Annotated in this window: 55 protein-coding genes and 1 tRNA gene (1 of these 56 only partly in view); 10 read left to right on the top strand and 46 right to left on the bottom strand. The window is 70.1% G+C overall.

Annotated features, from left to right (window positions below):
* A protein-coding gene (locus ASD66_RS23030) for a TfoX/Sxy family protein (protein WP_056892401.1) crosses the window boundary here: on the bottom strand, positions 1-324 show its 5' portion. 12 nt of this gene lie to the left of the window's left edge; only the first 324 of its 336 coding nucleotides appear in the window; the start codon lies at positions 322-324; the stop codon falls past the left edge of the window.
* A gap of 94 nt (positions 325-418) precedes the next feature.
* On the opposite strand from ASD66_RS23030, the gene ASD66_RS25660 reads away from it, so the two are divergent.
* Positions 419-1,114, top strand: a complete 696-nt coding sequence (locus ASD66_RS25660; RefSeq protein WP_056892488.1) for an acyltransferase — start codon at positions 419-421, stop codon at positions 1,112-1,114.
* A gap of 3 nt (positions 1,115-1,117) precedes the next feature.
* Here ASD66_RS25660 and ASD66_RS23020 read toward each other — a convergent pair whose 3' ends face one another.
* Positions 1,118-1,717 carry a response regulator transcription factor gene (locus ASD66_RS23020; protein ID WP_056892400.1) on the bottom strand — a complete coding sequence of 200 codons (600 nt, stop codon included), beginning with the start codon at positions 1,715-1,717 and terminating at the stop codon, positions 1,118-1,120.
* Between the two features lie 133 nt (positions 1,718-1,850).
* On the opposite strand from ASD66_RS23020, the gene ASD66_RS23015 reads away from it, so the two are divergent.
* The 3 genes from ASD66_RS23015 (at position 1,851) to ASD66_RS23005 (ending at position 4,617) form a co-directional block, all read left to right on the top strand.
* Positions 1,851-3,461 carry a histidine kinase gene (locus ASD66_RS23015; protein WP_056892399.1) on the top strand — a complete coding sequence of 537 codons (1,611 nt, stop codon included), beginning with the start codon at positions 1,851-1,853 and terminating at the stop codon, positions 3,459-3,461.
* Positions 3,458-4,129, top strand: a complete 672-nt coding sequence (locus ASD66_RS23010) for a response regulator (protein ID WP_056892398.1) — start codon at positions 3,458-3,460, stop codon at positions 4,127-4,129. Before ASD66_RS23015 ends, ASD66_RS23010 begins: the two co-directional genes overlap by 4 nt.
* 110 nt (positions 4,130-4,239) lie before the next feature.
* Positions 4,240-4,617: a response regulator gene (locus ASD66_RS23005; protein WP_056686254.1), complete on the top strand. Its 378-nt coding sequence runs from the start codon at positions 4,240-4,242 to the stop codon at positions 4,615-4,617.
* A gap of 21 nt (positions 4,618-4,638) precedes the next feature.
* Here ASD66_RS23005 and cofC read toward each other — a convergent pair whose 3' ends face one another.
* Genes cofC through ASD66_RS22950 form a run of 11 tightly spaced genes read right to left on the bottom strand, consistent with a single transcriptional unit; the run spans position 4,639 to position 16,868 of the window.
* Positions 4,639-5,331 (bottom strand): 2-phospho-L-lactate guanylyltransferase, encoded by a 693-nt coding sequence (cofC, locus tag ASD66_RS23000; RefSeq protein WP_056892397.1) that lies wholly within the window; start codon positions 5,329-5,331, stop codon positions 4,639-4,641.
* A 2-nt stretch (positions 5,332-5,333) separates the two neighbouring features.
* Complete coding sequence (gene npdG / locus ASD66_RS22995) at positions 5,334-5,996, bottom strand: NADPH-dependent F420 reductase (protein ID WP_056892396.1); 663 nt, start codon at positions 5,994-5,996, stop codon at positions 5,334-5,336.
* 29 nt (positions 5,997-6,025) lie between these two features.
* Complete coding sequence (locus ASD66_RS22990; RefSeq protein WP_082599696.1) at positions 6,026-8,587, bottom strand: bifunctional FO biosynthesis protein CofGH; 2,562 nt, start codon at positions 8,585-8,587, stop codon at positions 6,026-6,028.
* A complete protein-coding gene (locus ASD66_RS22985) occupies positions 8,584-9,396 on the bottom strand; it encodes a MaoC/PaaZ C-terminal domain-containing protein (protein WP_056892395.1) in 813 nt (270 codons plus the stop codon). Before ASD66_RS22985 ends, ASD66_RS22990 begins: the two co-directional genes overlap by 4 nt.
* Positions 9,393-10,580, bottom strand: a complete 1,188-nt coding sequence (locus ASD66_RS22980) for an acyl-CoA dehydrogenase family protein (RefSeq protein WP_056686243.1) — start codon at positions 10,578-10,580, stop codon at positions 9,393-9,395. Before ASD66_RS22980 ends, ASD66_RS22985 begins: the two co-directional genes overlap by 4 nt.
* Positions 10,573-11,310 (bottom strand): enoyl-CoA hydratase/isomerase family protein, encoded by a 738-nt coding sequence (locus tag ASD66_RS22975; RefSeq protein WP_056686241.1) that lies wholly within the window; start codon positions 11,308-11,310, stop codon positions 10,573-10,575. The genes ASD66_RS22980 and ASD66_RS22975 overlap by 8 nt, the downstream gene beginning before the upstream one ends.
* Before the next feature lies 1 nt (position 11,311).
* Positions 11,312-12,700, bottom strand: a complete 1,389-nt coding sequence (locus tag ASD66_RS22970; protein WP_056892394.1) for an amidase — start codon at positions 12,698-12,700, stop codon at positions 11,312-11,314.
* A complete protein-coding gene (locus tag ASD66_RS22965; protein WP_056686235.1) occupies positions 12,693-13,451 on the bottom strand; it encodes an SDR family NAD(P)-dependent oxidoreductase in 759 nt (252 codons plus the stop codon). The genes ASD66_RS22970 and ASD66_RS22965 overlap by 8 nt, the downstream gene beginning before the upstream one ends.
* 23 nt (positions 13,452-13,474) lie before the next feature.
* Positions 13,475-14,473: an LLM class flavin-dependent oxidoreductase gene (locus ASD66_RS22960; RefSeq protein ID WP_056686232.1), complete on the bottom strand. Its 999-nt coding sequence runs from the start codon at positions 14,471-14,473 to the stop codon at positions 13,475-13,477.
* Between the two features lie 5 nt (positions 14,474-14,478).
* On the bottom strand, positions 14,479-15,279 hold the full coding sequence (locus tag ASD66_RS22955) for an alpha/beta fold hydrolase (RefSeq protein ID WP_056686229.1): 801 nt from the start codon (positions 15,277-15,279) through the stop codon (positions 14,479-14,481).
* Positions 15,276-16,868 carry an AMP-binding protein gene (locus ASD66_RS22950; protein WP_056892393.1) on the bottom strand — a complete coding sequence of 531 codons (1,593 nt, stop codon included), beginning with the start codon at positions 16,866-16,868 and terminating at the stop codon, positions 15,276-15,278. Before ASD66_RS22950 ends, ASD66_RS22955 begins: the two co-directional genes overlap by 4 nt.
* Positions 16,869-16,994: 126 nt before the next feature.
* Here ASD66_RS22950 and ASD66_RS22945 point away from each other — a divergent pair, with 126 nt between their 5' ends.
* Entirely contained in the window at positions 16,995-17,636 is a 642-nt protein-coding gene (locus tag ASD66_RS22945) for a TetR/AcrR family transcriptional regulator (RefSeq protein ID WP_200950170.1), read from the top strand.
* Here ASD66_RS22945 and ASD66_RS22940 read toward each other — a convergent pair.
* The 7 genes from ASD66_RS22940 to ASD66_RS22910 all read right to left on the bottom strand — a co-directional run bounded on the left by ASD66_RS22940 (position 17,633) and on the right by ASD66_RS22910 (position 23,879).
* Complete coding sequence (locus tag ASD66_RS22940) at positions 17,633-18,964, bottom strand: amidase (RefSeq protein WP_056892392.1); 1,332 nt, start codon at positions 18,962-18,964, stop codon at positions 17,633-17,635. The genes ASD66_RS22945 and ASD66_RS22940 overlap by 4 nt on opposite strands.
* Positions 18,961-19,689, bottom strand: a complete 729-nt coding sequence (locus ASD66_RS22935; protein WP_200950169.1) for an ABC transporter ATP-binding protein — start codon at positions 19,687-19,689, stop codon at positions 18,961-18,963. The genes ASD66_RS22940 and ASD66_RS22935 overlap by 4 nt, the downstream gene beginning before the upstream one ends.
* Positions 19,667-20,416 carry an ABC transporter ATP-binding protein gene (locus tag ASD66_RS22930; RefSeq protein ID WP_082599694.1) on the bottom strand — a complete coding sequence of 250 codons (750 nt, stop codon included), beginning with the start codon at positions 20,414-20,416 and terminating at the stop codon, positions 19,667-19,669. The genes ASD66_RS22935 and ASD66_RS22930 overlap by 23 nt, the downstream gene beginning before the upstream one ends.
* Entirely contained in the window at positions 20,403-21,380 is a 978-nt protein-coding gene (locus ASD66_RS22925) for a branched-chain amino acid ABC transporter permease (protein WP_056892390.1), read from the bottom strand. The genes ASD66_RS22930 and ASD66_RS22925 overlap by 14 nt, the downstream gene beginning before the upstream one ends.
* Before the next feature lies 1 nt (position 21,381).
* Positions 21,382-22,227 carry a branched-chain amino acid ABC transporter permease gene (locus ASD66_RS22920; RefSeq protein WP_056686206.1) on the bottom strand — a complete coding sequence of 282 codons (846 nt, stop codon included), beginning with the start codon at positions 22,225-22,227 and terminating at the stop codon, positions 21,382-21,384.
* Between the two features lies 1 nt (position 22,228).
* Positions 22,229-23,371, bottom strand: coding sequence for an ABC transporter substrate-binding protein (locus ASD66_RS22915; protein WP_056892389.1), 1,143 nt, complete (start codon positions 23,369-23,371; stop codon positions 22,229-22,231).
* Between the two features lie 434 nt (positions 23,372-23,805).
* A tRNA-Pro gene (locus ASD66_RS22910) sits at positions 23,806-23,879 on the bottom strand.
* Positions 23,880-24,100: 221 nt separating this feature from the next.
* Between ASD66_RS22910 and ASD66_RS22905 the strand changes: the two genes are divergently transcribed.
* Complete coding sequence (locus tag ASD66_RS22905) at positions 24,101-24,970, top strand: hypothetical protein (protein ID WP_056686200.1); 870 nt, start codon at positions 24,101-24,103, stop codon at positions 24,968-24,970.
* A 100-nt stretch (positions 24,971-25,070) separates the two neighbouring features.
* On the opposite strand, the gene der is transcribed toward ASD66_RS22905, so the two are convergent.
* From der to ASD66_RS22840, 13 genes are all read right to left on the bottom strand, one after another.
* The gene (der, locus tag ASD66_RS22900) at positions 25,071-26,432 is read right to left on the bottom strand and encodes a ribosome biogenesis GTPase Der (protein ID WP_056686197.1); all 1,362 of its coding nucleotides are present in this window, start codon (positions 26,430-26,432) and stop codon (positions 25,071-25,073) included.
* Complete coding sequence (locus ASD66_RS22895; RefSeq protein WP_056892388.1) at positions 26,432-27,181, bottom strand: lysophospholipid acyltransferase family protein; 750 nt, start codon at positions 27,179-27,181, stop codon at positions 26,432-26,434. The genes der and ASD66_RS22895 overlap by 1 nt, the downstream gene beginning before the upstream one ends.
* A complete protein-coding gene (cmk, locus tag ASD66_RS22890) occupies positions 27,181-27,849 on the bottom strand; it encodes a (d)CMP kinase (protein ID WP_056686191.1) in 669 nt (222 codons plus the stop codon). The genes ASD66_RS22895 and cmk overlap by 1 nt, the downstream gene beginning before the upstream one ends.
* Before the next feature lie 103 nt (positions 27,850-27,952).
* A complete protein-coding gene (locus ASD66_RS22885) occupies positions 27,953-29,017 on the bottom strand; it encodes a prephenate dehydrogenase (RefSeq protein WP_056892387.1) in 1,065 nt (354 codons plus the stop codon).
* Entirely contained in the window at positions 29,010-29,408 is a 399-nt protein-coding gene (gene aroH / locus ASD66_RS22880) for a chorismate mutase (protein WP_056686185.1), read from the bottom strand. Before aroH ends, ASD66_RS22885 begins: the two co-directional genes overlap by 8 nt.
* A gap of 74 nt (positions 29,409-29,482) precedes the next feature.
* Positions 29,483-29,878 (bottom strand): VOC family protein, encoded by a 396-nt coding sequence (locus ASD66_RS22875; protein WP_056686770.1) that lies wholly within the window; start codon positions 29,876-29,878, stop codon positions 29,483-29,485.
* A 28-nt stretch (positions 29,879-29,906) separates the two neighbouring features.
* Positions 29,907-30,728, bottom strand: coding sequence for a helix-turn-helix domain-containing protein (locus tag ASD66_RS22870; protein WP_056892486.1), 822 nt, complete (start codon positions 30,726-30,728; stop codon positions 29,907-29,909).
* An 84-nt stretch (positions 30,729-30,812) separates the two neighbouring features.
* On the bottom strand, positions 30,813-31,571 hold the full coding sequence (locus ASD66_RS22865) for a pseudouridine synthase (protein ID WP_056686182.1): 759 nt from the start codon (positions 31,569-31,571) through the stop codon (positions 30,813-30,815).
* On the bottom strand, positions 31,568-32,476 hold the full coding sequence (gene scpB / locus ASD66_RS22860; RefSeq protein WP_082599693.1) for an SMC-Scp complex subunit ScpB: 909 nt from the start codon (positions 32,474-32,476) through the stop codon (positions 31,568-31,570). The genes ASD66_RS22865 and scpB overlap by 4 nt, the downstream gene beginning before the upstream one ends.
* Positions 32,473-33,456, bottom strand: coding sequence for a segregation and condensation protein A (locus ASD66_RS22855; RefSeq protein WP_082564034.1), 984 nt, complete (start codon positions 33,454-33,456; stop codon positions 32,473-32,475). The genes scpB and ASD66_RS22855 overlap by 4 nt, the downstream gene beginning before the upstream one ends.
* Positions 33,453-33,827, bottom strand: coding sequence for a hypothetical protein (locus tag ASD66_RS22850; RefSeq protein WP_056892386.1), 375 nt, complete (start codon positions 33,825-33,827; stop codon positions 33,453-33,455). Before ASD66_RS22850 ends, ASD66_RS22855 begins: the two co-directional genes overlap by 4 nt.
* Complete coding sequence (locus tag ASD66_RS22845; RefSeq protein ID WP_082564033.1) at positions 33,796-34,794, bottom strand: ParA family protein; 999 nt, start codon at positions 34,792-34,794, stop codon at positions 33,796-33,798. The genes ASD66_RS22850 and ASD66_RS22845 overlap by 32 nt, the downstream gene beginning before the upstream one ends.
* A 278-nt stretch (positions 34,795-35,072) precedes the next feature.
* The gene (locus ASD66_RS22840) at positions 35,073-37,667 is read right to left on the bottom strand and encodes a DEAD/DEAH box helicase (RefSeq protein ID WP_056686175.1); all 2,595 of its coding nucleotides are present in this window, start codon (positions 37,665-37,667) and stop codon (positions 35,073-35,075) included.
* A 96-nt stretch (positions 37,668-37,763) separates the two neighbouring features.
* Between ASD66_RS22840 and ASD66_RS22835 the strand changes: the two genes are divergently transcribed.
* Both ASD66_RS22835 and ASD66_RS22830 read left to right on the top strand, forming a co-directional pair.
* Complete coding sequence (locus tag ASD66_RS22835) at positions 37,764-38,792, top strand: ATP-binding cassette domain-containing protein (protein ID WP_056892385.1); 1,029 nt, start codon at positions 37,764-37,766, stop codon at positions 38,790-38,792.
* Entirely contained in the window at positions 38,789-39,592 is an 804-nt protein-coding gene (locus tag ASD66_RS22830; protein ID WP_056686169.1) for an ABC transporter permease, read from the top strand. The genes ASD66_RS22835 and ASD66_RS22830 overlap by 4 nt, the downstream gene beginning before the upstream one ends.
* Here ASD66_RS22830 and ASD66_RS22825 read toward each other — a convergent pair.
* From ASD66_RS22825 to ASD66_RS22775, 11 genes are all read right to left on the bottom strand, one after another.
* Positions 39,576-42,707: an ATP-binding protein gene (locus tag ASD66_RS22825; protein WP_056892384.1), complete on the bottom strand. Its 3,132-nt coding sequence runs from the start codon at positions 42,705-42,707 to the stop codon at positions 39,576-39,578. The two genes, ASD66_RS22830 and ASD66_RS22825, sit on opposite strands and share 17 nt — an antisense overlap.
* Positions 42,707-43,645, bottom strand: a complete 939-nt coding sequence (gene xerD / locus ASD66_RS22820; protein WP_082599692.1) for a site-specific tyrosine recombinase XerD — start codon at positions 43,643-43,645, stop codon at positions 42,707-42,709. The genes ASD66_RS22825 and xerD overlap by 1 nt, the downstream gene beginning before the upstream one ends.
* Positions 43,642-44,250, bottom strand: a complete 609-nt coding sequence (locus tag ASD66_RS22815; protein WP_056686160.1) for an NUDIX domain-containing protein — start codon at positions 44,248-44,250, stop codon at positions 43,642-43,644. Before ASD66_RS22815 ends, xerD begins: the two co-directional genes overlap by 4 nt.
* A 48-nt stretch (positions 44,251-44,298) precedes the next feature.
* Positions 44,299-45,984 carry a CTP synthase gene (locus tag ASD66_RS22810; RefSeq protein ID WP_056892382.1) on the bottom strand — a complete coding sequence of 562 codons (1,686 nt, stop codon included), beginning with the start codon at positions 45,982-45,984 and terminating at the stop codon, positions 44,299-44,301.
* A gap of 87 nt (positions 45,985-46,071) precedes the next feature.
* Complete coding sequence (locus ASD66_RS22805) at positions 46,072-46,977, bottom strand: copper transporter (RefSeq protein WP_056892381.1); 906 nt, start codon at positions 46,975-46,977, stop codon at positions 46,072-46,074.
* Positions 46,974-48,176, bottom strand: coding sequence for a putative cytokinetic ring protein SteA (gene steA / locus ASD66_RS22800; RefSeq protein WP_056892380.1), 1,203 nt, complete (start codon positions 48,174-48,176; stop codon positions 46,974-46,976). The genes ASD66_RS22805 and steA overlap by 4 nt, the downstream gene beginning before the upstream one ends.
* 117 nt (positions 48,177-48,293) lie before the next feature.
* Positions 48,294-50,045 carry a DNA repair protein RecN gene (gene recN, locus ASD66_RS22795; protein WP_056892379.1) on the bottom strand — a complete coding sequence of 584 codons (1,752 nt, stop codon included), beginning with the start codon at positions 50,043-50,045 and terminating at the stop codon, positions 48,294-48,296.
* A complete protein-coding gene (locus ASD66_RS22790) occupies positions 50,042-50,986 on the bottom strand; it encodes an NAD kinase (RefSeq protein ID WP_056892378.1) in 945 nt (314 codons plus the stop codon). Before ASD66_RS22790 ends, recN begins: the two co-directional genes overlap by 4 nt.
* Complete coding sequence (locus ASD66_RS22785; protein ID WP_056892377.1) at positions 50,983-51,822, bottom strand: TlyA family RNA methyltransferase; 840 nt, start codon at positions 51,820-51,822, stop codon at positions 50,983-50,985. Before ASD66_RS22785 ends, ASD66_RS22790 begins: the two co-directional genes overlap by 4 nt.
* Positions 51,823-51,827: 5 nt before the next feature.
* A complete protein-coding gene (locus tag ASD66_RS22780) occupies positions 51,828-52,208 on the bottom strand; it encodes a hypothetical protein (protein ID WP_156388870.1) in 381 nt (126 codons plus the stop codon).
* A gap of 4 nt (positions 52,209-52,212) precedes the next feature.
* Positions 52,213-53,232 carry an HAD-IIA family hydrolase gene (locus ASD66_RS22775; protein ID WP_235530234.1) on the bottom strand — a complete coding sequence of 340 codons (1,020 nt, stop codon included), beginning with the start codon at positions 53,230-53,232 and terminating at the stop codon, positions 52,213-52,215.
* Between the two features lie 64 nt (positions 53,233-53,296).
* Between ASD66_RS22775 and ASD66_RS22770 the strand changes: the two genes are divergently transcribed.
* Positions 53,297-54,382, top strand: coding sequence for a DUF1015 family protein (locus ASD66_RS22770; protein WP_056892375.1), 1,086 nt, complete (start codon positions 53,297-53,299; stop codon positions 54,380-54,382).
* Here ASD66_RS22770 and ASD66_RS22765 read toward each other — a convergent pair.
* Positions 54,357-54,674: a single-stranded DNA-binding protein gene (locus ASD66_RS22765; RefSeq protein WP_235530231.1), complete on the bottom strand. Its 318-nt coding sequence runs from the start codon at positions 54,672-54,674 to the stop codon at positions 54,357-54,359. The two genes, ASD66_RS22770 and ASD66_RS22765, sit on opposite strands and share 26 nt — an antisense overlap.
* A gap of 195 nt (positions 54,675-54,869) precedes the next feature.
* On the opposite strand from ASD66_RS22765, the gene ASD66_RS22760 reads away from it, so the two are divergent.
* The gene (locus ASD66_RS22760; protein WP_056892374.1) at positions 54,870-55,265 is read left to right on the top strand and encodes a VOC family protein; all 396 of its coding nucleotides are present in this window, start codon (positions 54,870-54,872) and stop codon (positions 55,263-55,265) included.
* Between the two features lie 3 nt (positions 55,266-55,268).
* Here ASD66_RS22760 and ASD66_RS22755 read toward each other — a convergent pair whose 3' ends face one another.
* Positions 55,269-55,718, bottom strand: coding sequence for a hypothetical protein (locus tag ASD66_RS22755; protein ID WP_056892373.1), 450 nt, complete (start codon positions 55,716-55,718; stop codon positions 55,269-55,271).
* Positions 55,719-55,830 lie beyond the last annotated feature (112 nt).

Here is a 55,830-nt window from a genome sequence, read left to right as displayed (position 1 = left end):
AGGGAGAGTGCGGGCGTAGCCGACGCCGTGCTCGAGCCAGCGATCGAGGGCGTCTGCGGAGTCGAGGACCGAGGGGTCGACGGTGATCCACCCGTTCATGGGGCGGCCCTTCATCTCCATGCGTTCCGCCCCCTGCTCCGTCACGAGTGCATCGGTCTCGGAGGGGTCGACCCGCAGCATCAGCGCGCCCTTGCTGGTCGCGGCGGCGGCCATGTTGCCGTGGACCAGGAACGCCAGGCCGCCGAACATGCGCTTCTCCGTCAGCCCGACCTCGCCCTCGAGTGCCTGCCTGATGCGCTCGGCCATCTCCTCGTCGTAGGCCATGGCCTTCCCTCCGTCGGCGTCACGCCGAAGATAGCGCTGGGCACGGACAGATGACCAGAGCCGCAGGGCAGCCGCTAGCCTGCGGTGCGTGTCGATGTTGAGGAACGTGCTGAGTCCCGCCCTCCACGCGCTGCACCGCGCCGTCGAGTGGGTCGGCGAGATCACGCCGGGCACACGGGCCGCGTCCCGGTTCGCACACTTCGGGGAGAAGAGCCTGATCGCCTTCCCGCACGCGACGATCCTCGGCGAGCGGGGCATCCATGTCGGCAGCGAGGTCCTGATCGGCCGGCACTGCACGCTCGCCCTCGGCTACGGTCCCGGCGACCATCCACTTCCCGAACGCGGCCTGGTGATCGGCGACCGTTGCGTCATCGGCGCGAGCAGCACCCTCACCGCCCACGAGAGCATCGTGCTGGGTGACGACGTGTGGTTCGGCCAGTCGGTCTTCGTCTCCGACGCCAGCCACGGCTACCAGGACCCCGAGGTGCCGATCGGACACCAGCTCGGCCAGCACCAGCCGGTCTCGATCGGCTCCGGCTCCTGGATCGGCCACGGCGCCGTGATCCTGCCGGGCACGACGATCGGCCGCAACGTCGTCGTCGGCGCGGGCTCCGTGGTGCGTGGCGACGTTCCCGATCACTGCGTCGTGGCCGGTGTGCCCGCCCGCGTCGTACGCCGTCTCGAGCCGGGTGTCGGGTGGGTCGGGAGCCGGCCGGACGACGTGCGCCCGATCTGGTCGACCAAGGAGATCGCCCGGTTGCTGGGCGGCGGTTCGGACACCGGCAGCTGACGCTCAGTGCGTCGTGAGGCGGCCGATGACCCGAGCCACCTCCTCACGCACCAAGGTCAGGGGCTCGTCTCGCTGCACGGCGATCTCCTGGTCCGTGTGTCCCTCGAGCACGAGCACGAGGCTCTCGTTCTCTCGTGGAGTGAGCGGCGGGTCGAGGCGTTCCGCACGAGCACGCAGGCGATCGGCGACGCGCTCCGTGTCGGCGTGATCGTGCAGCGACCTCCCTGCGCCGACCCGGCGCACCGCGTCGATGATGTCGCCGCTGCCGGCCAGCTTGACGAGTGCCCCGGCCGCGCCCGCGAGGACTGAGAGCGTCAGCGCCTCCTCATCACCGGCCGACGTCAGCAGCATTGCCTTGATCGACGGATCGTGGGCGCGGACGTCGCGACACACCTGGACGCCGGTGCCGTCAGGCAGTTGTACGTCGAGCAGCACCACGTCCGGCCGCAGCTCGAGGATCCTGAGGGTTGCCTGCTCGGCCGACCCCGAGTCGCCGACGACGGTGATGTCACGCTTTGTCAGTAGGTCGCGGAGGCCGCGACGCACGATGTCGTGATCGTCCACGACGAAGACCCGTAGGTCCCGGGGCACGTACCCGCTCATGTCTACGGTTCTACACCGCTTGTGCGTCCCGGCGCATCCGCCACGACACACGTCTGTCGGCATGCGGCTCCCGCAAGACATTCCAGTCCCCTCTGCGCGGCTCTAGAGTGGGGTCATCCCCCGTGGAGGCGCGATGGACCCGTTGGCAGCGACGCAGACCAAAGGCGCGGGCGACCGCGGCCCGAGAAGCGCCGAGGCACCGGGGGCTGCGGTCCTGGCCGCCCTCGTCCGCGCCTCGGCGCTCGGGATCGGCCTCCTCGATGCCGACCGGCGATGGCTGTACGTCAACCCGGCGGGTTGCCGGATCCTCGGCGCCGGTGCCGGTGAGCTGACCGGGCACCGCTCCCCCTTCGTTCCCGTGGACCAGACCGATCGCGCCGCGACGGCGAACGGGACCGCGAGCAGGTTCGTCGACGGCGTCGGCGACGGCGAGCTGACCTTGGAGTACGTCGAGAACGGGTTCATCGACGGCCGCGGCCTGCGGATCGCGGTGATGTTCCGGGATGTCTCCGAGGCACGGCGACAGGAACGGAGGTTGGCCGCGTTCGCCCGGACCGCCTCCAGCCTGGCGTACGCCGAGTCCCTGCAGCAGGTGCTGGACCGGATCGCGGGTGAGGTGCTCCCACCGACGGGCTCGGTGGCCTGCGCGATCGTGCTGATCGATCCACGGACGCGTGCCTTCCGCACTGCCGGGACGGCCGGGCACCGCGCCGACTATCTGGCCAACATCGAGAAGTGCCGCCGGTTGGGTGCCCCTCTGGGAACCCTCGAGGCGTTCGAGGAGCGTCGCCCCGCGGTTCGGCGTGACCTGCAGCTGCTGCTCCACGACCCCCGCTACGCGCCGATGCACGAGACGATCGCGGAGGCTGAATGGGGCTCGGTCGTGGTGGTTCCACTGGTCGCCCGCAACGAGGAGGTCGGAGTGCTCAGTGCTTTCTACCCCACTGCGCATGAGCCCACCGACGCCGACACGAGCTTCCTGGCCGCGATGGCCGACAAGGTCGCGATCGCAGTCGACAACGTGCAGCTGCTCGGCGACGTCGAAGGCAAGGCCGCACTGGAGGAGCGACACCGGCTGGCTCGCGAGCTGCACGACTCGGTGTCGCAGGCACTGTTCTCGATGAGCCTGACCGCCCGCGCCGTCCAGCTGGCGGCGCAGGAGTCCGGCGCCGACCCGGACGGACCCGTGTCGCGAGGCGTGGGGCAACTCCTCGAGCTCACCCAGGGCGCGCTGGCCGAGATGCGCGCGCTGATCTTCCAGCTCCGCCCGGAGGCGTTGCACGAGGAAGGGCTGACCGCTGCGGTGCGCAAGCATGCTGCTGCGGTCGCGGCCCGGGAGGGACTCGACGTGCGCGTGCACGCCGAGGAGGACCGACTGCCCCTGGAGGAGGTGGCGGAGGAGGAGCTCCTGCGGGTCGTCCAGGAGGCGGTCCACAACTGCGTCAAGCACGCCCACCCCCACCACGTCGACATTCGGCTGGCCAAGGTCCCCGACGACCCGGGCAGCCTGATGGTGGAGATCGACGACGACGGCGACGGGTTCGTGCCCGATGCCCCGCATCCGGGGCACCTCGGCCTCGACACCATGCGGGAACGGGCCGAGCGCCTCGGCGGCCGCCTCGAGGTCGAGAGCTCGACCGCCGGGTCCCGGGTCCGGGCGGTGCTGCCGGGCGTCCTGCACCCGGTCCGTCCGCCTGACGCGACGGACGGCACGGACGAGGCCTCCACACGGATGCGGCCATGACCGGCCGGTCCGACCGGCCGGCCATCAGGGTGTTCCTGGTCGACGACCACAGCGTCGTACGCCGCGGCATGCGCGCCTTCCTGGACATGCTCCCCGACATGGAGGTGATCGGCGAGGCCGCGGACGGACAGGCGGCGCTCGACGAGCTGGCAGCCCTCGACAAGGCCGAGAAGCTGCCCGATGTCGTGCTCATGGACCTGCTCATGCCCCGGCTCGACGGAGTCGCCGCCACGTCGGCCATCACGCAGCGACACCCCGCCGTACAGGTCGTGGCGCTCACCAGCTTCAGCGAGACCGAGCGCGTCCACGCAGCCCTGGAGGCCGGCGCCGCCGGCTACCTGCTCAAGGACGCCGAGCCGGACGAGCTGGCTGCCGCGATCCGGGCTGCCCGGGACGGCGAGGTGCACCTCGACCCTTTGGTGGCCCGCAAGCTCACCCAGCTCCTGGTCGCCCCCGGTCCCACCTCGAGCGCCCTCACCGCAAGGGAACGAGACGTCCTCGTGCTGGTTGCCCGCGGCAGCTCCAACCGGGAGATCGCGGACGCCCTGGTGATCAGTGAACGCACGGCGCGCACCCACGTCAGCAACGTGCTCGTCAAGCTCGGTCTTGCCTCGCGCACGCAGGCCGCCCTGTGGGCGATCAGGGAGGGGCTTGTCCCTGCGCCCTGACGATCGCCCAGGACAATTGTCGCGCGCGAACCGCGTCGAATGCCTCTCGCCCATCGGGTGCGCCCCAGCTTGACTTGGACCAGGAACCCGCACCTGGAAGGGAGCCCGAGGTGGTCCGACGTCGAGGCGAGCCCATCCGCGTGCTGATCGCCGACGACGACCACCGTGTCCGCACCGCGCTGTCGGCACTCCTCGGCGGTGCGGCTGGTTTCGACATCGTCGACGCGTCCGCGACTACCGAAGCCGCACTGGCCGCGGCCAGGCAGCACCGACCGTCGGTCGCGCTCATCGACATCCTTCTCCCGGAGTTGAGCGACGGTCTCGGACTCCTCCGCGCGATCACCGACGATCTCCACATCCCAACCGTCGCCATGAGCATCGACGGTGGGCTGAGAGGCGGCGCGCTCGCCGCCGGCGCCACCCAGTTCTTCGACAAGGACGGCACGCCAGACCTGCTCCTCGCCGCACTGCGCGCCGTCGCTTCGTAGCCTGCCCGGGCCGGCGTCCGACTACGCGAGAGTGCCCTGGACGGACCCGTCTCCACGGGAAGGGCGCACCCGACCCGGGTTCCTCTCGGTTCGCGCTGGCAACACCGACCGAGTGCGGGCGTTGAGCGACGCATCGACGGTGAGATCGCCGGCATGGTCGACGTCGCGACGCAGGCCGGACCAGGCCGGGAGACCGATCTCCACGGCTCCTCCAGCTCGATGAGCCAGCAGCGACCCTTCGCCGTACGACGGCAGCAGTTCGTGGCCCGCCCTGGCGGTCAGGAGCGTGGTGCCCCGACCGGTTCGATCGCCCACACACGCGACGGGAACGGCTCCGGCGCGGTCCAGGGCGTTGTCCAGCTCGGAGGACCGGAGGTAGGGCAGGTCTCCCGGCAGGACGGCCAGGTCGCGGCCCGGATCTGCGGAACGCAGCTGATCGGCGCCGAACCGGATGGCCTCGTTGAGGCCCGGTCCTTCGGCGACCCTCACCCTCACTCCGGGCAGGTCGAACGACTCGACGTCGTCGGCGGTGTCGCAGACCACCAGGACACCGGCGACTGCGGTGGCGTTCACCACCGCGCAGAGGGTGTCGCGGGCCATCACGATGGCGAGCTGGCGTCGCTGCCCCGGTTCGCCACCGAGTCGCGACTTGCCGTGACGGGTGTCCTTCATCGGGACGATCACCCACCACTTCACGGGCTTGTGCGGGGCCATGGTCAGTGACCGAGACCGACGACGGCCAGGCCGGAGCGGACCTTGTAGCGCTTGTTGATCGAGATGAGGACAGCGGTGAGCGGTTCGAGCTGGCGGGCAAGGCGCAGTGCACCGGCGTCGATTCCGGCCTTGCCGGTGACGGTGCTGGCAAGCTCGATGACCGCGGCCTTGGACTCGGCGTCGTCGCCGCAGACCAGGACGTCCTCGTGGTCGAGCAGGTCGGCCTCGCTGATCAGGGAGACCGCGGAGAGGTGGTGGAACGCACCGACCACACGAGCATCCGGCAGGAGCCCTTGGGCGGTCTCGGCCGCGGACGTCGGCCCGAGGTCGAGGCCGAAGGGACCACGCTTGTCGAAGCCGAGCGGGTTGACGCAGCTGATCACGACCTTGCCTGCCAGCTGCGGGGCCAGCGACGCCACGAGATCGTCGTGGCCGTCGAACGGGATGGCGAGCAGCACCAGGTCGGCTGCTTCCGCGGCCTTCTCGTTCGCGGCGCCGTTGACCGACCCATTGCCGGAGATCCGTCCGGCCAGATCGGTGGCCGCCTCGACCGCGCGTTCCTCCGAGCGGGAACCGAGGATGACGTCGTGGCCGCCCTTGGCGAACCGGTAGCCGAGTCCCTTGCCCTGGGGACCGGTGCCTCCGATGATCGCGATGGTGCTCATGTGGTTTCTCCTTCAGGCGTTGATGATGATCAGGCGTTGACGGTGAGCGGCAGTTGCCGGCGCAGCGACTCGTCGAAGGACGCCGCAGCCTGCACCCGCTCCTCGCAGACCGGGCCGTAAGTGGTGGACCGCTGGCGGGCCGGACGGCCGATGCCGGCGGCCAGGTCGTTCAGCTCCCGCACCGACTTCAATGAGCCGTTCTGGGCACCGGCCATCCGGCTGATGGTCTCCTCCATCAGCGTGCCGCCCACGTCGTTGGCGCCACCGGTGAGCATCAGGCGGGTGCCGTGCTCGCCGAGCTTCACCCAACTGGTCTGGATGTTGTCGATGCGGCCGTGGAGAAGCAGTCGGGCCATCGCATGGACGACCCGGTTCTCCTGCTCGGTGGCGCCGGCGCGGGCCTTTCCGGCGAGGTAGATCGGTGAGCTCTGGTGCACGAACGGCAACCCGACGAACTCGGTGAACCCGCCGGTCCGGTCCTGCATCTCGCGCAGGACCTTGAGGTGACCCAGCCAGTGCCTCGGTTCGTCGACGTGGCCGTACATCATCGTCGACGACGAGCGCAGCCCCACCTCGTGCGCGGTTTCCACGATCTCGATCCAGGTGGCGGCGGGCAGCTTGCCCTTGGTCAGCACCCACCGCACCTCGTCATCGAGGATCTCCGCCGCGGTGCCGGGGATCGAGTCGACCCCGGCCTCCTTGGCCGCGACCAGGAACTCCCGGAACGACAACCCGGTGCGGGCCGCGCCGTTGAGGATCTCCATGGGCGAGTAGGCGTGCAGGTGGATGTCGGGGACCCGGCGCTTGATCTCGCGGGCCAGCTCGAAGTACGCCGTCCCGGGCAGCTCCGGATGGATCCCGCCCTGCATGCAGATCTCGGTCGCGCCGACCGCCCAGGCCTCCTCGGCCCGCTTGCCGACCTCGTCCAGGGACAGGGTGAACGCGTCGGCATCCGTACGGCGCTGCGCGAACGCACAGAACCGACAGCCGGTGTAACAGACGTTGGTGAAGTTGATGTTGCGGTTCACCACATACGTCACGTCGTCACCGACCACGGCTCGACGTACGTCGTCGGCCAGGCGACACAGTGCCTCCAGTGCAGGCCCCTCGGCCTGGAACAGCAGCATCGCCTCGTCGTCACTGAGACCGGCCGGGTCGCGTTCGGCAGAGCGCAGGGCAGCCGCGACGTCACCATCCAGGCGGGCCGGGACCGTGTGCAGGGAGGCGTCCTGCAGGGCGTCCCAGTCGCCGTACACCTGGTCGAAGTCGTCTCGACGGTCATGGGTCCGGCCGGTCGTGTCGATGCTCCGGTGCAGGTCGGTGCGGCCCGAGCTGGTCCAGTCGAGATCCGGCTCCTGCCACGGCAGACCCACCGGCACAGCCGACTCGAGTGCCAGGCCACGTGCATCGGCCAATCCGTCGACGTGGTGGCGCAGGCGCGGGTCCAACCACGGCTCACCCCGCAGCACGAACTCCGGGTAGATGGTCAGTCGCTCACGCAGCTCGAAGCCCTGCTCCGCGGTGCGCAGGGCGAGCTCGTCGATCTGTGGCCACGGCCGTTCGGGGTTCACGTGGTCCGCGGTCAAGGGTGAGACACCACCCCAGTCATCGATGCCGGCCCGCAGCAGCAGCGCGAACTGGTCGTCGATCAGGTTCGGCGGCGCCTGGATCCGCATCGACGGACCGAGCACGACACGGGCCACCGCCACGGTCGCCGCCAGCTCCGCCAGCTCGGCGTCATCCTCGTGGGCCATCGCCGTGTCCGGCTTGGCGCGGAAGTTCTGCACGATGACTTCCTGGATGTTGCCGTACTGCCGCGCAATCCCGCGCAGCGCGAAGATCGCGTCGGCGCGTTCGGCGAACGTCTCGCCGATGCCGATCAGCACACCCGTGGTGAAGGGCACCGACGAGCGGCCGGCATCCTCGAGCGCCCTCAGCCGGACGGCCGGCTCCTTGTCCGGCGAGCCGTAGTGGCACCCACCGGGCTCGGACCACAGCCGCGTCGCGGTGGTCTCCAGCATCATCCCCATCGACGGGGACACCGGCTTGAGCCGCTGGAGGTCCTCCCACCCCATCACGCCGGGGTTCAGATGGGGAAGGAGACCGGTCTCCTCGAGGATCCGGATCGCGACCGCCCGCACATAGGCCAGCGTCGAGTCGTACCCGTTGGCGTCGAGCCACTCGGCCGCGGCCGGCCAGCGCTCCTCGGGCCGGTCCCCCAACGTGATCAGGGCTTCCTTGCAACCCAGTGCCGCACCCTCGCGGGCGATCGCCAGCACCTCGTCCATCGACAGGTACGGCGCCGGCACCTTCTTCGGGGTGGTCGCGAACGTGCAGTAGTGGCAGCGGTCCCGGCACAGCCGGGTCAGCGGGATGAACACCTTGCGGGAGTAGGTGATCACTCCAGCCCGGCCGGCCTGGTCGAGCCCGACGTCACGAACGCGGCCGGCGATCTCGCACAGTGCGTCCAGGTCCTCCCCACGCGCCTGCAACAACACCGACGCCTCCTCGGGGTTGAGGGTCACCGCCTGGCGGGCACGGTGCAGCGCACGCCGCATCTCCGCCGAGGTCGCTGCCGTCCCCGTGGTCATGCGCCGAACCTCGCCGTTCCGCCCTTGAGCACGACGGTGTCGCCCACGAGGGCGTCGAAGTGGACCACGCCGTCGGCCTCCCCGGACTCGACACGCAGCTCGTCGCCGGGCAGCACAGGTGAGGCCAGCCGGACCTCCAGCTCACGCAGGTCGGCGGGGTGTGCGCCCACCTGACCGGCGACGATCCGCGCGGCGATGCCCAGGGTGCACAGGCCGTGCAGGATCGGCCGGTCGAACCCGTTCGCGGTCGCGACCTCGGGGTCGACGTGCACCGGGTGCCGGTCGCCGGTGAGTCGGTAGAGCGCGGCCAGGTCCGGGCTGGTCGCGAACGTGTCGCTCGCGTTCCGATCGACCGGTGCGGCAGCGGGGGCCGAGGGTCCGCGGTCTCCGCCCCACCCACCGAGGCCGGGCAGGAAGATGTTGTACGTCGCGGAGAACACCGGCGAGCTCACCTCGATCTCGACGACGGCGGCCTTGCCCTTGTCGAGAACGCCGGCGATGCGCCCGGTCATCGGGATCTCCCCGCAGGCCGGCATCTCGCCGTGCACGACAAGCTTCTGCGAGGCATGCAGTGACCGCTTCGGGTCGTAGGCGCCGAGACGGCCGGCCGACTCCACGGCCCACAGGCCCAGCGCACAGGCGTACGTCGGCAGGGTGCGGAGGTCGCGCTCGTAGACGAGGTCGAGGTCGGTCGCCGAGGCACCGACCGAGAGCGCGTAGAGGATCGCGGCCGTGTCGTCGTACGACGCGGTGTGCGAGCCCAGGTCGGTGCCGGCGAGATCGGCAAGGGTGAGGGTGGGAGTGTTCATCGGTAGGCCGCCGTCCCGGTGATCGCGTGGCCGAGGGCCAGCGTGTGGATCTCGTTCGTGCCCTCGTAGGTGTAGACCGACTCGAGGTTGTTCATGTGCCGGATCACCGGGTACTCCAGGGTGATGCCGTTCGCGCCGAGGCTGTTGCGTGCCTCGCGGGCGACGTCCATGGCCTGCCGCACGTTGTCGAGCTTGCCGAAGCTGACCTGCGCCGGCGTCAGCGTGCCGGCGTCCTTGAGTCGCCCCAGATGAAGGGCCACCAGGGTCGAGCGGTTGACGCTGACCAGCATCTCCACGAGCTTGCGCTGGACCAGCTGGAAGCCGGCGATGGGCTTGCCGAACTGCTCACGGGAGAGGCTGTAGTCCAGAGCCGCCTCGTAGCAGGCACGGCCGGCCCCGACGGCGCCGAACAGGATCCCGAAGCGGGCCTCGTTCAGGCACGACAGGGGCCCGCGCAGGCCGGTGACACCGGGCAGCACCGCGGTCTGGGGCAGCCGCACGTCCTCGAGCACGATCTCGCCGGTCACCGACGCCCGCAGCGATGCCTTCTTGTGGATGGTGTTGACCGTGAAGCCCGGAGTGCCGGTCGGGACGATGAACCCCCGGATGCCGTCGTCGGTCCTCGCCCAGATGACCGCGACGTCCGCGATCGGTGCGTTCGTGATCCACATCTTGGTGCCGTTGAGCACCCAGTCGGTGCCGTCACGACGGGCCTGGGTCTTCATGCTGCCGGGGTCCGAGCCCGAGTCGGGCTCGGTGAGCCCGAAGCAGCCGATGATCTCGCCGGCGGCCATGCCCGGAAGCCAGGCTTCCTTCTGCTCCTCCGACCCGTAGGCGTGGATCGGGAACATCGCCAGGGATCCCTGCACCGACACGAAGCTGCGGAAGCCGGAGTCCCCGGCTTCGAGCTCGAGGCAGGCCAGGCCGTAGCTGACCGCGTTCGTTCCGGCACAGTCGTAGCCCTCGAGGTGCATGCCGAGCAGACCGAGGCCGCCCATCTCCTTGGCCAGCTCCCGTGGGAAGACGCCTTGGTCGTACCAGTCGCCGATCTCGGGAAGGACCCGGTTGACCACGAAGCTGCGGACGGTCTGCTGGATGGCGCGTTCCTCGTGGTCGATGAGCGTGTCGAGGTCGAGGAAGTCGCGCGGGTTGTCGGCGCGCTTGAGGTTGGTGGCGTCACTCATGCTGTCCTTCTTTCGTGAGGTGCTTGCTGCGGGCCCGGGCGACCGCGGATGCGCGCTCCGGGGATCCGAGCAGGGCGAGACGGGATGACTGCCATTCCACGGGGTCGAACGTGCCCGCGTCGTGGCTGTTGAGCACGGCCTTCGTCGCGGCGACTGCGGCCAGGTGCTCGGTGGTGGTGGCGCCCAGGAGTGCCTCCGCGGTCGCGACAGCCGTGCCCTTCGCCACGACCTGGGAGACCAGACCTGCCGCCCGGGCCGAGTCGTGGTCGAAGCGTTCGCCGAGCAGCAGCAGCCGGCGTACGGCGTCGCGCGGGTAGGCGTCACAGAGCCGGCCGAGTGACTCCGGGTTGTACAGCAGTCCGAGTCGTACGGCGGGCACCTGGAGGTAGCTGCCCTCCGCGGCCACCCGCAGGTCGCAGGAGAGGGCCAGGTCGGCGGCTGCTCCCAGGCACGGGCCCTCGAGTGCGGCCACGACGGCGACCGGCGCTGCGCGGATCGCGCGAGAAGCTGCTGCGACGGCCTCGTCGTAACCCACGTCGTCCGTGGTCCCGGTGATCTCCCGGAAGTCTGCGCCGGCACTGAAGACGTCACCGTTGCCGTGCAGCACGACACCTGTGACGTCGCACGCGAGTGTGGTGAAGGCCGTCGTGAGCGAATCGAGCACGGACAGCGACAGGGCATTGCGCCGTTCGGGCGCGTCGATGACGACGTGCTGGACCCGCCCGGTCATGTCAGGCCCCGACCCGGGCCGACGACCACCGCTCGACGAGTCGGGTGCGGTCGAACTCGACCGCCTGCTCGAGCTGCTCGGAGATGTTGAGCAGCAGCTGTTCGGTGCCAGCCCGGGTGACCAGCTGGGCGCCGACGGGAAGCCCGTCGACCAGGCCGCACGGCAGTGAGGCGGCGGGAACGCCCGCCACGTTGAAGGGCACCGTGAACGGGAACGCCCCCCAGAGCTGGTCGACCTCGTGTCCGTCGATCGTGGCGGGCCTCTCCCCCAAGGGAAAGGCCGGTACGGCGACGGCGGGAGTCAGCACCACGTCGTAGGTCGTGAGCAGGTCGTCGATCCGCTGGCGGAACACCGGCAGCAGCTCGTTGGCCCGCAGTGCGGCCGACGGGTCGAGGGAGAGCGCGGCCCGCAGCGCCGACCGCTCGTAGCGGGTGAGCTGGTCGGCATGCTGGGCCAGCAGATGCCCGCGCTCACGGTGCTCGTCGTCGAGGACCAGCGGACCGAACACGTCGTTCCAGCCGTCGACCGGGAGGTCGATCTCGGTGACGTGGTGTCCGAGGGTCTCGAGGATGTGCGCAGTCTTCGCGATGACCCCCGCGACTCCGGGATCGACCGGGCGCCCCTCGGGGTGGGCGCAGTAGCCGATCCGGAGCCCGGTGCGGGGCACCGCCGGCAGGAACGTGCGGCCCGCCAGGACGCCCAGCATGGTGCGTGCGTCGGCCACTGTGTTGGTCATCGGGCCGGCGCTGACGAAGTCGGTCATTGCGCGGAAGCCACGTTCGTCGCTCACCACGCCGGCGCTGGGCTTGAGGCCGTAGAGGCCGGCGAAGGCCGCGGGGATGCGGATCGACCCGCCGCCGTCCGACCCGACCGCGAGGGTCGAGAGGCCGGCCGCCACCGAGGCTGCGGCTCCGCCGCTGGAACCACCCGGTGTCCGTGTGGTGTCCCACGGATTCGCCGTGTCGGGGCCGAGCAGGTTGTCGGTCGTGGCCGACTGGCCGAACTCGGCGGTGTTGGTCTTGCCGGTGAACACTGCCCCGGCCGCGCGCAGTCGCCGGACCACACCGGAGTCGGTCTTGGCCACCTGGTCGCGATGGACGAGCGAGCCGAGGGTGGTCACCACACCTTCGATGTGGAAGGCGTCCTTGATCGACACCGGCACCCCGGTCAGCGGGGCCAGCGGCCCGCCGTCGGCGTACCGTCTCTCCGCCTCCGAAGCCTGTGCCAGGGCCAGGTCACGAGTGACCTCGACGAACGCGTTCAACTCGACGTCGTACCTGTCGATGCGGTCGAGGAACGTGGTGGTCACCTCGACCGGGCTCACCGTGCCCCGGCGGTACGCCGAGACCAGCTCGGCCGCCGACCACCGGCAGAAGTCCTCGTCAGCCATGGGGGTGGACCCCGCCGCTGACGCCGTAGACCTCTCCGGTGATGTAGCCGGCCTGGTCGGAGACCAGGAAGGCCACGAGGTTGGCGATGTCGTCCGGCTGCCCGATCCGGCCCAGCTTCGACTTGTCCTGCAGGTAGCCGTCGAAGAACTCGTCAGGGTAGATCTTGCGCAGGAAGTCGTTGTAGATCAGCCCTGGTGTGATCGCGTTGACCCGCACACCGTGCTTGCCGTTCTCCGCCGCGGCGACCCGGGTGAGTGCGTTGACGCCCGCCTTGGCCGCGGAGTACGCCGCCCCGTGCTCGGCCGTCGTCTCGTAGGCGGCGATCGAGCTGATGTTCACGATCGCGCCTGAGCCGGCTTCGATCATGTGGGGCAGTGCGTGCCGCATGCCGAGGAAGGTGCCGGTCAGGTCGACGTCGAGGCAGCGCTGCCAGGTCTCGAGCGACATCTGGGCGACGGGCTCGATCTTCGACCAGCCGGCGTTGTTGACGAGCACGTCCAGGCGACCGCGTTCGGCGACCACCGTGTTCATGCACTGCTCGATCGCTGCCGCATCGGTGACGTCGAGCGGGATGGCCAGGAACGGTCGTCCGTGCTCGCCGGCCAGCTCGTCAGCGAGCTCCTTGCACCTGCGCTCGTGCGCATCGGTGACGACCACGTCGAATCCGTCGGCGGCCAGCCGTCGGGTGATGGCTGCGCCGATTCCGGCGCCGGCGGCAGCGGTGACGACGGCGACCTTGTGCTCGGTCATGGTGCTCTCCTTGTCCTGGACGGTCAGGCGTTGACGGCGGGAATGATGTCGGTGGCCAACTGCTCCATGCGGCGCTTGCGGCCACCGGAGAGCAGGGCGAACGTGATCCGGTCGAGGTCGAGGGCGCAGAGATCCTTGAGGCGCGCCACGCACTGGTCGGCGGTGCCGGCCAGCGCGACGGACTTCACGAACTCGTCGCTGACGACCTGCTTGTGGCCTGCGTGCCGCGAGAGGTGCTCGACCAGGTGGTAGCCGGAGTTGGCCGCAGCGAACTCCGGACGGAAGCGCTCCCAGGCGGGCGGCATGTGCTTCCACACGTCGAACGTCGCGGCCTGGCTGGTCGCCCAGGCACGCACGTCGGAGAGCGCCTGCTCCTCGTCGTCGTCCACGCTCATCGTGACGACCAGGTCGATGACGATCTCGGAGCGGTCGCGACCGGCCTTCTCGAGGCCCTCGTAGATGTACTTCAGCTGCCACTCGACGAACTCGGGGTCGGCGCCGCCCATCAGGATCGCGCCGTCGCACTTCTCACCCGAGAGCCGCAGCATGCCGGGCTGGGAGACGGCCAGGTAGATGGGGATCTGCTTGCCTGCGGTCGCCAGCTTCACCTTGGTGCCGTAGAGGTCCTGCTCCTCGCCGGTGAAGAGTCGACGGAACTCGTCGATGCCGGCCGAGAGGTCGCCGAGCTTCGAGGGCTGGCCGCCGGCGCCGTACACCGCGGACCAGCCTGCGCCGAGGCCGAGCATCGCGTTGCCGTTGCTCAGCTCGTCGAGGGCAACCGTCGCGTTGGCGGTCACCGTGGGGTGCCTCGTGAGCAGGTTGGTGACGGCCGAGCCGATGTGCATGTTCTCCGTGGCGAGCGCGGCGATGTTCATCGCGGCGTACACGTCCTTCATGCCGAGCTGGAAGTCGATGAACCACATCGCCTCGAAGCCCTTGGCCTCGGCTTCCTTGGCCAGGTCGGTCACGTTGGTCAGTGGTTCGCGCGGGCTGACGCCCATCGAGAGTCCCCAGCGGTCCATGGTGTTCAGTTCCTTCCAGAGAGGGCAGTGCGCATGACGGCAGTCACGGCATCCGGGTTGTCGATGTTCATGAGGTGTCCCGCATTCGGGATCTCGGTGTAGGTCACGTCGGCCAGGGCCTCGGTGATGATGTCTGCGGCCTTGCGAGGGCAGAAGGTGTCGTCGGTGGCGCCGACGACGTCGACGTGCACCTTGATGTCGGCCAGGCGCGGCGTGAGCGGTGCGGCGTTCAGACCGGCCATTGCCTGCGCGGCATTGGCGTAGCCACGCCCGTCGCCGACCACGCGCAGCCGTTCCGCGACGACCTGGTCGAGCTGGTCGTGGGCCACCGCCAGAGCCGCGGCGGTGTCCTCGCGCATTCCGTGACGGAACTCGGCGGATGCCGTGTCCGCGGCCTGCGCGATCCGGTTCGCGTAGAAGCCGGTGGCGGCGCGACCGACCACGGACGACGTACCGAGCACGATCGCGTGGGTGACCAGGTCGGGGCGCTCGGCAGCGGCCCAGAGGGCGACGGTGCCACCGAGGGAGAACCCGACGACCGTGGCCGGGCCGGTGACCGTCTCGAGGAAGCCGAGCAGGTCGCGCCCCAGCTGCTCGAGCGTTGCGTCGCCGTCGCCAACCGTGGTGCCACCGTGACCGCGCAGGTCGTAGGCGAACGTGTGTACGTCGGCCAGGTCGCGCTGTTGCACGGCCCAGGTCTCCTTGCCCTCGGCAAGCCCGTGCACGAGCACGACGGGCGGGCCGGAGCCGGCCTCCGTCCACTCGACGTCGATGTCGCCGATGGTTCGGGTGGATGTGGCTGTCATGCGTGCTCCTCGAGGATGCGGCGAAGGTCGACCTTGCGGATCTTGCCTGCGGCGGTCACGGGCATTTCGTCGACGACGCGCAGGGACTCCGGAAGCTTGCGGTCGGACACTCCCGCTCGACGGAGCCAGCGCACGAGCTCGTCGAGGGTCGGCGGGAGGTTCCTGGCCACGATCACGGCGCAGATGCGTTCGCCGAGGCGCTCGTCGGGCTCGCCGATCACCGCCACCCGGAGCACGTCGGGGTGAGCCGCGATCGCGTTCTCGATCGGCACCGGGGAGATGTTGACGCCGCCGCGGATGATGAGGTCCTTCAGCCGCCCGGTCAGGCGGAGGTAGCCGTCGTCGCCGATGCTGGCCAGGTCACCGGTGCGGAAGAAGGCGTCCGGGGTGAGCAGGCTGCGGTACATCTCCTCCTGCCCGAGGTAGCCGACGAAGACCCCGGGCCCACGCATGGCCAGCTCGCCGACCCCGTTGTCGTCGGGCTCGAGGATGCGGAGCTCGAGGTCGGGCAGCGGGATGCCAGCGGTGCTGGTCAGTTGCTCGGGCGTGCTGTCGGCCGTGCCCGTCGTTCCGGCGCCCTCGGTCATGCCCCACAGGACGGTGACGAGAGTGTGCGGGGCCTGCTCGGCGGCCTGCTCGAGAAGGCTCGGCGGCACCGGGGCACCGCCGCAGAGGAAGCTGGTCAGGCTGGCCAGCTTGGCCTTTCCAGCCGGCCATTCGGCATCCACGAGGTCCTTGAGGAACGGAGTCGCGGCTGCGGTGAACACGCACTGGTGCTCGTCGACGAGCTCGAGGCCACGCACCGGGTCCCAGCGGTCCTGGAGCACGAGGGTGGCACCCGTGAACAGGGACAGTCGGCCGCCGTGCCACGCGCCGACGCTGTGGCCCAGCGGCGACGGCATGAAGATGGGGGTCTCTTCGGTGATCCCGAAACGCCGGGCGAAGCCCAGGTTGACGGCGGCCATGGTGTCGGCGGTGTGCATGACGGCCTTCGGCATGCCCGTCGTGCTCGACGTGAACATGAGGTGGTCGACGCCGGCGGGAACCACGGGGGCACGCCGCTCCCCCTGTGCCCAGGTCCAGAACTCCGCGCCGTCGTCGTCGACCAGCAGAACGCTGGTCGCCCAGCCGCACGAGACGGCCGCGTCGCGGGCCCATTCACCGGTCGGCCGGTTGCGGCTGGTGTGGGCGCCGATGATCACGCGGGAGCCGATGAGCTCGTGGACATGGCGCAGGGTCCGGGAGTCGGTGCTGATCGGCAGCGTCGCCGGCACGGCGCCGATCTGCAGGCAGGCGAGCAGCGACACCTGCCACTCCACGCTGTTGGGCAGGTAGATCAGCACGGCGTCTCCGGCCTGCACACCGGCGCTGACCAGGCCGCGGGCCATCAGGCGCGCCCGACTCGAGAGCTCGCGACGGGTCAGCGCGTGGCCACGGTCGTCCACGAGTGCGAGGTGGGTCGGGTCGGCCTCGACGAGGCGGTCGAAACGGTCGGCGAGCTGCTCACCCGGCCACCAGCCGTTGCGGCGGTAGTCGTCGGCGAGCGGGTGCTCTGCGCCGAGCTGGAGAGGCGTTGCTGTCTGGGTCACAGGTCGATCGTCCAACGGTCTGCATCTCCTGTCAAGAGAGTGATGTCGCTTTTTTTCTTTGCTCACGTCGCTTTACGTTATGCTCGGGTCCACACAGGCCAAGACGATCACTTCGGGAGCCCGCACATGCCAGTGTCCGCAGAACCCACCACCCCCAAGGGCCGGCGCACCCGCGACCATCTCGTGAACGCGGGCCGTGTGGTGTTCGCCCGCGACGGCTACGTCAGCGCCCGCATGTCCGACGTGGCGCAGGAGGCCGAGATCTCCATGGGTGGGCTCTACCGCTACTTCGCCAACAAGGAGGACCTCTTCGGCCAGGTCATCGCCGACCTCCATGAAGAGCTCTTCCAGGCGAGCACTGCCACCGACCACGACTTCAAGACCGACCCCTATGAGGCGCTGGTCGAGTCGAACAAGGGTTACCTGCGGCACTACAGCGAGCAACGCGACGTCATGCGGGCCTTCATCCAGGCTGCCCACGTCGAAGACCGGTTCCGCGACTTCTGGTGGAAGATGCGCAACCGCCACATCGACCGCTTCGTCACCGCGCTCAAGAACGTCCATGGCATCACCGAGGTGAACGGCGTCGACGCCGCGCTGGCGGCCGAGTCCGTGGCGTGCATGGTCGAGCAGTCGGCCTACGTCTGGTACGCCCAGCACAAGCTGCACGGTTCCGAGGTCGACCTCGATGACGCGGCTCGCACGGTGGCTCACACATGGTTCGTCACCTTCTTCGGTCCCGACGACCACCGGGTCGCCTCCTCCTAGAGGGAGCGCAGGTGCGGCGGGAGCCCGTCGGGAAGCAGCGGTTCGAGCGAGGCACCGATCGCGATGAGATCGAGGTCGCTCCCCCGACGCCCGACGAGCTGCACACCCACGGGCAGCCCCTCGTCCAGGCCGGCCGGGATCGCCAGCACCGGATGCCCGGCCAGGTTGGCGAAGGCCGTGTTGCGACACAGCGCGGTGTCGCGGTCCTCCCACTCGCCTGCCACCTGCACCTGCTCGTCGTACGCCGGTGACGCGGGGAACGGCACTCCCGGGAGCAGCAGGACCTCGACCGTGTCGAGCAGTTGGTCGAGTTCGTCACTGAACGCCATACCCGACGCACGCGCCGCGTCGTACTGCCCGTCGGTGACCAGGGCCGCTGCGGCCAGCCGAGCTCGGACGTACGGCGTGTAGAGGTCGGCGCGATTCGCCCACCGGGCGTGGAAGCGACTCGCCTCGTGGCCGATGATGGTGAAGTTGTCACCGACACTGGCCTCGATTCCGGGCAGCCGCACCTCCATCACCCGCGCGCCGAGATCACCGAACGCGTCGGCAGCCGAGGAGACGGCGACATCGACCGAGGCCGCCGATCGTCCGAGACCGGCGAGGACGCCGACAGTGCGCGGCACCCGCTGCGGCGTTGGCCCGCCGGCCAGGCCGGCCAGCACCCGTAGCAGCGGGTCGAGGTCCGCAACCGAACGTGCCATCGGGCCGGCCACGTCAAGGGTCGGGGAGAGTGGCACGATCCCGTCGGTCGGCACCAGCCCACGGGTCGGCTTCAAGCCGGCCACCCCGCACAGGTTCGCCGGAATGCGGATCGAGCCCGCCGTGTCGGTGCCGACGGCACCGAGGCAGAGTCCGGCAGCCAGGGCCGCCGCGGGTCCGCCGGACGAGCCGCCGACGATGCGTTCGGGATTCGCGGGATTGCGGGTCGGCTCGGTGGTCCCGCCGTACGCGAACTCGTGGGTGTTGGCCTTGCCGACCAGGACGGCGCCTGCCTGCTCCAGCCGGCTCCACACCGTGGCGTTGGTGTGAGCCACGTTCTTCTCGAGGACCCGGCTGCCGGCCGTGGTCACGAGGCCCGCGACGTCGATCAGGTCCTTCAGCACGACGGGGATCCCGAGGAGCGGACCCGACTCCCCCGCAGCCAGCCGGGCATCGGCCTTGGCCGCGTGCTCACGAGCCAGGTCGACGGTGGCGGTGACCAGCGACCTGATCGCGGGTTCGTGCACCGCCGAGCGCTCCAGCACCGCCTCGAGCAGCGCGGCCGAGGTCAGCTCGCCCGAGTCCAGTGCGGCCCGGGCGGCCACGAGCGTGGCGGGCAGGTTCACGCGGCTCCGACTCCGATCAGGCTCTGTTGCACGTCGCGCCGGCCCGAGAGATCTTCGGCGCTGCCATCGTAGGCCACCTCGCCGCTGACCAGGACGACTGCACGATCGGCGACCGAGAGCGCAAATCGCAGGTTCTGCTCGACCAGAAGGATGGCCGGGGCATCGGCCTCGCGGGTCAGTTGCCGCAGCAGGACGGCGATCTCGTTGACGATGGAGGGAGCCAGTCCCTCCGTCGGCTCATCGAGGAGCAGCAGGGACGGATTGGTGCTCAGCGCGCGGGCGATGACGAGGAGCTGCTGTTCGCCGCCACTGAGGTTGTTGCCGAACGCCTTCGAGCGCTTGCGCAGCACCGGGAAGAGGTCCATCAACCGGTCCGTGGTCCATCCGGTTCCCGACGCCGGCCGCCTGGCCGCCACCTCCAGGTGCTCGCGCACGGTGAGGCTGCGGAACACCTGGCGCGACTCGGGCACCAGACCGATGCCGAGCCTCGCGCGCTTGTGCGGGCCCAGCTCGGAGATGTCCCGGCCCGCCAGGCGCACTGCGCCCGAGGAGCGTGGCAGCTGACCCATGATGGCCCGGATGGTGCTGCTCTTGCCCATGCCGTTGCGCCCGAGCAGCGCGGTCACCGAACCGGACTCGACCGTGAGCCCGATGCCGTGCAGCACCGGCGCCCCGCCGTACCCGCCGCGCAGGTCCTTGATCTCAAGCAACGATGGGTTCTGCACCGAGATACACCTCCTCCACGAACGCGTTGCGGGCGATCGCCTCCGGGGTGTCGTCGGCCACGAGCTGCCCCTGGTGCATGACGAGGATGCGGTGGGACCAGCCCATGACCATGTCCATGTCGTGCGCGACGAAGATGACCGCGGTCTCCGGGCCCAGTTCCGCGACGCGGTCTCGCAGGTCGCCGCACTCGGAGGCTGTCAGCCCGACGTTCGGCTCGTCGAGAAGCAGCAGGCTGGGCTGTGCCGAGACGGCGATCGCCAGCTCGAGCCGCCGTTGTGCGCCGTACGACATGTTTGCGGGCAGCTCCACGCCGTCATTGCGACCGAGGTCCCACGTGTCCAGAAGCTCGTCGACGCGCGCCGCGAGGACCCGGTCGCCGCGCCAGCCGCGGACCATGCTCCATCGGTGGTTCTGACGGCACGCGAGGGTCAGGTGCTCACGCACCGTGAGGTCAGGGAACAGGCTTGAGATCTGGAAGGAGCGCGAGATCCCGGCCCGGTAGCGGCGGTGCGGGGCGAGTCGTGTGACATCGCGTCCGGCCAGTCGCACGTGACCGCTCGAGGCCTTCACCTGGCCCCCGAGGATGTTGAACAGCGTGCTCTTGCCGGCTCCGTTGGGGCCGATCACGCCGACCCACTCGCCGGCTTTCACGTTGAACGAGACGTTCTGTACGGCGTGCACTCCGCCGTACGTCCGTCCGACTGCATCAATCTCAAGCAACGGCATGGGAGACCCGTCCTCTCGTGAGGGAGCGCAACGCGCCGGCGACCTTCGGTCGGAACCGGAGCAGCAGCGCGGTGACGATGAAGAGCCCGCCGATGATCATCGGGGCGCGCTCCATCGACCACTGGTTGGCGTAGAACTGGAGCAAGGTGACGAGGATGCCGCCGATGAAGGCGCCGTACCTCGTGCCGGAGCCGCCGATGATCGCCATCAGCACCAGCAGCCCCGACGTGGCGACACCGATGTTGGTGGGCGAGATCAGCCCGCTCTGGAAGGCGAACAGGGCACCACACACTCCGCTGAGGGTGCCGGACAGGACGATCGCGACAACACGGTAGCGCCACACGTCGTACCCGAGGGCCTCCATACGGACCTCGTTGTCTCGACTCCCCCGGAAGGCCAGGCCTAGCGGCGAGCCGATGATCCGCTGGATGGTGAACAGTCCGAGCACGGTGAGGACGAGCACGAACTGGTAGAGCGTGCCCGAGTGCCAGTCCTCGCCGAGACCGAGCGAAGGGATGTAGATGCCGGTGACGGCCTCGGCCTGCGCGGTCTTGAGGAAGTCCCACTGCTGGGCGAGGTTCGAGACCATCTGGCCCAGCGCCAGCGTGACCAGGATGAAGTACAGCCCGCGAGCCCTGAGCGAGACGAGGGCGAAGACCAGCGACGCCAGCGCGGACGCGAGGGCGGCGGCGACGATGAGGTACCAGAACGACTCGTGGCCGTAGCGCACCATCAAGAGCCCGGCGGTGTAGCCGCCCACACCGGCGAGTGCGGCGTGACCGAGGCTGTAGAGCCCGGCCTGACCGTAGGCGAGGTCGAGGCTTGCCGCCATCATGGCGAAGATCAGGGCCCGGGTGAGCAGGCTCTCCTGCTGGCTGGAGAGCAGGAACGGCAGTTCGAGAGCGCCGATCAGGAGCACCAGGACCGGCACCTTGCGGCGCAGCTGGGTGAACACGGTCGTCATGTCAGGCCGTCCTTCCACTGAGGCCGGTCGGCCGCAGCACGAGCACTCCGGCCATCAGCAGGTAGAGCATGACCGAGGACATCTCGGGAAACCGGTCGCGCGAGAAGGCGTCGAGCAGGCCGATCACCAACGCCGCGACGAGAGTGCCGGGCACCGAGCCGATGCCGCCGACCACGACCACGACCAGTGCCATGAGGAGAACCTCCATCGGCTGGTTCGTGTTCGCCCCCAGGACCAGGCCGCCCATGCCACCGGCGATGCCGGCGACCGCGGAGCCCAGCACGAACACGGCGAGGACCACCCGGTCGAGGTTGATGCCGAGGCCCTTGGTCATCTCCGCGTCGTCCATGCCGGCACGCACCATGGCGCCGACCCGGGTACGGTCCTGCACCAGCCAGAGCATCAGCGCGATCGCGAATCCGACGACAGCGATGGCCAACCGGTTGGCCGGCACCGACACTCCGCCGATCTGGACGGCGCCCTCGAGCCAGCTGATCCGGAACGGTGCCTTGGCGATCGGGCCCCAGATCCACTGGGCCAGGTTGGCCAACACGTAGATCAACCCGAACGACATGAGTATCTGCTCATTCGGTCTGCCGGGGATGAAGCGGAACAGCCTCTCCAGCGCCAGCCCGAGCGCCGCACAGATCACTGCCGCACCCAGGATCGCGACCACGAGGGGGTAGCCCTGGTCGACGGCGAGGGTCGAGGTGACGAACGCCCCCACCATGTAGACCGCCCCGTGGGCCAGGTTGAGCACGCCCATCGCTCCCAGGAGCAGGGCGAGACCTGATCCCATCAGGAACAGGACCGCTCCGAGCGAGATCCCATTTGCGATGATCTGCATGTCAGTGTCCGACGTTCTCGTAGGTCTTCACGGGTTCCCACTCGTAGCGACTGCCGTCCTTGATCGCCTTGACCACCGTGCGGTTGGACGCGGCGACGCCGTCTGCGTCGTACGACGCCGGGCCGATGACGGTGTCGAACACCTTCCCGTCGAGCTCCTCGCGGAGTGCCTTGACGGACGTGTCTCCATCGGTCTCGTCGGCACCGGTCAGGAAGATGTCGGTGACCGTGTAGGCGAAGGCGACGGTCTGGTTCGGAATTCCGTGGTACTTGGCGTCGTACGCCTTGGTGAAGGCCGCATTCTCCGGGTAGTCGAGCAGGTGGTTGTACTCGTTGAGGCCGATCTCACCGGAGAGCTCGTCGCCGATGCTCTGATAGGTGGGGTCGAAGACGCCCTGGAACATCAGCAACGGGACCTTGATCCCGAGGTTGCGGTACTCGCGGACGAACGCCGCAGCATCGTTGGGCACCAGCCACATGGCAAGCGCGTCGACGTCCTGGTCGAGCTTCGTGGCGTACTGCAGCATGTCCGTGGTCCCGAGCGGAACCCACTGCTGCTGGGAGACCTCACCGCCGGCTGACTTGAACGCGTCCGCGACACCGGCGATCGCGTTCTGGCCGTAGGCGTAGTCGGGTCCGAGGGTCGCGATCTTCTTGTAGCCAAGTTCTTCGGCCGCATAGGTACCGAGCGGAGCCGCCGTCTTCTTGTCCGCCCCGGGCCAGATGAACCCGCTTCCGTCGCCGCCAGCCAGGGCGACGTCGCCACCGAGCAGGGTGAACATGGGAACACCCTGTTGGTCGAGGTACGCCGACACTGCCTGCTGGCTGGAGCCGAAGATCGGTCCGACGACGACGTCGGCACCGTCGGACTCGACGAGCTTCTTCACCCGCTCCAGGGTCTGGGACGGGTCGAGCACGTCCTCGTTGACCTTGACCACCGAGACCTTCTCGCCACCGGCCTCGCTGCCGAACTTGTCGAGCGCGAGCTCCACGCCCTGCGCTGCTTCGGGACCGTAGTCGGCGGCGAATCCCGAAGTCGGAGCCACCAGCCCGATGACGATCTCATTGTCATTGGCCGCATCGCCGTCGCGCGTGGCGCACGCCGCGAAGGACATCGTGAGCGTCGTCGCGGCAACGGCTGCCATCAGTTTTCGAGCCTGCACGTGGACTCCTCCAAGTCGATTACCAACCCCGTGGAGTCGATCGTCGGCCTGTGACGCGCATCATGTCAAGAGGGTGACGTCGCTTTTTTGTGTTTGCCGCCTCGCTTTTCTGGGCCCGATGCGGAAAGTGCCTACGACCGGTGGCGCCGAGACTGAAGGATCTGTGACTGCCGAGTTGTCACCGCCGATCGGGAGAACTCGCCCTCGACGACCTGGATGTAGGTCCGCGGGGATACTCGCTACGGTTTGGGCGGGTCCGGTCAGGTGGTCACCCCGAGAATGGCCGAACGGTCTGCGGCATGTTTTGCGGCATCGGCCCCAATGCGGGCCGTCGTGCGATCGCGCTGTGCGTCGGCCAGAAACGCAAAAACCGCCTCTGTCCTGCGTTCTCCGCAGGACAGAGGCGATTTCTCCGGTCGGGCTGACAGGATTTGAACCTGCGACCCCTTGACCCCCAGTCAAGTGCGCTACCAAGCTGCGCTACAGCCCGAAGCCCCGCGACTCACGCCGTGGAGCGAGTGGAACCCTACCGCAGCCCGGCGGCGAACACGGAATCAGGGTCCATCCTCGTCGCACCGAAATTCGTTGACACTTGGATTCTGCAACTGCTAAGCCAGTTCCCAACCACTGCGCCTCTTGCTTGCAGCACGGGAGGGTCTCGAGCACCGGGCTCGGTGGGGACATCCACTCACCTCGGGAAGGACCCTCCTCATGCGCTCGATCCGCCACACCATGCTGCGCCGACGTACGTCGTACGCGGTGGCCGCCGCCGCACTCGCGATGACCAGCCTGTCCGGCACTCCGACGGCACAGGCCGACGACGGCGACCTCCATCCGGACCCGTTCGCGTACTGCCCGGTCGGTGTGGTGACCAACCCCGACACCGGCGCCACCACGAGCACCTGCATCGCCTCCGTGGGACGCGGCGGCACGTTCAAGCTCGGCTCCACCGTCGTGACGCTCACCGAGGGCGTCAACGTCCAGGGCGGCCTGGGCATCACCCCGACCGGGCCCGCGTTCGTGCTCGCCAACGACGGCATGACCCTCTCCGGCCCCGACCAGAACGTCCCGGGTGGGGTGCTGGGCGTCGCCCAACTGGAGGGGCTGCTCCCGGGAATCACCGACATCAAGGCTGTCGTCCACCTCGCCGGCACTCCGACGTTCAAACTGGGCGCCAACCTCCGGATGGACCTGCCGGTCTACGTCGAGCTCAAGAACAACCTGCTCGGCCCCCACTGCACCATCGGCGCGCCGGACGCACCGTTCGTGCTGCACCTGACCAGCGGAACGACGACTCCCCCGGAGGGAGTCGAGCCGATCACCGGCGCCAACGGCACCGTCACCGCTCCGGACCTGGGCGTGACCGTGCTCGAGCTCAAGGGTCAGCGGTTGGTCGACAACACCTTCGCCGTGCCGGCCGCCACCGGGTGCGGTCCACTCGGACTGCTCAACGGCGCGGTCAACGCCAAGTCCCACCTTCCGGCTGCTGCCGGGGTCAGCGAAGCAAGGCTCGACGGCAATGCGTTCATCGTCGGTGCCTCACAGGTCGACCAGGTGACGGGCTACGTGCCGGGCATGTAGCAGCAGATGGTCTCGAGACGGGCGCAGAGTGCCCTCCTCGACCAACGAAGAACGCGAGCGCCCTCCTCGACCAACGATCCAGGAGGGCGTTCGCCTTCGATCAGCGCTTGCGCTTCTCGCGGGGTCGCACGGACAGCTCGATCGGGGTACCGACGAAACCGAACTCCTCACGCAGGCGACGCTCGATGTAGCGCTCGTATCCGGCGTCCAGCTTGCCGCTGGTGAAGAGGATGAACGTGGGCGGCGAGGTCTGCGCCTGCGTGCCGAACAGGATCTTCGGCTGCTTGCCGCCACGCACCGGGTGGGGGTGCTCGGCGACCAGACGGCCGAGGAAGGCGTTGAGCTGGCCGGTCGTGACCCGGGTCTCCCAGCCCTCGAGCGCGCGGTCGAGCGCCGGGACGAGCCGGTCCACGTGCCAGCCGGTGCGCGCGGTGATGTTGATCCGCGGCGCCCACTGCACCTGCACGAGCTCGCGCTCGATCTCGCGGTCGAGGTAGTAGCGACGCTCCTCGTCGACGAGGTCCCACTTGTTGAACGCGATCACCAGCGCACGGCCGGTCTCGCGGACGGTCTGGATGATGCGGATGTCCTGCTCGGACAGGCTCTGCGACCCGTCCACGACGAGTACGGCGACCTCGGCCCGCTCGATTGCGGAGGCGGTGCGCAGCGACGCGTAGTACTCGTGGCCGGAGGCCTCCTTGACCCGCTTGCGGATGCCGGCGGTGTCGATGAAGCGCCAGTCACGGCCGCCCAGGGTGATCAGCTCGTCGACCGGGTCGACGGTGGTGCCGGCGACGTTGTCGACCACGACGCGGTCCTGGCCGGCCAGCTTGTTCAGCAGCGACGACTTGCCGACGTTGGGCTTGCCGACGAGTGCGATGCGGCGCGGGCCGCCGACCTCGCCGTACGACTCCTCGGGAGTCTCGGGCAGGGCCTCGAGGACCGCGTCGAGCAGGTCGCCCGAGCCGCGTCCGTGGATCGCGGAGACCGGGTACGGCTCGCCCAGACCGAGGTTCCAGAGACCGAACGCCTCGGCCTCGGTGCGCTGGTCGTCGACCTTGTTGGCAGCGAGCACGACGGGCTTCTTCGACTTGCGCAGGATCTTGACGACGGCCTCGTCCGAGTCGGTGATGCCGACCGTCGCGTCGACCACGAAGAGCACGGCATCGGCAAGTGACACCGCGATCTCGGCCTGCCCGGCGATGCGCTCGGCCAGGCCCTTCGCGTCGGGGTCCCAGCCACCGGTGTCGACGACCGTGAAGGCGCGACCGTTCCACGAGGCGTCGTAGGAGACCCGGTCACGGGTGACACCCGGACGGTCCTCGACGACGGCTTCGCGGCGGCCGATGATGCGGTTGACCAGGGTGGACTTGCCCACGTTGGGGCGGCCGACCACGGCGAGCACCGGCACCGGTCCCAGGATCTCCGGGCCGGCCTCGGTGGACGCGTCGTACTCGCTCATCATGCTCCTTGTTCGACCACACCGGTGTGCGGGTCGTCATCGATGTTCTGCTGCCCCACGGGCAGGGGCCCGGGGAGTTGCCGGCCGGTGAGGGCCAGCGCTTCGTCAAGCCGGGCGATCATGTGCTCCCGCAACAACAACGCCGAGTGCCTCACTTGTTCCCGGGTGCGTGGCCACGGAGTCTGCTCGAAACGGTACGGCTCGCCGTACACGATGTCGACGGTGCTGCCCCGGGGCGGCAGGGCGTTGCTGCCGGCGCCGGGTTCGCGGGTGCCGATCATGCTCACCGGCACGATCGGCGCACCGGAGACCAGGCCGAGGTACGCCGCTCCGGCGTGGAAGCGGCGGAAGTCGCCGGGTCCGCGGGTGCCTTCGGGGAAGACGCCGGCTGCACGCCCGTCGCGCAGCACGGCCAGGCACGCCTTCATCGCCGACGGGTCGGCGGCGAAGCGGTTCAACGGGATCTGGCCGGCTCCACGCAGGAACCCACCCAGCCTGCCCTCGAACATCTCGACCTTGGTCAGGGCGTGCACCGGCCGCGGGCCGAAGATCGCCAGCAGCGGACCGTCGACGACGCCCACGTGGTTGCTCGCGACGATCACCGGTCCGGTGGCGGGCACCAGGTCCGCGTTGTGCACCCGCACGCCGAAGCGGCGGCGGATCAGGAAACGAGCGAGGGGCCGCAGGCCATGCAGCATGAGGGTCCGGGGCAGCTCCACCCCGTCGGTGTCGGGAAGTGTGCGTGCCATCACACCCCTTCCCGGGCGGCGCTCACCAGAGCGACCACCTGATTGATCACCTCTTCGAGCGTGTACGGCGTGGTGTCGATGTGGTGCGCACCATCGGCCATCACCAACGGCGCGGTCGCCCTGCCGGAGTCGATCTTGTCGCGGGCCAGCAGCGACTGCTCGGTGGCGGCCAGGTCGGAGCCGCCTTCCTCGGCGGCCCGGCGGAGCGCGCGTGCGGCGGGGTCGGCGGTGAGGTAGAGCTTCACCTCGGCCTGCGGCCACACCACGGAGCCGATGTCACGGCCCTCGACGACGATGCCGCCGTCGCCGATCACGTCCCGTTGCAGCTCGAGCAGTCGGGCCCGGACCTCGGGGACCGCGCTGACCGGGCTGACCGCGCCGGTGACGTCCTCGCCGCGAATGCCCACGGCCACGTCGGTGCCGTCGACGGTGATGGTCGGTGCCAGCGGGTCGGTGCCGGACTCGATGCGCGGTGTCAGCGCGTGGGCGGCCACTGCCTGCGGGTCATGGACGTCGACGTCGTTCTCGAGCATCCACCACGTCATCGCCCGGAACATGGCACCGGTGTCGAGGTAGCGCAGGCCCAACCGGGCAGCCGCACCGCGGGAGGTGCTCGACTTGCCCGACCCGGAGGGTCCGTCGATCGCGACGACGACGTTGTTGCTCACGGGTTCCTGCCTCCTGCTGGGTCGATAAGTGCAGGGTGCAGCCTACCCGTGAGTCAGCCCGGCCCGGCCATCCTCGACTCGGCATCCCCGCCTGGGCCGCCGGTCAGCTGTGCAGGTCCCAGCCGCGTTCGCCGAGCGAGACCCTCAGGTGCTCGGCGCGGTCGACCTCGACCAGCAGCTCGACCAGGCCGACCGGGCGGCCCGGGTCGTGGTCGATGTGCACGTCCTCGATGTTGACCCCGATCTCGCCCGCGTCTGCGAACAGTCGGGCCAGCTCGCCCGGGTGGTCGGGCACCGCGACGTACAGGCTGCGCATGGGGCGCGGGGGCCCGCCGTGCTTGCCGGGAATGGCCCGGGTGCCGGCCACGCCCTCGGCCAGGAGCACGCCGAGCGGGCCGCGCTCGTCAGCGGAGATGGCCGCGCGGAACTCGGTCAGCCGGCCCTGTACCTCGTCGATGAGGCCGAGCAGTGCCGCCGAGTTCGCGGTGATGATCTGCTGCCACAGGCGCGGATCGCCCGCGGCGATGCGCGTCACGTCGCGCACCCCCTGTCCGGAGAGCGCCAAGTGCTCCTCGGGGGCGTCGACCAGTCGGCCGGCCACCAGCGAGGCCATCAGGTGCGGCAGGTGCGACGTGCGGGCCACGGCCTGGTCGTGCTCCTGCGGCGTCAGCTGCAGCGGCACTCCCCCGCAGGCCTCCACCAGCTCGGTGACCAGGCGGACGGCGTCGGCGTCGGCCTGGTCGTGGACGGCGATCGCCCACGGCCGGCCCTCGAACAGGGTCGCCGACGCGGCCAGGGGGCCCGACCGTTCACTGCCGGCCATCGGGTGGCTCCCGACGTAGCGGCCCACCGACTCGGGGGCGACGGCCGCGACCTGGGCCAGCGGCTGGGACTTGATGCTGCCCACGTCGGTCACGATCGCGTCGGTGTCGCGCAGGGCGTCGGCGACGATGCTGCCGAGGTGGTCCGGCGGCACGGCCACGACCACCAGCTGCACCGGCTGGCCGTCGTACGCCTTGCCGGCACCGAGCCCGCTCGCCGTCCGCAGGTGCTCGGAGGAGGCGTCCTTCAGGTAGACCTCGAGCCCGGCCCGGCGACAGGCCAGGGCGACAGAGGTGCCGAGGAGGCCGGTGCCGACCACCAGGACCGGACCGCGCAGGTCAGCCATCCGCGCCGGTGTCGTCGGGGACCTCGCGGACCCGGGTGAGGTCGCGACGGAGGTTGGCGGCGCCGTGCAGGTAGACGTGGGTGATGTCGGCGCGCGGCAGGTCGGTCTCGACGTGCGCCATCATGCGCACGACCCTCGGCATGGAACCGTCGATCTCGAGCTCGCGTGCACAGATCAGCGGCACGTCGTCGAAGCCGAGCCTGCGGGCGGCGTACGCCGGGAACTCGGAGTTGAGGTCGTCGGTGGCGGTGAAGATCACCGAGATGAAGTCGTCGACCTCGAGCCCGTTCGACGCCATCACGTCCTGGACCATCTCGGCGACGCGCTCGAGCATGTGCTCGCGTACGTCGTCCTCGAGCTGCGTGGCCCCACGCACGGCTCGTACTGCCACGATGTCGTCCTTTCCTGACCGGATCCTTGCCCGCACAGGCTAGGCCATACCGGTCGAGGGAGGGCGCCGCGGCCTCACTTCGGCTGGTAGTTGCCGAAGGACCACTGGTTGCCCTCCGGGTCGCTCACCGTGCCGCCGCGGCCGCCGTAGTCCTGGTCCACCATCGGTCGTACGACGCTCGCCCCTGCCGCGACCGCCGCGTCGAAGAGGGTGTCTGGATCGTCGGTGACCAGGTAGCACGCGGCCGTGCCCGGACCGGACACACCAACGGCGTCTTCCCGGACCGAGCCGAACATGATCCCGCCGCCGCCGGACCACAGCCACTCGGCGTGGACCACCGTCGTCGGGTCCTTGTCGTCACGGTAGGTCGCGTGCTCGGTGAACCCGATGGCACCGAGCCACTGCATCATCCGCTCGGGGTCCTGCAGGGTCAGGGTCTGCCAGTGCTTGATGTCGGCTGCTGAGGTCATCATCGGCTCCTTCGTCGTCGTCGGACCCTCAGGTTGCCGCGTCGTCGACCCCGGTGTCTTGGACGAATGGGAACTCCTCGCGCGCCCAGTCCGACGGGGTGCAACCGGCCAACGCGTTCCACTCACGGGTCAGGTGGGACTGGTCGGCGTAGCCACATGTCGCAGCCAGGTCGGCCAGCGAGCCGGCACCCGCGGCAAGGCTTGCCACCCAACGCTCACGGCTGGCCGAGAAACGCGCAATGCGCTGGAACACCTTGGGCGTGACGCCGCACTCGGCCCGGAACATGGTGGTCAGGTGGCGCCGGGAGCAGCCGGTCTCGTCGGCGACCTCGTGCACCGGGACGCCTCGGGTCAGCCGGGCCAGCGCATGCCCCACCTCGGCGCGGGGCGCAGGTGCTTCGGTGGCGGCCAGCGCCTCGACCAGGCACCGTTCGACCAGGCGCACACGGTCACGCGGGTCGGCGAGCCCATTCACCTGCTCGGGGAGCCGGCGGAGGACGAGCGGCAGGTCTGGACCGAGCTCGTCGAGCCCGGTGAGCGCTCTGGCCACCTCGCCGAGCGGCACGCCCAACAGGGCCCGCGCCCCGAGCGGGGTGAGCGCCAGCTGGATTCCGGCCTGGCGACGGCCGTGGTGGATGTGCGCCGGACGGTCGTGCAGCCCGGACACCGACGACCAGCCGCTGGTCCGTGACCCCGGCTCTCCCGCCCACGACACCGCGAGGGGCTCGTCGACGGGCAGCACGAAGGTCAGCGTCGGCGACGGGAGCCCGCGATGGATGCCCGGTTCGGGCGTGGTCACGTCGTACGCCACGAGCGAGGCGACGTACGGCGCGAGCACCGGTGCAGGCATGTCCACGACGGTACGCCGACGGGCCGCGCGAGCAACACGGAACATCCCAGTCACCTGGTGACTGGGATGTTCCGCGCTGACCTTCTAGAGCTTGGCCGCGTCGAGGAGCTCACCGAGCTCGTCGGCGGTGAGCTCGCGGAGCTTGCCGAGCTTGAGGGTCTGCAGCAGCACCGGACCGATGGCGGTGCGGGTCAGGTTGCGCACCGGGTGGCCGAGGTGGTCGAGCAGTCGGCGGACGATCCGGTTGCGTCCCTCGTGGATGGTGAGCTCGACGATGCTGCGGCCCTTGGCGCCGCCCTGTCCGGTGCGCATGATGCGCGCCCGCGACACCTCGACCGGGCCGTCGTCGAGGGTGACGCCGGCCAACAGCTGCGCGATGGTGTCCTTGGTCGCCTCGCCCTCGACCTCTGCGACGTACGTCTTCTGCAGCTCGTACGACGGGTGGGCCACGCGCTGGGCGAAGTCGCCGTCGTTGGTGAGCAGGATCAGCCCGGAGGTGTCGGTGTCGAGCCGTCCGACGTGGAACAGTCGCTCGGGACGATCGGCCACGAAGTCGCTCAGGGTGGGGCGTCCCTCGGGGTCGGACATCGTCGAGACGATGCCGCGGGGCTTGTTCAGCACGAGGTAGACGTTGGGGCTGATCGGCGGGAGCCGCTTGCCGTCGACGTGGATCACCGCGGTGCGCGGGTCGATCTTGGTGCCGAGGCGGGTGACCACCTCGCCGTCCACCTCGACCAGGCCGGCGAGCATGATCTCCTCGCACTTGCGGCGCGAGGCCACACCCGACTGGGCCAGGTGCTTCTGGAGACGGACCAGGCCGTCGTCCGCTGCGTCGTCGTTCACGGTCGGACCGGCTCGTCGGAGGCGGCGGTCGTGTCGGCCGGCAGTGTCTGGTCGGTCGCGACCTGGTCGGCCGCGCCCTCGTCGCCTACCGGCTCGTCGACCGCGGTGTCGTCGCTGGACGGTTCGTCGCCGCCTGACTCGTCGTCGCCTGACTCGTCGGCCGGGGCCTCCCCTGAGGTCTCGACGGCCACTGCGGCGACGGCCTCGTCGCTGCCACCGGCGAGTGCAGCGAGGTCGTCCTCCATGTCGGCCATGTCCGGCAGGAACGGCGCGAGCTCGGGCAGGTCGGTGATGTCGGTGACGCCGATCCTCTCGAGGAAGTAGGTCGTGGTGCGGTAGAGGTTGGCGCCGGTCTCGCCGTCCTGGCCGGCCTCCTCGACCAGGCCACGGGTCAGCAGGGTGCGCATGACGCCGTCGACGTTCACTCCCCGGATCGCCGAGACACGGGCCCGGGACACCGGCTGCTTGTAGGCAACCACCGCGAGGGTCTCGAGCGCTGCCTGCGTCAGGCGCGCCTGCTGACCCTCGAGGACGAACGCCTCGACCACCGCGGCGAACTCGTCGCGGGTGTAGAACCGCCAACCGCCGGCCACGTTGCGCAGCTCGAAGCCGCGACCCTGTTCGTCGTACTCGGCGGCGAGGCCGGCGAGCGCCTGCCCGGTCTCCTCGACCCGGTAGCCGACCGAGGAGGCGAGGGTGACCAGGTCGAGCGGCTGGTCGGCGACCATGAGGATCGCCTCGAGCGACGGGCGCAGCTCGGTGACCGGGACGGCCAACGTCTCCGGGTCAGCCTCTGGCGCAGCATCGGCCTCGGTCGCCGTGTCGGCGTCGATCGTCGGCTCGGCGGGGGTCTCCGCCTCGGTCTGCTCGGCTTCGTTCACCGGGGCACCGGTCTCGTCGGTCATGCGTCGTCCTCGTTCGGGTCGGATGCGTCGGAGTGGTCTCGAGACGGTTGCAGGGCAACCTCCTCGACCAGCGGGGGTTCGGGCTGCGCGGCGTCGTCGACCAACGGGGGTTCGGGCTGCGCGGAGCTCTCGACGGGGGCGGGGTCATCGACCGGCGGCGCCCCGTCGAACTCGTCGGTGATCTCGATCTCGGCGTCGTCGTCCCCGGTCCAGCGGATGGTCAGCTCACCCAACGGGGTCATCTGGTCGAAGCCGACCGCGCCCTCGCGGAACAGTTCGAGCAGGGAGAGGAAACGGGCCACCGTGGTCAGGGTGTCCGGTGAGTCGCCGCACAGCGCGCGGAAGGTGATCGTGCCGGTGCGGCGTACCCGCTCGATGACGAGTGCGGCCTGCTCCTTGACCGACACCTTGGCGGCGTGGATGTGCTGCAGCGAGACCTCGAGCACCGGCTTGGGGGCCAGTGCCTTGGCCGCGAGCCGGGCGAACTGTTCGAGCCCGATGCCGATCAGCACCTCGGGCAGCAGCGTCGCGAAGCGGTCCTCGAGGCCCACCGCACGCGGGAACCTGCGCGACTCCCCCGCCAGACGTTGCTCCAGCACACCGGCCACCTGCTTGAACGCCTTGTACTGCATGAGCCGGGCGAAGAGGAGGTCGCGCGCCTCCAGCAGGGCGAGGTCCTCCTCGTCCTCGACGTCGCCCTGGGGCAGCAGCCGGGCGGCCTTCAGGTCGAGCAGCGTGGAGGCGACGAGCAGGAACGACGTGGTCTGCTCGAGGTCCCAGACCGGACCGCCTGCCTTGACGTAGGCGATGAACTCATCGGTGACCGTCGAGAGTGCCACCTCGGTGACGTCGAGCTTGTGCTTGGCGATCAGGTTGAGCAGCAGGTCGAAGGGGCCCTCGAAGTTCGCCAGGTGGACGGCGAAGGCCGGGGTGACCTCACCTTCTCCAGGCGCCACGGCCACGGCGTCCGCCTCGCTCACGACTCCCTCAGGCGGGTGACCAGCATCGAGTCGTCGCCGTTCTCCTCCAGGTCGGCCAGCGCGATCGCGATCGCCGACCGGACCAGGCGGCCCCGGTCGACGGCCAGGCCCTGGGTACGCCGCAGCAGCAGCCGGGCGTGCTCGATGTCGAGCAGCTCGTCGGAGGTGACGTAGACCGTCATCTTCTCGTCGTGACGGATCCGACCACTCGGCTTCCGCGGCGCCGGCTCCGCCGAGGCCTCCGGCTGGACGTCGGGCACCGCCTTCGGCCCGGAGGTCCGCGCCGGAGCAGCGTCCCGGGTGTCACCGGCGGCGGCCGAGGTCGGCCGGAAGAGGTCGTCAGCCGCGGGCAGGCTCACCCGTCGAGACACGCGCCAGCACCTCCTTGGCCAGCTGCCGGTAGGACTCGGCGCCGGCGGACGACGAGGCGTACGTCGTGATCGGCTCACCGGCCACGGTGGAGTCGGAGAACTTGATCGTGCGGCGGATGACGGTGTGGAAGACGGTGTCGCCCCAGGCGTGCACCAGTCGCTCCATGACCTCGCGGCTGTGCAGGGTGCGGCCGTCGAACATGGTGCCGAGCACGCCGTCGATCTCGAGCTTCGGGTTGAGCCGCTCCTGCACCTTGTCGATGGTGGTCTTGAGGAGGGCCACGCCGCGGAGCGCGAAGTACTCGCACTCGAGCGGCACGATGACGCCGTCGGAGGCGGTCAGCGCGTTGACGGTCAGCAGGCCGAGCGACGGCTGGCAGTCGATCAAGATGACGTCGTACTTCTCGAGGGCCGGGGCCAGCACGCGCGACAGGGTCTGCTCGCGGGCCACCTCGTGCACCAGCTGGACCTCGGCGGCGGACAGGTCGATGTTGGAGGGCAGGAGGTCCATGCCCTCGACGCCGGTCGGCACGACCACCTCGTCGTAGGTGACGTCACGCTCCATGAGGAGGTTGTAGATGGAGAGCTCCATCTCGTGCGGGTTCAGCCCGAGCCCGACCGAGAGCGAGCCCTGGGGGTCGAAGTCGACCAGCAGCACCTTGCGACCGAACTCGGCCAGCGCGGCACCCAGGTTGATCGTGGTGGTGGTCTTGCCGACCCCACCCTTCTGGTTGCACATGGAGATCACCCGGGCGCCACCGTGGGTGGTGACCGGCGCCGGCTCGGGCAGGTGCGGCATCGGCCGGCCCGTGGGACCGAGCTTCTCCGGCTCGTCGATCAAGGCCTCGGCCGGGGTCTCCTTCGGAGCTGGTGCGGTCTGCCGGGGCTGGAAGGGAATGGGGTCGCTCACGCGGTGGTCATCTCCGGGGGAAGTCGGTGCGACGGGAGGTCGGAGCAGGGGAGGCATCTGCGGCGCGCCACTCCCCGCCTGACCGGGAAAGCCGGAGAAACTGCCGGAGAAATTTCCGTCGCCGCTCATGTACCGCTCCTCCAACTCCAGTGCATTGTCGACTCGGCGACATGTGCCCGAGCCTGCGGGCGACTCTAGGGCCACTGCTCCGACCCGAACAAGGCGGGAGCCCAGATCCCTGTGTTCATGGGGAAATCTGTGCACAAGCTGTGCAGAACCACGCGCTCAGTTGCACAGGGCAAGTGCCACCTGTGCACAACCCTGTGGAGGAAAGGTCACAGTCGTCGCATCGCCGTCGACGTGACGATCGCCTGGCCGAGGTCGTCCGACGCGTCGAGGTCGACCACTGCCTCGATCACCCAGTCGTGGTGTCCTTCGGGGTCGTCGATGACCTGGCGGACCTCCCACACCCGCCCCTGCTCCGGATCGGTTCCTGGCGTGATCTGCAGCAGGTCGGGACCACGGGCGTCGCCGGCCGTGCCGATCGAGTCGTGCTCGTCGTAGTAGGCCTCGATCGCCTCGTCCCACTGGCTACGGGTCATCCCGATCTCGCGCGGTGGCTCGAAGAGGTCTGCCGTTGCCCGTTCGCCCCGCATCAGCCCGTCGAGGTCGTCGCGGGCACACAGCTCGACCCGGCGGAACATCGCGTTGCGGATCATCACCCGGAACGGCCGCTCCTGCAGCGACAGGGGCCGTGGAGGCGGCGGGGGCTCCCCCGCGGACCCGGCCACCCGCTCCGGGTCGGTCAACGCCTCCCACTCGTCGAGCAGCGAGGAGTCGGTCTGGCGGATGGTCTCCCCCAGCCACTCGACGAGCTCCTCGAGCTCGGGCGTGCGGTGCGAGTCGGGGATGGTGTGTCGCAGGGTGCGGTAGGCGTCAGTGAGGTAGCGCAGCACCAGACCCTCGGAGCGGGCCAGCTGGTAGCGGCCGACGAAGTCGGTGAAGCTCATCCCCTGCTCATACATCTCCCGCACGATCGACTTCGGCGCCAGCCCGTCCTCCGGCAGCCACGGGTGGCTCTGGCGGTACATCTCGTACGTCGCCCCGAGCAGCTCGGCCAGGGGCTGCGGCCAGGTCACCTCGTCGAGCAGTGCCATGCGTTCGTCGTACTCGATGCCGTCGGCCTTCATCTCGGCCACGGCCTCCCCGCGGGCGGCGTGCTGCTGGGCGAAGAGGATCTGCCGCGGCCCCTCGAGCACCGCCTCGACCACCGACACCTGGTTGAGCAGGTGCTCGGGGTCCTCCGGGTCGAGCACGTCCAGCGCGGCCAACGCGAAGTGCGCCAGCGGCTGGTTGAGTGCGAAGTCCTCCGGCAGCTCGGTGGTCAGCACGAACCGCCGGCCCAACCCGTCGACCTCGGTCAGCCGGGTGAGCACGCCCGACTGCACGAGCGAGCGGGCCAGTCGCAATGCCCGGCGGACCAGACGGGGCCGGTTGCGTGGGTCCTCGTGGTTGTCGCGGAGCAGGTCGCGCATCACCGCGAACGCGTCGGTCTCGCGGGCCACCACGTTGAGCAGCATCGAGTTGTCGACCCGCATCCGGGAGACCAGCGCCTCGGGCGTGCCCTCGACCAGCCGACCGAAGGTCTCCTCGGTCCAGACCACACTGCCCTCGGGTGGCCGGCGCAGCTGGGCCTTCGACTTCTTCTTGGCCAGCTTCGCTTCGCTGAGTGCGGCGTTCTTGGCGGCCGCCTTCGCCTTGGCCTTCTCGTTCTCGATCACGTGCTCCGGCGCCTGGACGACGACGTACCCGGCGGTGTCGAACCCGGCCCGGCCCGCACGACCGGCGATCTGCTGGAACTCCCTGATCCGCAGGGTGCGCTGGCGGGTGCCGTCGAACTTGGCGAGCCCGGTGAACAGCACCGTGCGGATCGGCACGTTGATGCCCACCCCGAGGGTGTCGGTGCCACAGATCACCTTGAGCAGACCGTCCTGGGCCAGCTGCTCGACCAGCCGGCGGTACTTCGGCAGCATGCCGGCGTGGTGCACGCCGATGCCGCTGCGCACCAGCTTGGACAGGGTCTTGCCGAAGCCGGCCCCGAACTTGAACGCCCCGATGCGCTCGGCAATCGCGTCGCGCTCCTCGCGGGTGACGACCTTCGAGCCGAACGACCCGGGTGAGAGCAGCTGGTTGGCGTGCTCGACGGCGTCCTTCTGGGTGAAGTGCACGACGTACGCCGGCACCTGCCGGGTCGTGACCAGCTCCTCGAGGGTCTCGGCCAGCGGGGTCATCGCCCAGGTGAACGTCAACGGCACCGGTCGCTCGGCGTCGTCGACCAGCACGGTCGGCTTCTTCGTACGACGGGTGAGGTCCTCGACGAACGGGCTGACGTCACCGAGTGTGGCCGACATCAACAGGAACTGCGCCTGCGGGAGCGTGAGGATCGGCACCTGCCACGCCCAGCCGCGGTCGGGCTCGGAGTAGAAGTGGAACTCGTCCATGACGACCAGCCCGACGTCGGCGGCCGCACCCTCGCGCAGGGCGATGTTGGCCAGCACCTCCGCCGTGCAGGCGATGATCGGTGCGTCCGCGTTCACGGAGGCGTCACCGGTGAGCATGCCGACGTTGTCGGCCCCGAAGACCTCGCACAGGGCGAAGAACTTCTCGCTCACCAGCGCCTTGATGGGCGCGGTGTAGAAGCTGACCTGGTCGCGGTTGAGCGCGGCGAAGTGCGCGCCCAGGGCCACCAGCGACTTCCCGGAGCCGGTGGGCGTGGCCAGGATGACGTTGTTTCCGGAGAACAGCTCGATGACTGCCTCGTCCTGGTGCGGGTAGAGACCCAGCCCCCGCGACTCGACCCACGCGGTGAACGCGTCGTACAACGTGTCCGCGTCGGAGTCCGCGGGCAGGGGTACGTCGAGTCGGGTCATGTCCCGATCCAATCACCCGCCCGCACACCACCACGACGAGAGGCCATGAAACCGCCGCGGAGCCACCGTGAAACCGGCGGCCCCCACGCTCGGAGCATGACACCCCCTACCAATGTCCTGGCCACCGACGCCCCGGCCGTGAGTGCCCGGGCCCTCGTCAAGCAGTTCGGCGACCAGCGTGCCGTCGACGGAGTCGACCTGGAGATCCGCCGCGGCGAGGTCTTCGGCGTGCTCGGTCCCAACGGGGCCGGCAAGACCACTGTCCTGAAGATGCTGGCCACCATGCTCCCCATCGACGGGGGCACCGCCGAGGTCTTCGGCCACGACGTACGTCGGGAGCCGCACCTGGTCCGACAGCTGATCGGCGTGACCGGTCAGGACGCCTCGGTCGACGAGAACCTCACCGCAACCGAGAACCTCTGGCTCTTCGCCCGCCTGCTGGGCATGGGCCGCAACGACGCCCGGGCCCGGTCGATGACCCTGCTCGAGCAGTTCGACCTCACCGAGGCGGCCAGCAAGCCGATCTCCGCCTTCTCGGGCGGCATGCGGCGCCGGCTCGACCTCGCAGTCAGCCTGCTCACCCGGCCGCCGCTGATCTTCCTCGACGAGCCGACCACCGGCCTCGACCCGCGCACCCGCGGCCAGATGTGGGACACCATCCGCGAGCTCGTCGTCGACGGCTGCACGGTGCTGCTCACCACGCAGTACCTCGACGAGGCCGACCAGCTGGCCGACCGGATCGCGGTCATCGACCACGGTCGCAAGGTCGCCCAGGGCACCGCAGACGAGCTCAAGTCGTCGGTCGGCCGCTCCACCCTGCAGGTGCAGCTCAACGACCCGGACGACCTGGCGATCACGGCCGAGATCGCCCAGCGGATGGTCGGCGAGGCCGCCCTGAGCCCCGAGGCCCGACGGGTCAACATCCCGCTGCGCAGCACCGACCAGTCCATCGAGGTGCTGGTGGCACTGCGCGACCGCGGCGTGTCCATCGACTCGGTGACGGTGCAGAAGCCGTCGCTCGACGAGGTGTTCCTGGCCCTGACCGGCCACGACACTCACCCCTCCGGCGCCGACGCCTCCGATGAAGCCGCCGACCCCACCGACCTGATGGAGACCACCCGATGACCACCACAGCCCCCACCCTCGACCTGCCGACGCGGGTCAGCGTGTCCGACGCGCTCAGCCAGACCATGACCCTGGCCTGGCGCGCCACCATGAAGATGCGCCGCAACTTCGAGCAGCTCTTCGACGTGACCATCCAGCCGCTGTTGTTCACCGCGATGTTCGCCTACATCTTCGGTGGCGCGATCTCCGGCGACGTGTCGAGCTACCTGCCGATCATCATTCCCGGGCTGATCGGCCAGACCGTGCTCACCGCCTGCGTCGCCACCGGTGTCCAGCTGCGTGAGGACATGGACAAGGGCGTGTTCGACCGGTTCAAGGTGCTCCCGATCGCCCGGATCGCGCCGCTCGCCGGGCCCATGGTGGCCGACCTGATCCGCTACCTGATCGCGTCGGTGCTGACCTTCGCCACCGGGTTCGCGATGGGCTACCGCCCCGGCGGCGGCATCCTCGGCGTCACCGGCGCGGTCGCGCTGGCCGTGATCGCCGGCTGGTCACTCGCCTGGATCTTCACGTGGTTCGGCATCATCGGCCGCAGCGCCCAGGGCGTGCAGGGCATCTCCCTGATGGTGATGTTCCCGCTGACGTTCCTGTCCAACGCGTTCGTGCCGACCGACACCATGCCGAACTGGCTGCAGACCTTCGCCGACCTCAACCCGGTCTCCCACGTGATCTCTGCGATCCGCGAGCTGGCCAACAACGGTCACCTCGGCGCCGAGACCGGCTGGGCGCTGCTCGGCTGCGCGGCCCTGGTCGCGATCTTCGCGCCGCTGTCGCTTCGCACCTTCAACGCGAAGATGTGATCGTGCCGAGAAGGTCCGCGACCTCCGGCACCAGCTCGACGCTCGGCCGGCCGGCGTACTCCGCGAGGTGTACGTCGAGCCGGCCGGGCGTCATGCGTTCGGCGAGCGCCGCGAGCAGCTCCCAGCGCAGGCTCGGCAACGTGCGGTTGTAGGCCCACCGCTGGCCGACCGCGAGCAGGCGTACGCCGACCTCGCGCGCGGCCTGGTCGCCGTGACGCAGCAGCCACGCACCCAGCGACACCACGAGCATGCCGTTGAGCGGCAGGTCCGGAATCGCCTGGCGCTGGCCGCCGAGCGTGCTGTGGGCCCGGATCATCCGGGCCAGCTCGTCGGCCCGCGGATCGGGACCGGGAGGCGCGTGGTGGACACGGGCCACCAGCGCGCACGACGCGCCCAGCACCAACCAGGGAGTGAATCCGACGCCCGTCTCGGCGTCCTCGATCAGGAGCACGGCCTCGTCGTAGTCCCTCAGCCCGCCCTCCACGTCACCTCGGGCGAGGCGGACCTCCGCCCGCGCCGACTGCAGGGTCATGCGTGAGCCGAGCTGGACGCCCTCGGAGATCGCCTCGACCTCGTCGAGGATGCGCTCTGCTGTGTCCGGGTCGCCGTCGACCAACCGCGCCAGTGCCGTGGTGATCCGCAGTGACCGGGCGTCGTCGGTCGCGTGCAGCCGCATCAGGGTGGGCCAGGCGATCTCCGCGTGCCGCGCCGCCTCCCGGTGGTCGCCGAGCACCAGCTGCAGCTGGGAGATCTCCGAGTGGAGCGAGGCCTCGATGTAGGGGGTCAGGGGCGCCCAGGTCAGGCCCCGCGTGGCGTAGTCGAGTGCCAGGGCCGCGTCTCCGTTGTTCTCCGCGGTCAGCGCTGCCCACATCATCATCATGCCGGCGGTCAACGGATCATCGGCAGCACTCGCCTGGACTGCGAGTCGCTCGGGGTCCGGTTGGCTGCCCGGCTCGGCGAACATCGTGTACGCCGCCTTCGCCCACGGTGTGTCCGGCTCGTCCCAGCCCTGCATCGACCGGCGCAGCTCCTCGAGCGGACGCCCCGGCACCCAGTTGAGGTGCACCAGCAGGATGGCCGCCGCCTCGCACGCGACCGACTGCACTGCCTCCGGCGCGTCCCACCCGGTGAGCAGCTCCGCGGCAGCGTCGGAGACCGCGAAGACGCGGGCGTGGTCGCCGGTGATGGTCCACAGGGTGCCCAGTGAGGCGACCAGGCGGGCCACCAGCTCGGCGTCGCCCCTGGCCAGGGCTCGCCGGAGCACGTCGGTCAGGTTGTTCTCCTCGAGGCGCAGCCGGTGGACGCGTTCGACCTGGTCGACGGCCACGAAGATCGACGCGTTGTCGTCGGCGATCGCTGCCGCCCAGGCGTCCTGGGCGAGCCACGCCGCGTCCCGCTCCCCCGCCTCGTTGAGCCGGAGTGAGGCGAATTCGCGAATCGTCTCGAGCGAGCGGAACCGGGTCACGCCCTCGTGCTCGCTGACCACCAGCAGCGACTGGTCGACGAGGGTCTCGAGCAGGTCGGCTGCACCCGCGCCGATCACCGATGCGGCAGCGACCGTGTCGAACCCGTCGTGGAAGACCGAGAGCCAGCGGAGCGCGCGTTGCTCGGCGTCGTCGAGGAGGTCCCAGGACCAGCCGATCACCGCCTCGAGGGTGCGGTGGCGTGCCGGGGCGCCTCGGTCGCGGGTGCGCAGCAGCTCGAAGCGACGCTCGAGGCCGCGCCGGATCTCCGCCACCGACATCGTGCGCACCCGCGCCGCGGCCAGTTCGACGGCCAGCGGCAACCCGTCGAGTCGCGCCACCACGCCGGCCACCTGTGTCGGGTCGAGCGAGGCATCCGGGCGTACGGCGCGGGCCCGTTGCCGGAACAGCTCGGCGGCGTCCTGCTCCGCGAGCTGGCTCAGCGGCACGATCCGCTCGGCCGCGATCCGCAGGGGCGCCCGGCTGGTGGTGAGGATCCGGAGGTCACGCGTGGAGACCAGCAGGAAGGCGACCAGTGAGGCCACCGCCTCAAGGACGTGCTCACAGTTGTCGAGCACCAGCAGCGTCGGTCCCTCGCCGAGCGACTGCGCGATGCGGCCGCGGACGTCCGCCTCCTGCGCCGGGGTCAGGGTCCGTCGCGTGGTCATCGAGCCGCGTACGCCGAGGGCGGCGCCGACCTCGGCGACCACGTCGTCACCCGAGCCGACGCCGACCAGCTCGACCACGTGCACCCGGGGCAGCGACGACTCACGTGCCAGGGCCTGGGCCACGCTGGTCTTCCCGATGCCGCCCGGGCCCATGATCGTGGTGAGCCGACCGTTCGCCAGCGCGGTGCGCAGGTCGGCCAGGTCGCCCTCCCGGCCGAGGAGGGCACCACCGTCGAAGCGGATTCCGGTGCGGACCGGGTCGTCGGCGGCCAGCAGCTCGCCGTGGAGGCGTTGCAGCTCGGGGTCGGGGCTGACGCCCAGCCGCTCGCCCAGGTCGTGGCGGTAGGCCTCGTAGTGCACGAGCGCCTCGGCCGGTCCGGACGTGTCGGCGATGGAGCGCAGCAGCGCCAGCCGGGCTCCCGTGTCGTCGGGCCGTCGGCGCAGCACGCCTTGGAGCAGGGGGAGCGCCTCTGCGAACTGTCCGGTCGCGGCCAGGGCCCGACCCCGCAGCTCACGTGACTCGTCGAGTCTGCTGGCGGCGACCGCACGAACCGCGGCCAGTGGACCCGGCGCCTGCTGGTCCGCGAGCACGACGCCCGCAGTGTCCTCGAGTGCGGCGAGCGCCGCGGCCGGGTCGGCGGCCAGCTGACTGCGGGCGCGGGTGACCGCCCGACCCAGGCACCAGGCGTCGACGTCGTCGGCCGGGAGCCCGAGCCGGTAGCCGCCGTCGTACCTCTCGACGAGCGCCGCGTCCGTGGCAGTGCGCAACCGCGAGACCAGCACCTGCAGCGCCTTCAGTGGTCGCTCCGGGCGACTGTCGGACCACACCTCCTCGATCAGGCGGGTGTCGGAGACCCCGTGCGGCTCGGCGACCAGCGTGCCCAGCAGCGCGGCGATCCGCTCCCCCGGCAAGGCTGCGCCGTTCCACAGGACGCCGTCGAGCACACACAGCCGCGGCACCGGACCCGGGCCGGTCGGCACCATCACCCTTGCGCCCTCGGGTGGGCGGTCGCGAAGACCTCCCGGAGGTTGTCGACGGTGACCAGGGTGTAGACCTGCGTGGTGGTCACCGAGGCGTGACCGAGAAGCTCCTGCACGACGCGCACGTCGGCTCCGCCGTCGAGCAGGTGTGTGGCGAAGGAGTGCCGCAGGGTGTGTGGTGACACGTCACGGGTCACGCCGGCCTTCTCCGCGGTCTTGACCAGCACCGTCCACGCGCTCTGGCGGGACAGCCGTCCGCCGCGGGAGTTGAGGAAGAGGGCCGGGCCACCCGCGCCGTTGCCGACCAGGTCACGACGACCGCCCTCGACGTACGCCGTGACCGCGTCACGGGCGAAGGACCCGACGGGCACCACGCGCTCCTTGCTGCCCTTGCCCCGCAACCGCACGGTGCCGTCGACCAGGTCGAGGTCGTCGACGTCGAGGCCGACCGCCTCGGAGATGCGCGCCCCGGTGCCGTAGAGCACCTCGAGGAGGGCCCGGTCGCGGCTGGCGAGGGCGGTGCCGCCCGAGCCGGCCGCCTCCAGGATCGCCTCCACGTCCGAGAGCGGCAGCGCCTTGGGCAGCCGCTTCGCGGGGGTGGGCGGCTTGACCGCGGCCGCAGGGTCGAGCTCGGCCAGGCCGTCGCGTACGGCGAACTTGTGGAAGCCACGAACCGCGACGACGGTGCGGGCCGCCGACGTCGACCCGAGGGGCTGGTGGTCGGCATCCCCTTCGCGCAGCCGGACGAGGAAGTCGGCCACCACGGCCTCGGTGACCGCGCTGAGCTCGGTGATGCCCTCCCGGGCGAGGTGCTCCTGGTAGCGGCGCAGGTCTCGCCGGTAGGACTTCAGGGTGTTCTCGGCCAGGCCGCGCTCGACCGACAGGTGATCGAGGTAGGTGCGTACGGCGCGCGTGACGTCGCCTGCCCGGTCAGTGGTCAGTGCGATCGCCCCGCACGCAGCTGTCCCGAACCCACGCGTGCGTCGTACGCGAAGACCGCGAGCGCGACCGGACCGTCGGTGACGCGGCCGTCGAGGATCGCCTCGCGCAGCTCGGCCAGCGGAACCCAGAGGGTCTCCATGTCGGCCTCCTCCGCCTCGAGCGCGAAGTCACCGCGGTCGCAGCGGCTCAGGCCGCGCGCCAGGTAGAAGTGGTGCTGCTCGGCCGAGATGCCCGGGGAGCCCCACACGGAGATCAGGTGGGTCCACTCCTCCGCCTGGAACTCGACCTCCTCGCGGAGCTCGCGGATCGCCACGTCACGGGGGTCCTCGCCCGGGTGGTCACAGATGCCGGCCGGCAGCTCGAGGAAACGCCGCTGCGCGGGGTGGCGGTACTGGCGCAGGCACAGCACCCGTTCGTCGTCGTCGAGTGCCAGCACCATCGCGGCGCCGGGGTGCTCGAGCACGAGTCGACGGAACGACCGACCGTCGGGGTCGTCCGGGTGGGTCACCTGGTCGGAGCGGAACGCCACGACCCAGTCGTCACGGTGCAGGTCGGTCGTGGACGTGACCGGCCACGACTCGGGGGTGTCTCCTGTCAGCGGCATGCCCGAAGGTTATCGCCCGACCCAGACAACGCGGGGTCGGGCGAGCCGTCAGGCCTGCTCGTCCTTGCGGTGCAGCTCCTCGTCGATCGGGAACCGTAGTTCCTTCTGCCGCTCGATGGCCGCACCGATCAGCCCGGCGAAGAGCGGGTGCGGCTTGGTCGGCCGCGACTTCAGCTCCGGGTGCGCCTGCGTGGAGACGTAGTAGGGGTGCACGTCCGCGGGCAGCTCGACGAACTCCACCAGGTTGTTGTCGGGCGACGTGCCCGAGAACACCAGTCCGGCCGCCTCCAGCTGGTCGCGGTAGGCGTTGTTCACCTCGTAGCGGTGGCGGTGGCGCTCCTCGATCTCGGCCGCGCCGTACGCCTCACGCACCACGCTGCCCTCCTTGAGGTGGGCCGGGTAGGTGCCCAGGCGCATGGTGCCACCCAGGTCACCGGCGCCCTCGACGAAGGACTTCTGCTCCTCCATCGTGGCGATCACCGGCTCCGGGGCGTCGGCGTCGAACTCGGTCGACGCCGCCTTCTCGAGGCCGGCCTCCGAGCGGGCGTACTCGATGACCATGCACTGCAGGCCCAGGCACAGGCCGAGGGTCGGGATGCCGTGAGTGCGGGCGTAGGTCAGGGCGCCCAGCTTGCCCTCGATGCCGCGGATGCCGAAACCGCCGGGCACGCAGATCGCGTCGACGTCGGAGAGGTGCTTGGCGGCACCGGCGGGCGTGGCGCACTCGTCGGAGGCGATCCACTCGATCTTGACCTTGGCCTCGTGGGCGAAGCCACCGGCCCGCAGTGCCTCGCCGACCGAGAGGTAGGCGTCGGGCAGGTCGATGTACTTGCCGACCAGGGCGACCGTGACCTCCTCGGAGGGGTGGTGCACGCGGCGCAGCAGGTCGTCCCAGACGGTCCACTCGACGTCGCGGAACGGCAGGTTCAGACGGCGTACGACGTACGCGTCGAGACCCTCGGAGTGGATGACCTTCGGGATGTCATAGATCGACGGTGCATCGGCGCAGTTGATCACGGCTTCCTTGTCCACGTCGCACATCAAGGAGATCTTGTCCTTGATCGACTGCGGCACCTCGCGGTCCGAGCGAAGCACGATCGCGTCGGGCTGGATGCCGATCGAGCGCAGCGCGGCCACCGAGTGCTGGGTCGGCTTGGTCTTCAGCTCACCCGAGGGCCCGAGGTAGGGCACCAACGAGACGTGCAGGAAGAAGCAGTTGTCGCGGCCGATGTCGTGGCGCACCTGGCGGGCCGCCTCGAGGAACGGCAGCGACTCGATGTCGCCGACCGTGCCGCCGACCTCGGTGATGACGACGTCGACGTCGTCGCCACCCATCGCGCGGACCCGGTCCTTGATCTCGTTGGTGATGTGCGGGATCACCTGGACGGTGTCGCCGAGGTAGTCGCCGCGGCGCTCCTTGGCGATCACCGTGGAGTAGACCTGCCCGGTCGTCACGTTCGCGATCTGGTTCAGCTCGGTGTCGAGGAACCGCTCGTAGTGACCGATGTCGAGGTCGGTCTCGGCGCCGTCGTCGGTGACGAAGACCTCACCGTGCTGGAACGGGTTCATCGTTCCCGGGTCGACGTTGAGGTAGGGGTCGAGCTTCTGCATCGTGACGCGAAGTCCCCGTGACTTGAGCAGATTGCCCAGGCTCGAGGCCGTGAGGCCCTTGCCGAGAGAGGAGGCGACGCCTCCGGTCACGAAGACGTGCTTGGTGTGCGCCGATGAGGCCAAGGAAACTCCCGCTGTCAGACTGGGTATGGAGAACTGCGTGTCTGCTACGGGGTTCTAGGCTACCAACGGAAACGCCTGTTGGAGCAATCAGCCCCGCGGAACGGCCCCGTCATTTCCGTGGACGCCGTAGTGACCGGGTCCGCCGGCGCCCTCTGCGGCCAGGGCGAGCACCGTCGCGAGCTGTCCCGAGCGGGTCTGCACGGAGTCGACGGTCGACACCGCAGCGGCGGCGGCCGAGTCGTCCCGGAGCTGGCTGAGCGTGTCGGACTCGGTGTCCCCGGCGACCACGACACCGTCGGTCCCGTGCGCCAGACCCGTCACCAGGCCCGAGAGCAGCTTGTCGAGACCGGTGCCGGTCAGCTCGTCGCCGAGCACGACCAGGGTCAGGCTGCCGCGCTTGTCGCCACCAGCGGTCGTGGTCAGCAGGTCGGCACTGGTGAGGCTGGAGAGGATGTTGCGCGCCCCGGTGTCGGTCGCAACGCCCGCGTCGGTGGCGGTGGCGACGGCCCGGCTCATCACCTGGCCCATCCGGACGTACGTCGAGGCGCCGTCCTCGACGCCCGAGTCCTTGGTGGTCTCGACGAGCTGCGCGCCAAGCGTGTCGACCAGCGAGCCCTCGTCCGCCGAGAGCAGCGTCTTGCCCAGGGCATAGCTGCCCGTGACCGAGCCGCCCGATGCCTTGATCTGCGCGGTCAGCGCGGCGACCCGCTTGGCGTCGGCGCCGGGCAGGGTCAGCAGCGAGATCGGGCGGCCCTTGAGTGCGTCGGACACCCGGGTGCCGGCCACGCTGGCGCCGAAGTCGTCCTGGAAGCCGGAGACGAGGCGGGCCTCCTCGAGGTCGCCGCTGAGCCGCTGGTTGTCCTTGCGGACCTCGCTGGCGGTGTCGGAGCCCCGCCCGATCTCGGACAGGGGGCCGCCGCCGAGCGCCACGCCGACGGCGAGGGCCAGCAGGACGGCAACGATGGAGACGACGTGGTAGCGGAACGAGATCACGGGAGAAGTCCTTTGACGCGGTCGAACAGGTCCGAAACGTGCGGGCTGAGGTCGTCGAGCCATTGCTGGCCGACGGGGGTCACCGCGATGGCAGCCACCACCGCCACCAGTCCGGCGAGCAGGATCAGCCAGAGGTGCCACGTGCGCACGCGTCCGGCGTACAGGGCGGGGACGGTGCGGGCGTCGACCAGGGTGGCGCCGACCCGCAGCCGGGTGAGGAACGTGGAGGCCAGACCGCCACGCTGCCGGTCGAGGAAGTCGTCGAGGCTGGCGTGCGCACCGACGGCGACGATCAGCGACGCCTCCCCCAAGGACGCCAGCATGAGGCCGGCGTCCTCGGCGGTGGCGCCGGTCTCGAAGCGCAGCGGGCGTACGCCGAGTCGCTCGAGCGAGTCCATCGGCGTGCGGCCGGTGCCCCGGTCGACCAGGACCACGACGTCCTCGGCGCCCCGGAGTGCCTTCGGCGAGACGCGGGTCTCGTCGGAGTCGGCGCTGTTCGGTGAGCTCATCACCACGACGTCGGGCTTCATGCCGGCGGCCAGCAGCGCGTCGGCACCGGCGTCGACGGCCACCAGGACCGGGCGTTGCTCGCGCAGGTAGCGGCGCAGCCCCTTGAGCTCGTCCTCGTGGTCGGGACCGGGGACGACGACCACGACGGGGCGTCCGGCCATCTTCGTGCCGAGGCGCGGCGCGCCCCTGCCGTGCAGGAGGAGGTCCTGCTCGCGACGCAGGAACTCCGACGTGTTGTGGGTGAAGCTGTCGAGCTGGCTGCCCATGCCGCTGCGGGCGTCGCCGAGCTCGATGTTCAGCAGGTCGGCGTCCAGCACCCGGCCGCTGGCAACCGTCTCGTCACCGGCGAAGACCGAGCCCTGGTGCAGCCGCACGCTGCGGCCGTCCTTGAGTGCACGGAACGACTCCGGCCCGACCGAGTCGACCAGGGTGATGCCCGCGTCGACCAGGATCTTGGGGCCCTGGCTGGGGTAGCGACCGGAGATGAACGGCGAGGCGTTCACGACGGCGGCGACCTCGGCGTCGACGAGACGCTGGGCCGTGGCACGGTCCATGTCGAGGTGGTCGAGCACGGCGATGTCACCGGGTTCGAGGCGGCTGAGCAGGGTGGGCGTGCGGCGATCGACCCGGGCGGTCCCGACGATGCCGGGAGGCGCGGCTTCACGCGGCTGGCGAGTGGGCAATTTCATGACCGATTCATGGTGGCACGCGGGCCCCTGCGGATTCGGGAGGCCACGCGGAGGGTGACCCGTTGCACCCCGTCACGGGGCCCGGGCGCGCCGCTCCAGTGGGAATCGGAGCGTCAGTCAGGAACGGGTTGCGCGCGCCGTCTCGAGCAGCTCCTGGGCGTGCGCCAGGGCGGTGTCGGACTCCTCCATGCCGGCCAGCATGCGGGAGAGCTCGCGCACCCGTTCGGCGTCGTCGAGGACGGTCAGTCCGGACGTGGTGACCGTGCCGTCGCTGGACTTGGCCACGACGACGTGTCGGTCGGCGTACGCCGCCACCTGGGGCAGGTGGGTCACCACCAGCACCTGCGAGGTGCGGGCCAGGGTGGCCAGTCGACGGCCGACCTCGACCGCCGCCTTGCCGCCCACACCGGCGTCGACCTCGTCGAAGACGAACGTCGGGACAGGACTGGTCTCGGCCAGGGCCACCTCGAGGGCCAGCATCACCCGGGACAGCTCACCGCCCGAGGCACCCTTGTGCAGGGCACGGGCATCGGCGCCCTTGTTGGCGGCCAGCAGGATCTCGACGTCGTCGAGACCGCTGGAGCCGTAGCGCACCCACCGCCCGTCGACCGGGAGCGGCGACCCGGCCTCCTCCACGTCGTCCGGGGCGTCGACCTCGCGCTGGCGTACGTCGACCACCACGCTCGCGTGCGGCATGGCGAGCAGGGTCAGCTCGTCGGAGACCACGGTGCCGAGTCGTCGTGCTGCCTCGGTGCGGGCCTCTGAGAGTGCGGCACCGGTCTCGGCCAGCTCGTCGCGCTGTCGGACCCGGTCGGCCTTGAGCTCGGCGATGTGGTCGTCGGTGCCGTCGAGGTCGAGCAGCTTGCGGGATGCCTCCTGCGACCAGGCCAGCACCTCGTCGGCGGTGTCGCCGTACTTGCGGGTCAGCGCGGTCAGTGCCGCGCGGCGTTCGGAGACCACCGCCAGGCGGGCGGGGTCGATGTCGAGGCCGCTGGCGTAGGAGGCGACGTCGGCGGCCACGTCGGAGAGCAGGTAGGTGACCTCCGCAAGCCGGTCGGCCAGGCCGGCTGCGACGGGGTCGTGGTCGCGTACGCCGTCGAGCAGTCGGCGGGCAGCACCGGCCGCACCGAGCGCGTCGGGGCCGCCCTGTTCGGCAGAGAGCGCCTCACGGGCCTGCTCGGCGGCGGTCCTGAGCGTGTCGACGAAGCCGAGCCGGGACTCCTCCGCGGCCAGGTCGTCGTCCTCGCCGCTCTGCGGGTTGACCGCCTCGATCTCCTCGAGGCCGAAGCGCAGCAGGTCGGCCTCACGGGCACGTTCACGGGCCGACGCGACCACCTCGACCAGCTCGGCCTCGGTGGCTGCGAGCGCGGCGTACGACTCGATGTAGCGGTCGAAGAGCTTCTGCACGTCGGTGCCCCCGAACAGGTCGAGGGCGCGGCGCTGCGCCGCCTGCTTGAGCAAGCGGTGCTGGTCGGACTGGCCGTGCACGGCGACGAGACCGTCGGTGACCTCGGCCAGCTGTGAGGCGGGCACGGAGGCTCCGCCGACGAAGGCACGGGACCGCCCCTCCCCCGCGATGTTGCGGGCCAGCACGACGCGGCCGTCCTCGGCCTCACCGCCGAGCTCGTCGACCTCGGTCAGGAAGGACGGCAAGGAGGTGGCGTCGACGACTCCCTCGACCCGTGCCGATCGGGCGCCCGAACGCACCGCTCCGGGATCGGCGCGACCGCCGAGGAGCAGTCCGAGCGCCGTGACCACCATGGTCTTGCCGGCACCCGTCTCACCGGTGATGACGGTCAGGCCCGGGCCGAGCTCGAGGGTCGAGGAGTCGATGACGCCCAGCGACTGGATGCGGATCTCCTCGATCACGACTCGCCACCGCCATTGCGCCGACGTCGTTCGGAGGCGCCACGCCAGCCCTCGACCGAGAGCCCGAACTTGGCCACCAGCCGGTCGGTGAACGGAGCCTGGTGCAGTCGGACCAGGTGCACCGGCGAGGCTCCGCGGCGTACCTCGATGCGTGCGCCGGGGGGCAGGTCGACGGTGCGGCGCCCGTCGCACCAGAGCACGCCGGCTCCTTCGGTGCGGGCCAGCACCTCGACGGCCAGGACGGAGGTGGGCGCCACGACCATGGGTCGGGCGAAGAGGGCGTGGGCGCTGATCGGCACCATCAGGAGTGCCTCGACGCCGGGCCACACCACGGGTCCGCCGGCACTGAAGTTGTACGCCGTGGAGCCGGTCGGGGTCGCGCAGACCACGCCGTCGCAGCCCCAACGAGACAGCGGTCGGCCGTCGATCTCGACGACCACCTCGAGCATGCGCTCGCGGGCCGCCTTCTCGACGCTGGCCTCGTTGAGCGCGAAGGTGCTGGCCACCAGCTCCTTGTCGCGGTAGACCGACACGTCGAGGGTGAGGCGCTCCTCGGCGGTGTAGTTGCGGTGGATGATCGCCTGGATCGTGGACTCGACGTCGTCGTACTCGGCCTCGGCCAGGAAGCCGACGTGGCCGAGGTTGACGCCGAGCAGGGGCGTGGACTGTCCGTGGGTGATCTCGGCGGCGCGCAGGATGGTGCCGTCGCCGCCGATGACGACCGCGAGCTCGCAGTCGGTCGCGGCCGCCGGGCTCTCCGGGACGACCTCGATCTCGGGGTCGAAGGACGCGGGATCGAGGTCGAGGTCGGCCGCCTCGGGCGCCAGCAGGCGTACGACGATGCCGTGGTCGGTCAACGCCTTCGAGAACGCGCGCGCCACCTCACGGGCGTCTTCACGCCCCGTGTGGGCCAGCAGGAGCACGCGTCTGACTTCGGTCACGGGTCAACCCTCTCACCCGGCACCCCCAGGGCACCGGAGCGCTCCACCTCGGCGGCGATCTCGTCTGCACCGATGGTCGGCTCCCCGGCGCGCATCCACAGGAAGAACTCGACATTGCCCGACGGACCCGGCAGTGGGCTCGTGGTGACCGCCCTGGCACCCCAGCCACGTCGGGCTGCGGCCGCGGCGACGGCCTGGACGGCTTCGGCGCGCAGCGACAGGTCGCGGACCACACCCCCCTTGCCGACCCGGTCCTTGCCCACCTCGAACTGCGGCTTGACCATGAGCGCGAGGTCGCCGTCGTCACGGGTCACGCCGATCAGCGCGTCGAGGACGAGCTCGAGGGAGATGAACGAGAGGTCGCCGACGACCAGGTCGACGGGTTCGCCGATGGTCTCCGGGGTCAGGTCGCGGACGTTGGTGCGGTCGTGCACCTCGACCCGCTCGTCCTGCCGCAGCCGCCACACCAGCTGGCCGTAGCCGACGTCGACGGCCACCACCGCGGCGGCACCGTTGCGCAGGAGCACGTCGGTGAAGCCGCCGGTCGAGGCACCCGCGTCGAGGCAGCGGCGCCCGGTGACGGAGAGGCCGAGGGGCGTGAAGGCGGCCAGTGCCCCGGCCAGCTTGTGGCCTCCACGGGAGGCGTAGTCGGGACTGTCCGGATCCTCGATGACGACGATCGCGACGTCGGTGGTCACGCCGGTGGCCGGCTTGCCGGCGATGGCGCCGTTCACCTTGACCCGGCGGGCGGCGATCAGCTCGCTGGCGTGCTCACGAGAGCGGGCCAGTTGGCGGCGTACGAGTTCGGCGTCGAGCCGCAGGCGGCGTGGCGGCACGGCGGTCAGGGGCGCGGCAGGCGTGGACCGTCGAGGGCCCCGCGCAGCTGCTCGTGGGCCTGCTCGAAGACCGCGACGTGCTCGTCGACCGGCTTGTCGGCCAGGGTGTCGAGGCTGTCGAGCACCCGGTCCACCGCGTGGTTCCCGGTGTGCGTGGTCGCGGCCGGTGCGTGGTCTTCCGCGTCGCCCGCTGCCGACTGGTCCTCGGTCTCGTCCGCGTAGTCCTCGACCGGAGTGGATGCGTCCGCCTCGAACACGTCTGACGCATCGGATTCTTCGGGCACCTCGACCGGGGCCTGGCCGGCGTTCGGCTCGCCCGGGGCGGGCCGCGCCTGTTCGTCGGGACGGCCCAGGGGCGGGCCCGGCTTGGGGAACTGAACGTTCATGTCGTCACCGTACCTGTCCGCCGCCGTCGGTTGGTGGGTCGACACCGGCCACGTCGAGCGCGTGCCCGCGTGCGTCGAGGTGTGCCCAGGCGACCGTGGCGGCGACCCGCCACCAGTCGTCGTCGGCACCGGCGCCCTCGATCGAGAGCCGCCCCTCACGGACCGCGCCGCGCCACCCGCCGAGCACCACGTGCTCATCCTCGCGGGTCGGCGCCGGATGAGTGTCGAACAGTCCGCCGAGGTCGCCGGCGAGGTACGTCGGCCGCAGCTCCGGTCGTGCGGTCGCAAGGTCGCCGAGCCCGGTGACTCCGGTCAGCACGAGCAGCGAGTCGAGCCCTGACCCGTTGGCGCCCTCGATGTCGGTGTCGAGGCGGTCCCCGACCATCAGCGGGCGCTTGCCGCCCACCCGGCGTACGGTCTCGTCGAGCAGTGGGCGCTGCGGCTTCCCAGCAACGATCGGTTGCACACCGGAGAACTCACTCAGCATGCGCACCTGCACGCCGTGACCGGGACCGACCCCGTAGTCCATCGGCACGGTCAGGTCGGTGTTGGAGGCGACCCACGGCAACCCGTCGCGGATCAGCACCGCGCCCTGCATCAGCCGTCGCCACACGAGGTCCGGGTCGTAGCCGCTGACCACGGCGAGGGGTTCGTCCTCCATGCTGCGGACCGGCCTGAGGCCTTCGGCGACCAGCGCCTCCTCGAGGCCGGCGCTGCCGAGGAGGTAGACCGGTGCACCGGGCTCGAGCATCCCGGCCAGCACGTGCGCGGCTGCCTGCGCCGAGGTGACGACGTCTTCCGGGGACGCGTCGACGCCCAGCTCGGTGAGGTGTTGCGCGACCTTCACCGGCGTTCTCGACGCGTTGTTGGTCACGAAGGCGAGGTGCATGCCGGTCGTACGGGCCCGGCGCAGGTGCTCCGGAGCGCCCGGTACGGCGGCCGGGCCGATGTAGACGACGCCGTCGAGATCCAGCATGGCCAGGTCGAAGATCTCGACCAGCGGGCCGGCTGATGCCTTGAGCACCGGTGACCTCCTGGTTCATTGCCCGATCACGACCCGTTGGGGGTCGCGCCCTACGATGACTTGAATGGAAACCCCGCAGGTGGCGCGCCCACACTTCGACCTGCGACCGTTCCGCGCCCTCAGGCTGGCCAACAGTCATGTGGGCGATCCGGCGTCCCACCGCATCTTCGCCCGACCCTATCGGGCGGTCCCGGCCCGGCTGCTCGAGTGGCGTCGCAAGCGACACCTGACGGTCGACCCGGACCCTGCTCTCTACGTGCACGAGTACACCTCCGCCGGGGTGACCATCCGTGGCCTGGTTGCCCTGGTCGACCTCCCGACGAGCGAATCGCGCATCTTCGCGCACGAAGACGTCCAGGACGCGCAGGTTCATCAGTTGGCGCACCGGATGCGCGAGATGTCGTTGAACCCCGCCCCGATCCTGCTGATGCACCGCGGCACACCGTCCGTGCGCGACGTCCTGCACGAGACCACCCGGGGCGAACCGCAGCTCGTCTACACCGATCGCGGTGACCAGCTCCAGCGGATCTGGAGGATCACCGACCCGGACACCGTCTCGCTCCTGCGTGCCGAGGTGGCCGGCACCCACGCCGTCATCGCCGACGGGCACCATCGCTACGCCGCCGCGCAACAGTTGCGCAGGGACGAACCCGGCACTGGTTGGGACCAGACCCTGGTCATGCTGATCGACCAGGCCGACACCCCGCTGCAGCTGTGCGCGATCCACCGCACGATCCCCCGGCTCTCCCTGGACACGATTGCCGAGAACGCGCGGGAGCACGGCGACCGGTTCCGCACGCACTCCTCGAGCCACAAGGCGCTGGCCAAGCTCGAGCACGCGCTGGTGCTGCACGACGGGCAGCAGTGGACCACACTCACACCTGCCGCCTCACCGCCGATGCTGATCACCTGGCTCCACGAGGTGCTGCTCCCCCGGTGGCAGGTCGACACCTCCAAGCTGATGTTCCACCACTCTGCGAGCGACGCCATCACCCGTGCCGGCCACGGCGTGAGCGTGCTCCTGCCGGCCCCGACGTTCGACCAGGTGGACAGCTCGGCACTCTCGGGTCATCTTCTCCCCCAGAAGGCCACCTCCTTCCAGCCGAAGCCGCACCTCGGCGTGCTCATGCGGGAACTGAACGACGAATGAGTCGGCCCGCAGTGGCCTCCACCTCCAGCCTCGACACCGGCGCACCGCCGACGCGGAAGAACCGACGGCGCAGCACACCCTCGACCACGACCACGTCGCCGGCGCCCCACTTCGCGACCGAGCGCCGAAGCCTGGCCGACCACACCGAGCAGTCGACCCAGTCGACGCCGGGACGGTCGCCCTCCGGTCTCGGCACCACGACGCGCAGGGTCCACACGGCATCGCCACTGGGCAGGATCTTCTCTTCCGGCGACTTCGAGAGCCGCCCTTCCAACACGACCTGATTGGTCATGGACATCACCTCCACGACCAGATTGCTGCGCAGCGCAGACAACTTGTCCCGTGCAGGGCCAGGCCTGTGGAGAACCCGTACGCGAAGTCACCTGTGCGCCGAAACCGGCGCACGCCGACCGCAGACCTGCCTGAGGCCGCGGAACGACGCCGGTTCCGGACGCCAAGTGGCCGGAACCACACGTACTGTCCCGGCATGGCTACGCACTGGACCATCGGGGCCGACGCGCTCGACCCGGAAGCACTCGCCGCGTTCTGGAGCAGCGCCCTCGGATACGTCCACGAGCCGGGCTACGACAACCCGGACGGCGCCTCGATCATCGACCCCGACGGCACGGTCCCTGCCATCGGCTTCCTGCGCGTGCCCGAGCGCAAGACCTCGAAGAACCGCTTCCACATCGACATTCGCGTGGCGGGCGAACAGCCCTGGGACCACGCAGAGCGCGCGCGGCTCATCCGCGCCACCGTCGCTCGCCTCGTGCAGGCAGGCGCCACCGAGCTCCGAGAGGAGGAGTACGCCGACGAGCGCGGCACTGTCCTCGGTCATGTCGTGATGCATGACCCCGAGGGCAACGAGTTCTGCGTCGCCTAGACCTCAGCCCGCAACCTCGGGCTCCGGATCGTCCTGCCAGGCCACCGCGCTGATCCGCCACCGACCGGAAACCCGGACCAGCTGCACGGACTTCGTTCCCCCACCCTCGAATCGTTGACCGGACTGACGTCCCTGTTTCGCATACCGCCCGAACCAGTGCGCGACGTCTCCGCGCACCTCTGTGCTCCCCTCGACCCGCCACTCACGGAAGTCCTCGAGCGCTCCCTCGGTGAGCAGGGCGAGCCTCGGCACGATGAACGACTCGACGTCGTCCTCGTGCGGCCCTTCGGCTCTCAACGTCACGATCGTGGCGTGCGGGAGGAACAGCTCGCCCACGGCGTCCAGTCTGGCCACGCACTCCGGGCCACTGGTGAATGCCGCCAGGAACTGGTCCACGACATCCTCGACCTCGGTCACCTCGTCGGCAGACACATATGCGGCACCACCACTCATGCCGGAGAACCTAGCGTCACCTGCTGACTCGGGACACTTCTTTTCGGTGTCAGTTGGGTTGTTCGAGTTGTTGGGCGCGGGTGGCGGCGTCGGTGAGTTCGTCGCCGTCGAT

The organism is Nocardioides sp. Root151 (genome assembly GCF_001427925.1).
Classification (GTDB): Bacteria; Actinomycetota; Actinomycetes; order Propionibacteriales; family Nocardioidaceae; genus Nocardioides.
This window is presented reverse-complemented; position numbering and strand designations above follow the sequence as displayed.

What these genes read in the sequence shown, in the direction of transcription:
- ASD66_RS25660 (WP_056892488.1), top strand. Translation starts at nt 419, where the DNA reads ATGTTGAGGAACGTGCTGAGTCCCGCCCTCCACGCGCTGCACCGCGCC.
- ASD66_RS23020 (WP_056892400.1), bottom strand. Translation starts at nt 1,717, where the DNA reads ATGAGCGGGTACGTGCCCCGGGACCTACGGGTCTTCGTCGTGGACGAT.
- ASD66_RS23015 (WP_056892399.1), top strand. Translation starts at nt 1,851, where the DNA reads ATGGACCCGTTGGCAGCGACGCAGACCAAAGGCGCGGGCGACCGCGGC.
- ASD66_RS23010 (WP_056892398.1), top strand. Translation starts at nt 3,458, where the DNA reads ATGACCGGCCGGTCCGACCGGCCGGCCATCAGGGTGTTCCTGGTCGAC.
- cofC (WP_056892397.1), bottom strand. Translation starts at nt 5,331, where the DNA reads ATGGCCCCGCACAAGCCCGTGAAGTGGTGGGTGATCGTCCCGATGAAG.
- npdG (WP_056892396.1), bottom strand. Translation starts at nt 5,996, where the DNA reads ATGAGCACCATCGCGATCATCGGAGGCACCGGTCCCCAGGGCAAGGGA.
- ASD66_RS22990 (WP_082599696.1), bottom strand. Translation starts at nt 8,587, where the DNA reads ATGACCACGGGGACGGCAGCGACCTCGGCGGAGATGCGGCGTGCGCTG.
- ASD66_RS22985 (WP_056892395.1), bottom strand. Translation starts at nt 9,396, where the DNA reads ATGAACACTCCCACCCTCACCCTTGCCGATCTCGCCGGCACCGACCTG.
- ASD66_RS22980 (WP_056686243.1), bottom strand. Translation starts at nt 10,580, where the DNA reads ATGAGTGACGCCACCAACCTCAAGCGCGCCGACAACCCGCGCGACTTC.
- ASD66_RS22975 (WP_056686241.1), bottom strand. Translation starts at nt 11,310, where the DNA reads ATGACCGGGCGGGTCCAGCACGTCGTCATCGACGCGCCCGAACGGCGC.
- ASD66_RS22970 (WP_056892394.1), bottom strand. Translation starts at nt 12,700, where the DNA reads ATGGCTGACGAGGACTTCTGCCGGTGGTCGGCGGCCGAGCTGGTCTCG.
- ASD66_RS22965 (WP_056686235.1), bottom strand. Translation starts at nt 13,451, where the DNA reads ATGACCGAGCACAAGGTCGCCGTCGTCACCGCTGCCGCCGGCGCCGGA.
- ASD66_RS22960 (WP_056686232.1), bottom strand. Translation starts at nt 14,473, where the DNA reads ATGGACCGCTGGGGACTCTCGATGGGCGTCAGCCCGCGCGAACCACTG.
- ASD66_RS22955 (WP_056686229.1), bottom strand. Translation starts at nt 15,279, where the DNA reads ATGACAGCCACATCCACCCGAACCATCGGCGACATCGACGTCGAGTGG.
- ASD66_RS22945 (WP_200950170.1), top strand. Translation starts at nt 16,995, where the DNA reads ATGCCAGTGTCCGCAGAACCCACCACCCCCAAGGGCCGGCGCACCCGC.
- ASD66_RS22930 (WP_082599694.1), bottom strand. Translation starts at nt 20,416, where the DNA reads ATGCCGTTGCTTGAGATTGATGCAGTCGGACGGACGTACGGCGGAGTG.
- ASD66_RS22925 (WP_056892390.1), bottom strand. Translation starts at nt 21,380, where the DNA reads ATGACGACCGTGTTCACCCAGCTGCGCCGCAAGGTGCCGGTCCTGGTG.
- ASD66_RS22920 (WP_056686206.1), bottom strand. Translation starts at nt 22,227, where the DNA reads ATGCAGATCATCGCAAATGGGATCTCGCTCGGAGCGGTCCTGTTCCTG.
- ASD66_RS22915 (WP_056892389.1), bottom strand. Translation starts at nt 23,371, where the DNA reads ATGGCAGCCGTTGCCGCGACGACGCTCACGATGTCCTTCGCGGCGTGC.
- ASD66_RS22905 (WP_056686200.1), top strand. Translation starts at nt 24,101, where the DNA reads ATGCGCTCGATCCGCCACACCATGCTGCGCCGACGTACGTCGTACGCG.
- der (WP_056686197.1), bottom strand. Translation starts at nt 26,432, where the DNA reads ATGAGCGAGTACGACGCGTCCACCGAGGCCGGCCCGGAGATCCTGGGA.
- ASD66_RS22895 (WP_056892388.1), bottom strand. Translation starts at nt 27,181, where the DNA reads ATGGCACGCACACTTCCCGACACCGACGGGGTGGAGCTGCCCCGGACC.
- ASD66_RS22885 (WP_056892387.1), bottom strand. Translation starts at nt 29,017, where the DNA reads ATGGCTGACCTGCGCGGTCCGGTCCTGGTGGTCGGCACCGGCCTCCTC.
- ASD66_RS22875 (WP_056686770.1), bottom strand. Translation starts at nt 29,878, where the DNA reads ATGACCTCAGCAGCCGACATCAAGCACTGGCAGACCCTGACCCTGCAG.
- ASD66_RS22870 (WP_056892486.1), bottom strand. Translation starts at nt 30,728, where the DNA reads ATGCCTGCACCGGTGCTCGCGCCGTACGTCGCCTCGCTCGTGGCGTAC.
- scpB (WP_082599693.1), bottom strand. Translation starts at nt 32,476, where the DNA reads ATGACCGACGAGACCGGTGCCCCGGTGAACGAAGCCGAGCAGACCGAG.
- ASD66_RS22845 (WP_082564033.1), bottom strand. Translation starts at nt 34,794, where the DNA reads ATGCCTCCCCTGCTCCGACCTCCCGTCGCACCGACTTCCCCCGGAGAT.
- ASD66_RS22840 (WP_056686175.1), bottom strand. Translation starts at nt 37,667, where the DNA reads ATGACCCGACTCGACGTACCCCTGCCCGCGGACTCCGACGCGGACACG.
- ASD66_RS22835 (WP_056892385.1), top strand. Translation starts at nt 37,764, where the DNA reads ATGACACCCCCTACCAATGTCCTGGCCACCGACGCCCCGGCCGTGAGT.
- ASD66_RS22830 (WP_056686169.1), top strand. Translation starts at nt 38,789, where the DNA reads ATGACCACCACAGCCCCCACCCTCGACCTGCCGACGCGGGTCAGCGTG.
- ASD66_RS22825 (WP_056892384.1), bottom strand. Translation starts at nt 42,707, where the DNA reads ATGGTGCCGACCGGCCCGGGTCCGGTGCCGCGGCTGTGTGTGCTCGAC.
- ASD66_RS22815 (WP_056686160.1), bottom strand. Translation starts at nt 44,250, where the DNA reads ATGCCGCTGACAGGAGACACCCCCGAGTCGTGGCCGGTCACGTCCACG.
- steA (WP_056892380.1), bottom strand. Translation starts at nt 48,176, where the DNA reads ATGAAATTGCCCACTCGCCAGCCGCGTGAAGCCGCGCCTCCCGGCATC.
- ASD66_RS22780 (WP_156388870.1), bottom strand. Translation starts at nt 52,208, where the DNA reads ATGAACGTTCAGTTCCCCAAGCCGGGCCCGCCCCTGGGCCGTCCCGAC.
- ASD66_RS22770 (WP_056892375.1), top strand. Translation starts at nt 53,297, where the DNA reads ATGGAAACCCCGCAGGTGGCGCGCCCACACTTCGACCTGCGACCGTTC.
- ASD66_RS22765 (WP_235530231.1), bottom strand. Translation starts at nt 54,674, where the DNA reads ATGACCAATCAGGTCGTGTTGGAAGGGCGGCTCTCGAAGTCGCCGGAA.
- ASD66_RS22760 (WP_056892374.1), top strand. Translation starts at nt 54,870, where the DNA reads ATGGCTACGCACTGGACCATCGGGGCCGACGCGCTCGACCCGGAAGCA.
- ASD66_RS22755 (WP_056892373.1), bottom strand. Translation starts at nt 55,718, where the DNA reads ATGAGTGGTGGTGCCGCATATGTGTCTGCCGACGAGGTGACCGAGGTC.